The sequence below is a fragment of the Tsuneonella sp. CC-YZS046 genome (assembly GCF_035581365.1).
Classification (GTDB): domain Bacteria; phylum Pseudomonadota; class Alphaproteobacteria; order Sphingomonadales; family Sphingomonadaceae; genus JAWKXU01.
In genome coordinates this window covers 1751024-1806606 of record NZ_CP141590.1, presented here as the reverse complement: position 1 = coordinate 1806606, position 55583 = coordinate 1751024, and the positions used below count along the sequence as shown (strand labels likewise).

The 55583-nt window shown below is 64.6% G+C and carries 56 protein-coding genes, 1 tRNA gene and 1 pseudogene (2 of these 58 running past the window's edge); 22 read left to right on the top strand and 36 right to left on the bottom strand.

Going from position 1 to position 55583, the window contains the following annotated elements; genetic code table 11:
* The 4 genes from U8326_RS08950 to chrA all read left to right on the top strand — a co-directional run.
* Positions 1–1272 carry the 3' portion of a pyruvate carboxylase gene (locus tag U8326_RS08950; RefSeq protein ID WP_324739820.1) on the top strand. It extends 186 nt beyond the left edge of the window, so only the last 1272 of its 1458 coding nucleotides appear in the window; its start codon lies beyond the left edge, outside the window; it ends in the stop codon at positions 1270–1272.
* A gap of 13 nt (positions 1273–1285) precedes the next feature.
* A complete protein-coding gene (locus tag U8326_RS08945; RefSeq protein ID WP_324739819.1) occupies positions 1286–2833 on the top strand; it encodes a class I adenylate-forming enzyme family protein in 1548 nt (515 codons plus the stop codon).
* On the top strand, positions 2833–4056 hold the full coding sequence (locus tag U8326_RS08940; RefSeq protein ID WP_324739818.1) for a thiolase family protein: 1224 nt from the start codon (positions 2833–2835) through the stop codon (positions 4054–4056). Before U8326_RS08945 ends, U8326_RS08940 begins: the two co-directional genes overlap by 1 nt.
* A gap of 197 nt (positions 4057–4253) precedes the next feature.
* A complete protein-coding gene (chrA, locus tag U8326_RS08935) occupies positions 4254–5411 on the top strand; it encodes a chromate efflux transporter (RefSeq protein ID WP_324739817.1) in 1158 nt (385 codons plus the stop codon).
* On the opposite strand, the gene U8326_RS08930 is transcribed toward chrA, so the two are convergent.
* A complete protein-coding gene (locus U8326_RS08930) occupies positions 5401–6012 on the bottom strand; it encodes a Pr6Pr family membrane protein (protein ID WP_324739816.1) in 612 nt (203 codons plus the stop codon). The two genes, chrA and U8326_RS08930, sit on opposite strands and share 11 nt — an antisense overlap.
* A 102-nt stretch (positions 6013–6114) precedes the next feature.
* On the bottom strand, positions 6115–6879 hold the full coding sequence (gene surE, locus U8326_RS08925) for a 5'/3'-nucleotidase SurE (RefSeq protein ID WP_324739815.1): 765 nt from the start codon (positions 6877–6879) through the stop codon (positions 6115–6117).
* A gap of 152 nt (positions 6880–7031) precedes the next feature.
* Between surE and U8326_RS08920 the strand changes: the two genes are divergently transcribed.
* The 8 genes from U8326_RS08920 (at position 7032) to U8326_RS08885 (ending at position 15065) form a co-directional block, all read left to right on the top strand.
* Entirely contained in the window at positions 7032–7778 is a 747-nt protein-coding gene (locus tag U8326_RS08920) for a PEP-utilizing enzyme (protein ID WP_324739814.1), read from the top strand.
* A 2-nt stretch (positions 7779–7780) separates the two neighbouring features.
* Positions 7781–8383 (top strand): hypothetical protein, encoded by a 603-nt coding sequence (locus U8326_RS08915; protein WP_324739813.1) that lies wholly within the window; start codon positions 7781–7783, stop codon positions 8381–8383.
* Between the two features lie 7 nt (positions 8384–8390).
* The gene (locus U8326_RS08910; protein ID WP_324739812.1) at positions 8391–10118 is read left to right on the top strand and encodes a pyruvate, phosphate dikinase; all 1728 of its coding nucleotides are present in this window, start codon (positions 8391–8393) and stop codon (positions 10116–10118) included.
* On the top strand, positions 10115–10504 hold the full coding sequence (locus U8326_RS08905; RefSeq protein WP_324739810.1) for an acetyl-CoA carboxylase biotin carboxyl carrier protein subunit: 390 nt from the start codon (positions 10115–10117) through the stop codon (positions 10502–10504). Before U8326_RS08910 ends, U8326_RS08905 begins: the two co-directional genes overlap by 4 nt.
* Positions 10505–10665: 161 nt before the next feature.
* A complete protein-coding gene (locus U8326_RS08900; protein WP_324739809.1) occupies positions 10666–11808 on the top strand; it encodes an aminoglycoside phosphotransferase family protein in 1143 nt (380 codons plus the stop codon).
* A 27-nt stretch (positions 11809–11835) separates the two neighbouring features.
* Positions 11836–12945 carry a TIGR03857 family LLM class F420-dependent oxidoreductase gene (locus U8326_RS08895; protein ID WP_324739808.1) on the top strand — a complete coding sequence of 370 codons (1110 nt, stop codon included), beginning with the start codon at positions 11836–11838 and terminating at the stop codon, positions 12943–12945.
* A gap of 12 nt (positions 12946–12957) precedes the next feature.
* Positions 12958–14187: a cytochrome P450 gene (locus tag U8326_RS08890; protein WP_324739806.1), complete on the top strand. Its 1230-nt coding sequence runs from the start codon at positions 12958–12960 to the stop codon at positions 14185–14187.
* 11 nt (positions 14188–14198) lie between these two features.
* Complete coding sequence (locus U8326_RS08885; RefSeq protein ID WP_324739804.1) at positions 14199–15065, top strand: AraC family transcriptional regulator; 867 nt, start codon at positions 14199–14201, stop codon at positions 15063–15065.
* Between the two features lie 17 nt (positions 15066–15082).
* Here U8326_RS08885 and U8326_RS08880 read toward each other — a convergent pair whose 3' ends face one another.
* The 5 genes from U8326_RS08880 to U8326_RS08860 form a co-directional block, all read right to left on the bottom strand.
* Positions 15083–16618, bottom strand: coding sequence for an acyl-CoA synthetase (locus tag U8326_RS08880; protein WP_324739803.1), 1536 nt, complete (start codon positions 16616–16618; stop codon positions 15083–15085).
* A gap of 551 nt (positions 16619–17169) precedes the next feature.
* Positions 17170–17472 (bottom strand): HigA family addiction module antitoxin, encoded by a 303-nt coding sequence (locus U8326_RS08875; RefSeq protein ID WP_324739802.1) that lies wholly within the window; start codon positions 17470–17472, stop codon positions 17170–17172.
* On the bottom strand, positions 17472–17753 hold the full coding sequence (locus U8326_RS08870) for a type II toxin-antitoxin system RelE/ParE family toxin (RefSeq protein ID WP_324739801.1): 282 nt from the start codon (positions 17751–17753) through the stop codon (positions 17472–17474). Before U8326_RS08870 ends, U8326_RS08875 begins: the two co-directional genes overlap by 1 nt.
* Positions 17754–17994: 241 nt before the next feature.
* Positions 17995–20499, bottom strand: coding sequence for a TonB-dependent receptor (locus U8326_RS08865; RefSeq protein ID WP_324739800.1), 2505 nt, complete (start codon positions 20497–20499; stop codon positions 17995–17997).
* A 334-nt stretch (positions 20500–20833) separates the two neighbouring features.
* Positions 20834–22588 (bottom strand): FAD-dependent oxidoreductase, encoded by a 1755-nt coding sequence (locus tag U8326_RS08860; protein WP_324743567.1) that lies wholly within the window; start codon positions 22586–22588, stop codon positions 20834–20836.
* Between the two features lie 112 nt (positions 22589–22700).
* On the opposite strand from U8326_RS08860, the gene U8326_RS08855 reads away from it, so the two are divergent.
* Positions 22701–23102, top strand: coding sequence for a metallopeptidase family protein (locus tag U8326_RS08855; protein ID WP_324739799.1), 402 nt, complete (start codon positions 22701–22703; stop codon positions 23100–23102).
* Between the two features lie 224 nt (positions 23103–23326).
* Positions 23327–23749, top strand: a complete 423-nt coding sequence (rnk, locus tag U8326_RS08850; RefSeq protein WP_324739797.1) for a nucleoside diphosphate kinase regulator — start codon at positions 23327–23329, stop codon at positions 23747–23749.
* A 20-nt stretch (positions 23750–23769) separates the two neighbouring features.
* On the opposite strand, the gene U8326_RS08845 is transcribed toward rnk, so the two are convergent.
* From U8326_RS08845 to infA, 7 genes are all read right to left on the bottom strand, one after another.
* A complete protein-coding gene (locus U8326_RS08845) occupies positions 23770–24951 on the bottom strand; it encodes a CoA transferase (protein WP_324739795.1) in 1182 nt (393 codons plus the stop codon).
* A 79-nt stretch (positions 24952–25030) separates the two neighbouring features.
* Positions 25031–25792, bottom strand: a complete 762-nt coding sequence (locus tag U8326_RS08840; RefSeq protein ID WP_324739794.1) for a glucose 1-dehydrogenase — start codon at positions 25790–25792, stop codon at positions 25031–25033.
* A 554-nt stretch (positions 25793–26346) separates the two neighbouring features.
* Positions 26347–26422 (bottom strand) — tRNA-Phe (locus U8326_RS08835).
* Positions 26423–26510: 88 nt separating this feature from the next.
* On the bottom strand, positions 26511–26678 hold the full coding sequence (locus U8326_RS08830) for a DNA gyrase inhibitor YacG (RefSeq protein WP_324739793.1): 168 nt from the start codon (positions 26676–26678) through the stop codon (positions 26511–26513).
* Positions 26675–27673 (bottom strand): ribonuclease, encoded by a 999-nt coding sequence (locus U8326_RS08825; RefSeq protein ID WP_324739792.1) that lies wholly within the window; start codon positions 27671–27673, stop codon positions 26675–26677. The genes U8326_RS08830 and U8326_RS08825 overlap by 4 nt, the downstream gene beginning before the upstream one ends.
* Positions 27666–28253, bottom strand: coding sequence for a nucleoside triphosphate pyrophosphatase (locus tag U8326_RS08820; protein WP_324739791.1), 588 nt, complete (start codon positions 28251–28253; stop codon positions 27666–27668). Before U8326_RS08820 ends, U8326_RS08825 begins: the two co-directional genes overlap by 8 nt.
* 2 nt (positions 28254–28255) lie before the next feature.
* A complete protein-coding gene (infA, locus tag U8326_RS08815) occupies positions 28256–28501 on the bottom strand; it encodes a translation initiation factor IF-1 (RefSeq protein WP_021689091.1) in 246 nt (81 codons plus the stop codon).
* Between the two features lie 296 nt (positions 28502–28797).
* On the opposite strand from infA, the gene U8326_RS08810 reads away from it, so the two are divergent.
* Positions 28798–31191 (top strand): TonB-dependent receptor plug domain-containing protein, encoded by a 2394-nt coding sequence (locus U8326_RS08810; protein WP_324739789.1) that lies wholly within the window; start codon positions 28798–28800, stop codon positions 31189–31191.
* A 199-nt stretch (positions 31192–31390) separates the two neighbouring features.
* Here U8326_RS08810 and U8326_RS08805 read toward each other — a convergent pair whose 3' ends face one another.
* Both U8326_RS08805 and U8326_RS08800 read right to left on the bottom strand, forming a co-directional pair.
* Positions 31391–31687 carry a hypothetical protein gene (locus U8326_RS08805; protein ID WP_324739787.1) on the bottom strand — a complete coding sequence of 99 codons (297 nt, stop codon included), beginning with the start codon at positions 31685–31687 and terminating at the stop codon, positions 31391–31393.
* Positions 31688–31740: 53 nt separating this feature from the next.
* Positions 31741–31968: a hypothetical protein gene (locus tag U8326_RS08800; RefSeq protein WP_324739785.1), complete on the bottom strand. Its 228-nt coding sequence runs from the start codon at positions 31966–31968 to the stop codon at positions 31741–31743.
* A 311-nt stretch (positions 31969–32279) separates the two neighbouring features.
* Between U8326_RS08800 and U8326_RS08795 the strand changes: the two genes are divergently transcribed.
* Positions 32280–33374, top strand: coding sequence for an OmpA family protein (locus U8326_RS08795; RefSeq protein WP_324739784.1), 1095 nt, complete (start codon positions 32280–32282; stop codon positions 33372–33374).
* Between the two features lie 116 nt (positions 33375–33490).
* Positions 33491–35425, top strand: coding sequence for an excinuclease ABC subunit UvrC (uvrC, locus tag U8326_RS08790; protein WP_324739783.1), 1935 nt, complete (start codon positions 33491–33493; stop codon positions 35423–35425).
* Positions 35426–35431: 6 nt separating this feature from the next.
* On the opposite strand, the gene U8326_RS08785 is transcribed toward uvrC, so the two are convergent.
* The 4 genes from U8326_RS08785 to U8326_RS08770 all read right to left on the bottom strand — a co-directional run bounded on the left by U8326_RS08785 (position 35432) and on the right by U8326_RS08770 (position 40771).
* Entirely contained in the window at positions 35432–36325 is an 894-nt protein-coding gene (locus tag U8326_RS08785) for an acyl-CoA thioesterase (protein ID WP_324739782.1), read from the bottom strand.
* 32 nt (positions 36326–36357) lie between these two features.
* Positions 36358–37236, bottom strand: coding sequence for a transcriptional regulator (locus U8326_RS08780; protein ID WP_324743566.1), 879 nt, complete (start codon positions 37234–37236; stop codon positions 36358–36360).
* 2 nt (positions 37237–37238) lie between these two features.
* Complete coding sequence (locus tag U8326_RS08775) at positions 37239–38366, bottom strand: GNAT family N-acetyltransferase (protein WP_324739781.1); 1128 nt, start codon at positions 38364–38366, stop codon at positions 37239–37241.
* Positions 38367–38596: 230 nt separating this feature from the next.
* Entirely contained in the window at positions 38597–40771 is a 2175-nt protein-coding gene (locus U8326_RS08770; RefSeq protein ID WP_324739779.1) for a sodium-translocating pyrophosphatase, read from the bottom strand.
* Between the two features lie 184 nt (positions 40772–40955).
* Here U8326_RS08770 and U8326_RS08765 point away from each other — a divergent pair, with 184 nt between their 5' ends.
* Together U8326_RS08765 and U8326_RS08760 are read left to right on the top strand one after the other, a co-directional pair.
* On the top strand, positions 40956–41150 hold the full coding sequence (locus tag U8326_RS08765; protein WP_324739778.1) for a hypothetical protein: 195 nt from the start codon (positions 40956–40958) through the stop codon (positions 41148–41150).
* Complete coding sequence (locus tag U8326_RS08760) at positions 41147–42106, top strand: fatty acid desaturase (RefSeq protein ID WP_324739777.1); 960 nt, start codon at positions 41147–41149, stop codon at positions 42104–42106. Before U8326_RS08765 ends, U8326_RS08760 begins: the two co-directional genes overlap by 4 nt.
* Positions 42107–42127: 21 nt before the next feature.
* On the opposite strand, the gene thiL is transcribed toward U8326_RS08760, so the two are convergent.
* The 5 genes from thiL to U8326_RS08735 form a co-directional block, all read right to left on the bottom strand.
* Positions 42128–43006 carry a thiamine-phosphate kinase gene (gene thiL / locus U8326_RS08755; protein WP_324739776.1) on the bottom strand — a complete coding sequence of 293 codons (879 nt, stop codon included), beginning with the start codon at positions 43004–43006 and terminating at the stop codon, positions 42128–42130.
* Between the two features lie 233 nt (positions 43007–43239).
* The gene (nusB, locus tag U8326_RS08750) at positions 43240–43698 is read right to left on the bottom strand and encodes a transcription antitermination factor NusB (RefSeq protein ID WP_324739775.1); all 459 of its coding nucleotides are present in this window, start codon (positions 43696–43698) and stop codon (positions 43240–43242) included.
* Positions 43695–44984, bottom strand: a complete 1290-nt coding sequence (gene hisD / locus U8326_RS08745; protein ID WP_324739774.1) for a histidinol dehydrogenase — start codon at positions 44982–44984, stop codon at positions 43695–43697. The genes nusB and hisD overlap by 4 nt, the downstream gene beginning before the upstream one ends.
* Complete coding sequence (gene hisG, locus U8326_RS08740; RefSeq protein ID WP_324739773.1) at positions 44984–45640, bottom strand: ATP phosphoribosyltransferase; 657 nt, start codon at positions 45638–45640, stop codon at positions 44984–44986. Before hisG ends, hisD begins: the two co-directional genes overlap by 1 nt.
* Positions 45641–45758: 118 nt before the next feature.
* Positions 45759–46034: a BolA family protein gene (locus U8326_RS08735; protein ID WP_324739772.1), complete on the bottom strand. Its 276-nt coding sequence runs from the start codon at positions 46032–46034 to the stop codon at positions 45759–45761.
* A gap of 62 nt (positions 46035–46096) precedes the next feature.
* On the opposite strand from U8326_RS08735, the gene U8326_RS08730 reads away from it, so the two are divergent.
* Positions 46097–46684 carry a DnaJ domain-containing protein gene (locus U8326_RS08730; RefSeq protein WP_324739771.1) on the top strand — a complete coding sequence of 196 codons (588 nt, stop codon included), beginning with the start codon at positions 46097–46099 and terminating at the stop codon, positions 46682–46684.
* Between the two features lie 10 nt (positions 46685–46694).
* Here U8326_RS08730 and U8326_RS08725 read toward each other — a convergent pair whose 3' ends face one another.
* The 10 genes and pseudogenes from U8326_RS08725 to U8326_RS08680 all read right to left on the bottom strand — a co-directional run bounded on the left by U8326_RS08725 (position 46695) and on the right by U8326_RS08680 (position 52097).
* Positions 46695–47135, bottom strand: coding sequence for an SRPBCC domain-containing protein (locus U8326_RS08725; RefSeq protein WP_324739770.1), 441 nt, complete (start codon positions 47133–47135; stop codon positions 46695–46697).
* 18 nt (positions 47136–47153) lie between these two features.
* The gene (locus tag U8326_RS08720; RefSeq protein ID WP_324739768.1) at positions 47154–47807 is read right to left on the bottom strand and encodes a glutathione S-transferase family protein; all 654 of its coding nucleotides are present in this window, start codon (positions 47805–47807) and stop codon (positions 47154–47156) included.
* A complete protein-coding gene (locus U8326_RS08715) occupies positions 47804–48202 on the bottom strand; it encodes a VOC family protein (RefSeq protein ID WP_324739766.1) in 399 nt (132 codons plus the stop codon). Before U8326_RS08715 ends, U8326_RS08720 begins: the two co-directional genes overlap by 4 nt.
* A 2-nt stretch (positions 48203–48204) precedes the next feature.
* Complete coding sequence (locus U8326_RS08710) at positions 48205–48684, bottom strand: VOC family protein (protein ID WP_324739764.1); 480 nt, start codon at positions 48682–48684, stop codon at positions 48205–48207.
* Positions 48681–49307: a glutathione S-transferase family protein gene (locus U8326_RS08705; RefSeq protein WP_324739763.1), complete on the bottom strand. Its 627-nt coding sequence runs from the start codon at positions 49305–49307 to the stop codon at positions 48681–48683. The genes U8326_RS08710 and U8326_RS08705 overlap by 4 nt, the downstream gene beginning before the upstream one ends.
* Positions 49308–49322: 15 nt before the next feature.
* Positions 49323–50123, bottom strand: a complete 801-nt coding sequence (locus U8326_RS08700; RefSeq protein WP_324739761.1) for a VOC family protein — start codon at positions 50121–50123, stop codon at positions 49323–49325.
* A 1-nt stretch (position 50124) separates the two neighbouring features.
* On the bottom strand, positions 50125–50520 hold the full coding sequence (locus U8326_RS08695; RefSeq protein ID WP_324743564.1) for a DUF1428 domain-containing protein: 396 nt from the start codon (positions 50518–50520) through the stop codon (positions 50125–50127).
* A 12-nt stretch (positions 50521–50532) separates the two neighbouring features.
* Positions 50533–50892, bottom strand: a pseudogene (locus U8326_RS08690) (DUF1428 domain-containing protein); the annotation flags it as partial.
* Between the two features lie 11 nt (positions 50893–50903).
* Positions 50904–51569: a glutathione S-transferase family protein gene (locus tag U8326_RS08685; RefSeq protein WP_324739759.1), complete on the bottom strand. Its 666-nt coding sequence runs from the start codon at positions 51567–51569 to the stop codon at positions 50904–50906.
* Between the two features lie 96 nt (positions 51570–51665).
* The gene (locus U8326_RS08680) at positions 51666–52097 is read right to left on the bottom strand and encodes a VOC family protein (protein ID WP_324739758.1); all 432 of its coding nucleotides are present in this window, start codon (positions 52095–52097) and stop codon (positions 51666–51668) included.
* 66 nt (positions 52098–52163) lie between these two features.
* On the opposite strand from U8326_RS08680, the gene U8326_RS08675 reads away from it, so the two are divergent.
* Together U8326_RS08675 and cobS are read left to right on the top strand one after the other, a co-directional pair.
* Positions 52164–52853, top strand: a complete 690-nt coding sequence (locus U8326_RS08675) for a helix-turn-helix domain-containing protein (RefSeq protein WP_324739756.1) — start codon at positions 52164–52166, stop codon at positions 52851–52853.
* Between the two features lie 65 nt (positions 52854–52918).
* Entirely contained in the window at positions 52919–53908 is a 990-nt protein-coding gene (cobS, locus tag U8326_RS08670) for a cobaltochelatase subunit CobS (RefSeq protein ID WP_324739755.1), read from the top strand.
* Between the two features lie 30 nt (positions 53909–53938).
* Here the strand turns inward: cobS and U8326_RS08665 are convergent, their stop codons facing one another.
* Positions 53939–55583: the 3' portion of a putative bifunctional diguanylate cyclase/phosphodiesterase gene (locus U8326_RS08665; RefSeq protein ID WP_324739754.1), read on the bottom strand. 752 nt of this gene lie beyond the right edge of the window; the window shows 1645 of its 2397 coding nt (coding positions 753–2397); its start codon lies off the right edge, out of view; its stop codon occupies positions 53939–53941.

The window sequence follows — 55583 nt, the reverse complement described above, 5'->3', positions numbered from 1 at the left end:
TGGGCGGGCATGGATATGCTGGTGGAATCCATGCCGAAGACGCCGCTGCGCGCGGGTTGCCGGTCCAATGGCTCGGTCACTTTCGGGTTCACGCCCGATGTGCTGATGGACATCTGGGTGGATCGCCTGTGCGTCCACGGCATGCGCAGCTTCTGGCTGTATGACGTGCTGTTCAACATCGACAAGATGCACCGGCTGGCGAAGGTGGCCAAGCGGCATAATTGCCAGATCGCTGGCACTATGCTGTTCACGCTCTCGCCGGTCCACACCGACGAATATTACGCGGACAAGGCGGACAAGCTTTCCGCCCTGCCGGAAGTAGACAGCCTGCTGCTCTACGATACGGGCGGGGTGCTGGATCGCGAAAGGATTTCCACGCTGGTCCCGGCCATCGTCGCCAAGTCGCGCGGTAAGCCGATCGAAATGCATGCCAACAACATGCTGGGTCAATCCGCCAAGAGCTATATGGATGCGATCGAATTCGGGGTCACCGTGCTGCACACGGCGGTGCGCTCCATGGCCAATGGGCCGTCCATCCCTTCGATCGAGATCATGACCAAGAACATCGAGATGATGGGGCACACCCATAATATCGACACCACCAAGCTCAAGCAGGTCTCCGACCATTTCGAACGGGTCGGCAAGGCGGCGGGCTTCCTGGTCAACCAGCATTACGAATATGACGTGACCGCGCTCCGCCACCAGATCCCCGGTGGCATGATGGGCACGCTGCGCTCCCAGCTTGCCGATCAGAATATGCAGGACAAACTGCCGGTCGTGCTGGAAGAAGTCGCCAAGGTGCGCCGCGAACTCGGCTATCCGGGCATGGCGACGCCCTTCGCGCAGATCGTGGGCACCATGGCGGTGCTGAACATCGTCACCGGCCAGCGCTATTCCGTCGTGCCGGACGAGGTGATCCAGTATGCCGCCGGGTTCTATGGTGATCCCGTGGCGCCGATCGACGGCGATGTGATGGACCGCATCATGGGCACGCCGCGCGCCAGGGAAATCCTCGCCAACCCGCCGGAGCAGCCGGATGCCGACGAGCTTCGCCGCCGTCATGGTACGGGTGATGACGATGACGAATTGATCCTGCGGGCTCTCGTTCCGGCCTCGGAAATCGAGGCGATGCGCAAGTCCGGGCCGCCCGCGCGCGATTACCCCACCTTGTCCTCGCCGGAACTGGAGCAGGTCAGCCGGTTGATGAAGGTTGCGAACACGCCTTTCGTCCAGATCCGTTCGGCAGAGCTGGACCTGACGATCCGCCGCTGAAAGGAATGCCGCGATGCGCATGATCGATTTCTTCGACCGGGGGTTGCGCATTGCTGCCGGGCGGCCGTGCCTGGTTTCCGGCGAGGGGACGCGAACCTACAGGGAGGTGGGCGAACGCTCCCGCCGGATCGCCAATATGCTGATCGCTGATGGCTTCGCGCCGGGCGCCCATGCCGCCGTGCTCAGCGGCAATGCCGTGATCGCGTTCGAGGCGATCCTCGGCATCCTGCGCGCCGATGGGGTGTGGGCGATGGCCAATCATCGCGCGGGCGTGATGGAAAACGCCTATCTGTTCGATCTGCTCGACATCGATACGCTGTTCGTGGCGCAGGAGGTGGCGGACAGGGTTCCGGTGCTGCGCCGCGAATGTCCGCGCATCCGGCGCTTCATCGCGCTGGATGGCCCGGTGGACGGCTGCGATTTCGAGCTGGCGGAGCGCGCGCTGGATGCATCCGAAGTGCCGCAGCGACGGGCGGGCTTGCCCGATGAGCTGGCCTTTCTCGCCAATACCGGCGGTACGACCGGCCGCTCCAAGGGTGTGATGCTTTCCAATGGCAACTGGCAGGCGCTGGTCGCCAGCCTGGTTGCGTCCATGCCGATGAAAGTGCCGCCGGTTAACTGCGTCGCCGCGCCGATGACCCACGCCGCCGGGCCGCTGGCGCTGGCCAGCATGGCCTTGGGCGGAACGGTGGTGGTGCTGCCGCAGTTCGATCCGGGCGCGGTGCTCGACGCGATCGAGCGGCACAAGGTCACCTACATGTTCCTGCCGCCCACCGCGGTCTACATGCTGCTGGATCATCCGGGGGTGGAGCGGCGCGATCTCTCCAGCCTCGAATATATCTCCTATGCCGGCGCACCGATGGCGCTGGAGCGGCTCAAGCAGGCGATCCGGGTGCTCGGCCCGGTGATGAACGCCAGCTTCGGCCAGACCGAGGCGCCGATGTGCGTCACCGCCATGCCGCCGCACGAGCATCTCGGGCCGGACGGCGAGCTGGCTCATCCGGGGAGCTGCGGACGGCCCAATCTCCTCTCCATCGTCGAGATCATGGACGACGGGGGCAATATCCTTCCTTCGGGCGAGCGCGGCGAGATCGTGGTGCGCGGGCCGCTGGTGATGAAGGGCTATTACAAGAACCCGGAAGCGACCGAGGAAGTCTCCCGCTTCGGCTGGCACCATACCGGCGACATCGGCATTCGCGACGAGGACGGCTGGTTCTATGTAGTGGACCGCAAGAAGGACATGATTATCTCGGGCGGCTTCAACATCTATCCGGCCGAAGTCGAGGATGCGCTGCTGGCTCATCCGGCGGTCGCCCAATGCGCCGTGATCGGCGTGCCGCACCAGAAATGGGGCGAGGAAGTGATCGCCTTCGTCGAGACACGCGGCGACGCGGAGTTCGACGCGGCGGCGGTCATCGCCTTCGCGAAGGAGCGGATCGGGCCGATCAAGGCGCCCAAGCGGGTGGAGCGGGTCGAGGCCCTGCCGCGCACCAATGCGGGCAAGATCTCGCGCGCGGAAGTGCGCAAGCCGTTCTGGGAAGGCGCGGGGAGAGCCATCTGATGCGCGACGCCTATATTCTGGGGGTGGGGATGACGCGCTTCGGCCGCCATCTCGACAAGACCCACAGCGAGTTGGCGCAGGAAGCGGTTCGGCTCGCGCTGGCGGATGCCGGAACCGAGGCGAGCGCGGTGGACAGCACCGTCTATGCCACGGTGGTGCAGGGCTTCTTCGCCGGCGAGATGTCGATCCCCAGCCAGTTCGCGCTGCGCCCGCTGGGGATCGGCGGAGTGCGCACGCTGACGGTGGAGGCGGCCTGCGCCAGCTCCACCATGGGGCTGCACACGGCCATCGCCCAGGTGCAGTCCGGCCAGAGCGATGTCGCCCTCGCGCTCGGGGTGGAGAAGCTCTACAGCGAGGATCGCGCCAAGAAGTTCGCGGTGTTCCAGCAGCCCCTCGATATCGAGGTGGCGGAGAACTACGTCGCTCTCACCCGGGACAAGCTGGCACCCGTTCCTCCCGAATTCGAAGGGCCGAGCCCGAACATATTGATGGAAGCCTATGCGGCGCAGGCGCGGTTGCACATGGCGACATACGGCACCACCCGCCGTCAGATCGCTGCCGTAGCGGCGAAAGATCACGCCCATTCGGCGCTCAATCCGTTGTCGCAATACCAGAATGCCCTGACCATCGAGGAAGTGCTGGCCGCGCCCAATGTCGCCTGGCCGCTGACCGTGCCGATGTGCGCGCCGATCAGCGACGGGGCGAGCGCGGCCATCGTCTGCTCCGTCGAAACCATTCGCAAGCTCGGCGCCAGCCGGGCGATCCGCATTGTCGCCGCGGATTCCCGCACCGGACAGGATCGTGCGCCGGACGATTATCCCCACCACGTCACCCGGCTGGTTTCTGCCCGCGTCTACGAGCGGGCGGGACTGGGGCCGGAGGATTTCGATCTGGCCGAAGTGCATGATGCCAGCTCGATCGGCGAGATCATCCAGGTAGAAGGGCTTGGCCTGGTTGCTCCGGGCGAGGCAGGCCCAGCAGCGGAACGAGGTGAATTGTCGCTGGGCGGGCGGATTCCGGTCAATGTTTCCGGCGGCCTCGTGTCGAAAGGGCATCCGCTGGCGGCGACCGGCATCGGCCAGATCCATGAGCTGGTCACCCAGCTGCGCGGTGAGGCGGGCGCCCGCCAGGTCGAAGGCGCGAAGATCGCCGTGGCGGAAAACTCCGGCGGATTCTACGGGGTGGAGGATGGCCTGTCCGCCGTCACCATCCTTGCGCGCTAGAGCAGTCCGGCAGGGCTGGCCGCAGCGGCCTCTGAATTTCGTTCCAGGGCCTTTTGCTGCACCGAAAAGGTGCTAAAGAGCACTCACGGGCAATGCGGACGCCCGATCAGACGCATGCGTCCAAGTTCCGCTCCATTATCCGCGTTCGCGGTCGGAGCGTGCTTGAGATGACGATATCTGATCCTTTTCCCCACCGGTTGGGCCTTATCCAACTGTTCCTGAAATTCCTGCGGTTCGGTTGTCTCGCATTTGGCGGTCCGGTCGCGCAGATCGGAATGATCCGTCATGCGCTGGTGGACGAGGAGCGCTGGATTTCCCCTGCGCGCTTCAATCGCCTGCTTGCGGTCATGCAAATACTTCCCGGGCCGGAAGCGCATGAATTATGCGTGCATATGGGCATGATGGCGCGCGGCCGGATTGGGGGATTGCTTGCCGGTCTGGGCTTTATGCTGCCCGGTTTCGTGCTGATGCTGCTTGCCGGCTGGCTGTATCAGCATTGGATACTCGGCCATCCCGGCACCGCCGCGGCGATGCTGGGTATCCAGATCGTCGTTCTCGCGATCATCCTGCGCGCGGTCCAGAGAATTGGCGGCCATGCCCTGGGGGACTGGCTCCTGTGGTTTCTTGCCGGCGCCAGCTTTCTGGCGACCCTTGCCGCGGTCCCGTTCTGGATACCGCTGGTTGCGGCGGGTCTGGTCTATGCCTTCTCCACGCGGAAAGCCGCAGTGGTGGCGGTCCTGCTGGCCGCCATGGCGCTCGCATGGGCGCTTCAGCTATCAGGGCCCGATCCTGTCGCTCCCGATCCAATATCGCATGGGCAGGCGAACTCCTTCGACTTGTTTCTCGCCGGTTTGAAAGGCGGTCTGCTCACTTTTGGCGGAGCCTACACGGCGATCCCCTATGTGCGCGCGGATACGGTCGGCCGGGGCTGGCTTTCGGATGCCAGCTTCCTCGATGGCGTGGCCCTGGCCGGAACCTTGCCGGCTCCGCTCGTCATATTCGCGACTTTCGCCGGCTACGTCGCGGGCGGCTGGAGCGGTGCCTTTGCGATAACGGCAGGGATGTTCCTGCCTGCCTTCGCTTTCTCCCTGATTCTGTTCGAAAGATTGGAGGCGATTGTGGAAAATCTCGCGCTTCATCGGTTGTTGAGCGGCGTGGCGGCGGCTGTGGTCGGGGTAATCGGCGCCACCTGGCTGCAATTGAGCTGGTCCACTTTCGAACGCGTTTCCAACGTGGGGCCGGCCATTGCATTGTTCGCGGTCGGTGTCGCGGCAGTGTGGCTGCTCAAGGGAAAGCTGGTCACGCCGGCACTGGTTATCCTTGGCGGCCTGGCTGGCTGGGCTTTCAGTCCGTAACGGCTTTGGGGGCAAGGCGTCGGTCCAGCCAGCGCATGGCAAACCCCACGGCCACGAAGCCGAGTGCCATGATCGCCGCATTGGCAAGCGTCTGCGGCCAGCCCAGTTGTTCGACATTCATGAAGGGGTATGGATATTTGCCATCAAGCGATGCGCGCGCCAGCGCATAGACGAAGTAGAGCAGGGGAAAGCCCGCCCATTGAATCGGCGCCCACTTGCCGAGGCGGCCCTTGTCCGCCACGAAAAGCCAGAACAGGGTTACGGTGACGGGCGTTACGCTGTGGTTGATCGCGTCGGCCAGTTTCGCCCCGCCGCTCAGCTCGACCAGGCCCTTCAGCAGCGTGTTGTAGACGATCCCCACAAGCAGGATCGCTATTGTGACCCCGCCCAGGGAAAAAGGGGTGGCGATCCTGGAGAGGCGCAATGCGAAGGCGGTGAACATGACCGCAACCAGCAGATTGGTGATAACGGTGAAATACAGCAGCATCGCCCAAAGTGTCGCGGGCACTGTATGAAGCGCGGCAAGGCTGGCGCGGAATTGCGTCGCGAGGCCGATCCACGCGACCGCTGCAATCAACGCTGCCAGAATGCGGGCGGCCATCGTATCCGCAGCCTTCGATGATGTATGGTCAAATTTCTGGTGAGGCTAACGTTCAATCGGTTTGAAGCCAAGCGATGGGCGGCTGTTTTTGCCGCGCACTGCTCAGAACAATGTGCGGAGCCGCTCCATCCCGTGGTAATCGGTCATATCGAGGCGCAGGGGCGTGACCGACACTTCATTGTCGCGGATCGCCTGCAGGTCGTTTTCCAACTCGTGCCCGCCGTCAGGAAAATTGATCTTGATCCACCAGTAGGGGACGTGGCGTTCGTCCACCCGGCCGACCGGGCGGAACGATCCGCCGGGGCGCAGGCCCAGCCTGGTCACGCGGATGCCCTTGACGTCCTCCGGCGGGCATTCGGGAAAGTTGACGTTCACGAACTGGCCGTGCTGCCAGTCCATGTTCAGCAATTGCTCGAGCACGACCGGCGCGTATCTCTCTGCCGTGGGCCAGTGGAGCTGCCCCTGGTAGCGGTAGAACTGGCTCAGCGCGATGGCCGGAATACCAAGCACGGCGCCTTCCATCGCGGCGGAGCAGGTGCCGGAATAGGTGACGTCCTCGGCAAGGTTGGGGCCGCGGTTGACGCCGGAAAGGACCACGTCGGGCTGCTTGCCGGCGATCAACTCGTGAATGCCCAGCAAGGCGCAATCGGTGGGCGTGCCTTGCACGGCGAAGTGGCGATCGTCGCGCTTGCGGATGCGGATCGGATGGGAGATCGAGATGGCGTGGCCGGCGCCGGAGCGCTCCCCGTCCGGGGCCACGACCCAGACATCGTCCGAGAATTGCAGAGCAACCCTTTCCAGCAAACGGATTCCCTCGCTATCGATCCCATCATCATTGGTGATGAGAATGCGCATTCCCTTGCTCACTCCGCCTTTATCCTTCCATCTTCGATCATATGCGATTAGGGCCTTGAACAATTCAAGATAATCAGTCAATATCGTCCGACAATTTCCCGGCTATTGTCTCTGCCGTCTATAAGGGGCAAGTTCTCGGAACGAAAGAAAAGGAGGGGTGTGGCTTGAAAAAGCTGCCAATCGATTCCGTCCAGTATCAACGGCCGGTCGCTTCGCCGCTGGTGGAGGCGACTCTGGGTCTGCTGCGTGAGAAGATTCGCGAGGCGTGGCATCAATCGGGCCAGGAATGGAACCACTTCGCCATGCGCGGCAATGACAGCCTCGTGACTGCCGGGATGATGCAGGAGATCGAGCAGCGCATCCTGGCGAGCGGCCATCGGTTTGACTGGTCGGCTTCCATTTCGGCGGAGGAACGGCCGGAAATCTACAAGCCGAAGGATGGCGCCGCAGGTGATGCGGAGAACTTCATGTTCGCCCATCCCGATGCGCCGACCGCCGATGCCGATGAGCAGGGGCGCACGCTGCGTGGAGTGGGCGACAATGTCGTTCGCCACAATCAAGATGTGACCGGAGTCGCACGCTATATACGTTCCAACGAACGGGTGCTGTCCTATCTGTCCGAGGGCGTTCCTCCCGGCACCATCGCCGTGATCGACGATTCGGGCGGCACGCTGACCGCGCCGATCATCGATCAGTTCGCGGGCGTGATCTGCGCGGGCGGCACGGTCCGTTCCCATCTCGGAATCCTGACGCGGGAATATAACATTCCTTGCGTGATGAACGCGAAGATCACCGGTATTCGCGATGGCGACACCGTGACGATCGAAGCCACCGCCGCCGCCAAGACGGCGGAGGATTATCAGAACAACGTGGAGCGCACGGCCCGCGTCTGGCTGGTCGGGGAGGGCTGACCATGGATGTCCGCGACACGGTGCTGCATGGCACTGCGCTGAAACGCCACTCCGAACCTTCCGAGATCGCCGGGATCGTCGGCCTGCCGCTGGAAACGGTGGAGCGTGAGCTGGCGCGTGCGGTGGAGACGGGGCGGGCGGTGATGCATAATGATCGCTACGCGCTGACTCCGCTGACGGATGTGGCGCTGCGCTCGCGCTATTCGCTGCATTATGGCGATCTGCGGGAAAACCCGGCCTTCGTGCAGCCTTACGAGGCGTTCGAGCGGGTCAATGTTGCGCTCAAGCAAGTGATTACCGACTGGCAGACCATGAGCGTGGGTGGGAAGAAAGTCGCCAACGATCACTCCGATCCGGATTATGACGCCGGGATCATCGACCGGCTGGGCGCGGTGCATGAGCAGGTCGAGCCGATCATCAAGCGGCTTGCAGCGCAATTGCCGCGCCTTGCCATCTTCGGGAAGAAGCTGCTGGCTGCGCTCGAAGCGGCCGAGGATGGCGATCACGAATGGGTGAGCGATATCCGGCGCGAAAGCTATCACACCGTGTGGTTCGAGCTGCATGAGGATCTGCTGCGGATCATGGGCCGCGAGCGGCAGGAGTAGATTGAGAATGTCCGGTAATTCGTGGTCCGTCCTGCTTGACGGGCAAACCGAAGTCACGCGCGATCTGGTCGGCGGGAAGGCGAAATCCATCGCGGATATGCAGGCGCTGGGCCTGCCCGTTCCCCCCGCTTTCGCGATCACCACCAGGGCCTGCCTCGCCTATCTGGAAAGCGGCGCTTTCCCGGCCGGGCTGGAACAGGAGATCGACAGCGCGCTCGCCTGGCTCGAAGGCCGGATCGGCCGCAGCTTCGGCCAGGGCGAGAAGCGCTTGCTGCTCTCCGTGCGTTCGGGCGCGGCGATCTCCATGCCAGGCATGATGGATACGGTGCTCAATCTCGGCATCGATGATGAGGGCGAGGCGGCGCTGGCGGCGGAAACCGGCATGGCCGACTTCGCCCGCGACACCCATCGCCGTTTCGTGGAGCTGTATTCGGCCATCGTGCTCAAGCAGCCGGTCGAACTCGATGCCGCAAAGGCCCCTTCCGCATGGCGCGAGGAACTGGCTTCGCTCGGCGCGCCATTGCCGGGTTCGGCGCGCGAGCAATTGATGTCGGCGATCCAGGCGGTGTTCGACAGCTGGAACACCCGCCGCGCCAAGCGCTATCGCCAGCATAACAATATTTCCGACGATCTCGGCACGGCGGTCACGGTGCAGGCCATGATCTTCGGCAATCTGGATGAGCGGAGCGGCACGGGCGTGCTGTTCAGCCGCAATCCGCTAACCGGCGAGAATGTGCCTTATGGCGAGTATCTCCCGCGCGCGCAGGGCGAGGATGTCGTTTCGGGCAAGTTCACGCCGCTGCCGCTTGATGCGATGAAGGAGCGGGAGCCGCAGGCCCATGCCGCGCTGCTCGAAGCGTCCGCCTTGCTCGAACGCAAGCATGGCGACGTGCAGGATATCGAATTTACGGTGCAGTCCGGCCAGCTTTACCTGCTGCAGAGCCGCTCGGCCAAGCGCGCGCCGCAGGCGGCGATCCGCTTTGCCGTGGATATGGTGGAGGAAGGGCGGATCGACCCGGCCACGGCCTTGTCCAGGGTCACGGCCGAACAGGCGGTGGCCGTGCTTCTGCCGCGCCTCGCGGGTGGCGACGACTCCGAGCTGATCGCGCAGGGCGAGGGGGCCTGCCCCGGCGCGGCCTCCGGCGTGCTGGTCGGCGATCCCGACGAAGCGGAAAAGCGTGCGGCGGCGGGCGAGGATGTGATCCTCGTGCGCAAGACCACCAGTCCGGACGATGTGCACGGCATGATTGCCGCGCGCGGCGTGGTGACGGAGCAGGGCGGCTCGACCTCCCACGCGGCTGTGGTCAGCCGTGCCCTCGGCCGCCCTTGCGTGGTCGGCACCGGGGCGGGGTTGACCGACCGGGTGGGCCAGCAGGTGACGATCGACGGCGGCGAAGGCAAGGTGTTCGCCGGGCTTCTGCCGACCGAGATACCCACGGAAACCGCCGATCCCTATCTCGGCAAGCTGATCGAATGGCTGCCGGCGGAGATCAGAGCCGCGGTCCAGCCGCTCGACGCGGATGGCGCGGGCGCCGCGCTGGATGTGGACGGGGTGCTTGCGGAAGGTTCTGTCGAGGAACTGGCGCAGGCCGTGGCCGGACAGGCGGCGGTGCGCGGCCGCAGCCTCGGCAACCCGGAGGTGGTGCGCGGCGCGGCGAAGGCGGGGGCGAGCCGATTCTTCACCACCCCGGTTCTGCCCGCGATGCTTGCCTTGATGGAGGAGCGCGCGGGATGAGCCAGCCAGTCGACGAAATCCGGGCAATCCTGCGCGACTTCAGGCAATCGCCATGGCTGGACCTCTGCGTGAGATCGGCCGACTGGCAGATATTCATGGCCAAGCCGGGTGGCAAGCCCAATCCCCTGCTTGAGGCAACGCAGGCCGAAGGCGAGGTCGATGCAGATGCCGCCACGACATCCGTCAGCGCGCCGCATCTGGGGCTGTTCACCCGCAGCGTGGAAGCGGGCGCGCAGGTTGCCGCCGGCGACGCGCTGGGCGTGCTGAACGTGCTGGATCGCACGACGCCGGTGGTCGCGGAAAGCGCGGGTGTGGTGCAGGCCGTGTTCTTCGAGAATGGCGACCTTGTGGAATATGGCGAAGTGCTGGTGGCGCTGCGCCCGTAAGGGGCGCGAAAGGCGGATTTTCGCGGGTCGGGCCTCAGGGATTTTCCCCTGATTTCCATGCCCGCAAGAATGGTCAAATTTTCGGGCAATTGAGAGCAATGCCAGCTTCGCGCGCAGGGTGTAGGAATGCCCCTGTGTTTGGAAGAGGATGATCCGCCCTGGTGGGTTGGCAACTGGCGGCTTCGGCTGCCGCTAGGAAAGCCCGGAAGCAAGGGCGGGACGACCCGATGGAGGCGTTCCTGCAAGTGCATGACGACAAGATCCCGACCCGGGATTCGCTGGGACTGGCGTGGCTTCGGCAAGTCGCGCCGCAATTCGATCCGCAATCGGTCGCGGTAAGCCCGATCGGCACCGGCCAGCTCGCGGAAACCTACCGGCTGGCGTTCGAGGGGGACGCCGCGCGGGATGGCGAGCCGCGTTCCGTGGTGTGCAAGATCGCATCGTCCGATCCCTCCAGCCGCGAAATCGCAGGGAGCTGGTCTCTCTATCAGCGCGAGGTGCGCTTCTATCGCGAGCTGGCGGCCACCGCGCTGGTCGACGTGCCGGGCGTCTATGCAACCGGCCTGGCCGATGACGGCAGTTTCTTCATTCTGATGGAGGATGTGCAAGGCGCGAAGCCGGGCAACCAGCTGACCGGCATGAGCGTGGAGGATGCCCGGCGCGCCATGCTGGAAGCGGCGCGGCTCCATGCCTCGTTCTGGGGCCGCGCGGAGGAACCGTCCTTTGCCTGGCTGGAAACCGGCAGGATCGCGCAGGCCTTCTACCCGGCCGAAGTGTTTCGCCAGATGTGGCCCGGTTTCCGCGAGCGCTATATGGACATGCTGTCGCCGGATCATGTCGCCACCTGCGACGATTTCGCCGAATTCTACGATGGCTATTCCGCCCCGCTCGACCGCCCGCGCTGCGTGGTCCACAATGATTTCCGCGCGGACAACATGCTGTTCGCGCCGGACCGGCTGGCGGTGCTGGACTGGCAATCGGTGGCGCTGGGGTTCAACGCGCTCGATGTCGCCTATGTCATTGGCGGCGGGTTCGATCCGGAGCAGCGCCGCGCGGTGGAGAACTCCCTGCTCGATACCTACCACGATGAACTGCTGGCCCGCGGCGTGACCGGATATGGCAAGCAGGATCTTGCCCGGGATTATCGCCATTTCACCTTTGCCGGAATCGTCGTGTCCGTCTGCGCGGCGATGCTGGTCAAGCGCACCGAGCGGGGCGACCGCATGTTCCTGACCATGCTGGACCGCCATGTCCGGCATGTCCGGGATTGCAACGGGGTCGAACTGCTGAGGGAACGCGCGTGAGCGCGCGGCCTGGAAGAGGATAATGGAATGAACGATGTAGCGAGATATGCCGCCACGGTATTCAACGAGCTGGGCTATTACGCGCTGGGCGGCCATGTCGAAAGCCCGCGCGATGCCATCGCGGAATGCCATGAGGCGGAGGCGCTGGGGCTGGGCGCGACGTTCCTGTCCGAACGCTTCAACGTGAAGGAAGGCGCGACCATGTGCGGCGCCATCGGTGCGGTGACGGAAAAGCTGGGCATCGCGCTCGCCGCCACCAACCACAACACCCGCCATCCGATGCCGTTCGCGGCCCATGCCACCACCATGCACCGGCTCACCGGCGGGCGTTACCTGCCCTGTATCGCGCGCGGGATCATCCCCCAGATCAAGGCCTTCGGCCTTACCCCCGCCACCAATTCCCAGATGGCGGAATTCGTGGCGCTGATCCGCCGGCTGTGGCGCGGCGAGCGCGTGGAGAATTACGAGAGCGAGATCGGCCGCTTCCCCGTGCTGCAGCTCGACCCCGCCTTCGACGAGGACATTCCGATCGGGCTGGTGGGCTTCGGCCCCAAGACCGTGGAGTTCGCCGGGGGCGTGTTCGACGCGATCATCCTGCACACCTATATCGGCGAGGAAGGCACCGCCCGGCTGGTGCGGATCGCCAGGGACGCGGCGGAACGGGCGGGCCGCGATCCGGACCGGCTGCGCATCTGGTCGGTATTCGCCACCCTGGGCGATCATCTCGAGCCGAAGCTCTACCTGAAGAAGAGCGTCGGCAGGCTCGCCACCTATCTGCAAGTCTATGGCGACTTGCTGGTGGAGACGAACGGCTGGGACAAGGAAGTGCTGAAGCGTTTCCGCGAAGCGCCCGTGATCGCCAACATGGGCGGATGGGTCGATGCCCGCGCGACCCATGAGCAGCTTGAGCGGATCGCCGAGCTGCTGCCTGGCGAATGGCTCGCTCCCGCCGCCAGCGGTTCGCCCGAGCAATGCGCCCGCAAGGTGCTGGGCCAGTTCGACCTCGGCGTGAACGGCGTGATCCTGCATGGCGCGACCCCGGCGGAGCTGGCGCCGATCATTCCTGCCTATGCGAAGCTCCGGCCGGAAGGCCGCTTTGACAATCTGCCCGCCAATCCCGGCGGGAAACCCTCCTAGGGGAGAGTGACCATGGAAAGCGCGTTGGCTGTCGATCTCAAGGACCCCGGCCTTTACGAGCGGGGCGTGCCGTGGGATGTATTCGCGGAATTGCGCCGCGTCGATCCCGTGCACTGGAACCCGGAAGTGGATGGCGCGGGGTTCTGGGCCGTCACCCGTCATGCGGATATTATCGAAGTGTCCCGCAACCCCGGCTTGTTTTCGTCCGCCCATAAGAACGGCGGGCACCGCATCTTCAACGAGAACGAGGTGGGGCTGACCAATGCGGGGGCCAGCGCCATCGGCATTCCGTTCATCTCCATCGATCCGCCCGTCCACACCCAGTATCGCAAGCATATCATGCCCGCGGTTTCGCCGGGCCGGCTGGGCGGGATCGAGATGCGTATCCGCGAACGGGCGGAACGGCTGATCGATTCCATTCCGCTGGGCGAGGCGGTCGATCTCGTTCCCCTGCTGTCCGCGCCGCTGCCGCTGCTCACCCTGTGCGAACTGCTCGACATTCCTTCGGAGATGTGGACCCGGCTCTACCACTGGACCAACGCCTTCGTGGGCGAGGACGATCCGGATTTCCGCCAGAGCCCGGAAGCGATGGCAGCGACGCTCACCGAATTCTTCACCTTCGCCGAGGAACTGTTCAACCAGCGCCGCGCCCAGCCGGGCGAGGATATCGCCACCCTGCTCGCCAATATGGAAGTGGGCGGCGAGCCGGTGCCCTATCGCGATTTCCTCGGCAATCTGATCCTGGTGCTGGTGGGCGCCAATGAAACCACGCGCAATTCCCTCTCCCACACCGTCCGCGCCTTTTCCGACAATCCGGACCAATGGCAGCTGGTCCGCCAGAACGCCGAGATACTCAAGAAGGGGGCGGCCGAGATGGTGCGCTATGCCAGCCCGGTGCTGCATATGCGCCGCACCGCCACCGAGGATACGGAACTGGGCGGCGCCCGCATCGCCAAAGGGGATAAGGTGGTGCTGTGGTATGCCTCGGGCAATCGGGACGAAAGCGTGTTCGATCGCGCCGACCGGTTCGACCTGACCCGGGAGAGGATACCCCATGTGGGTTTCGGTTCCGGGCAGCATGTCTGCGTGGGGTCGCGCCTTGCCGAGATGCAGTTGCGGGTGGCCTTCGAAATACTGGCGGATCGTGTTACCTCTTTCGAGATAACTGCGCCGTCGCGCCGATTCAGGTCCAATTTCATCAATGGAGTGAAGGATCTGAATGTGGTTCTGCGGCCTGCCTGAGAGCCGGTGCGATGGGAGAAACCTGGACCAACGAGGAGATCATTTCCGATGTCCTGGGCCGTGGCGCGGACATCGATCTGGGCGGCAAGGACCGTAGCTGGCGCCTGTCGCGCTGGCGGCAATTCGTCGGCAGCTATGAATTGCCCGCGCTGCCGAACCCGACCTTCGTGGTGCATATCGGCGGCAAGCCCAAGGTGAAGACCTGGCTGCGGGACGGCTGGAGCGAGGCAAGCTCCATTCCCGGCTGCGCGACCATCGTGCCGGCGGGCCGGCCCACCGGCTGGCTGGTGGATGGCGAGCTGGATGTGGTCACGCTGAGCATCGCCTCGCATGAATTCAACGCGGCGCCGGGTCTCGACCAGTTCCAGCGCTTGCGCTTCGCCTTCTCCGACCCGCTGGGCGTGGCCCTGACCCGCCAGGTGCTGGCCGAGCTGTATGCCCCGCAAACCGCTGACCGTCAGGTCTATGTCTCGACGCTGGTGGAGGCGCTCAAGGCGCATATGCTGCATGGCCCGCTGACCGGCAATTCCCCCGTCTTCCCGACGTCCGAATTTTCGGCCTTTCGCATCCATCACATCATGAACTCCGTGCTGGAGCGGCCTGAAGCCGACCATAATGTCGAGGCGCTGGCGGAGGAGGCGGGGCTTACGCCATCCCATTTCTGCCGCGTATTCAAGCGGGCCACCGGCATGAGCCCGCACAAGTTCGTGATGAAATCGCGGCTGGAACGGGCGCAGGAATTGCTGGCGAGCAGCGGCCTGTCGATTGCGCAAGTGGCCGATGCGCTGGGCTTCAAGAGCCAGAGCCACTTCACCCGCGCGTTCCGCAATTTCGCCGGGCAGACGCCCAGCGCCTGGCGCTCCGCCGGGCTGCAATAGCGCCGCCTTTTCCGCGCCTATCCGGCATTGGTGGCGGCCTGCCGGTATTCGTCGAACAGCTTGCGCTTCATCAGCTTGCCGGTAGGTTCGCGGGGCAATTCTTCCCGGAAATCGAAGTCCTTCGGGGTCTTGACTCCGCCCAGCCGTTCCCGCGTGAATTGCCGCAGCTCGTCCGCCAGCGCGGCATCGCCGGCGACGCCGGCCACCGGCTGGATCACCGCCAGCACCCGCTCCCCCATTTCATCGTCCGGCACGCCGAACACTGCCGCGTCCAGCACCTTGGGATGGGTGACGAGGACATTCTCGATTTCCTGCGGATAGATGTTCACCCCGCCCGAGATGATCATGAAGCTCTTGCGGTCGGTCAGGAACAGGAAGCCGTCTTCATCGACATGGCCGATATCGCCAATGGTTGCCCAGCCCTTGTCGTTATGGGCGGCCGCGGTCTTTTCGGGATCGTTGAGATATTCGAATTTCGGCCCGTCGGAGAAGAAGATCTGGCCCGTTTCCCCGGCTGGCAATTCCTCTCCGTTTTCACCGATGATCCGCGTCGTGCCGAGCACGGCCCGGCCGACCGAGCCGGGCTTGCGCAGCCATTCCTCGGTATTGATCGCGGTGATGCCGCAAGTCTCCGTCCCCGCGTAATATTCATGCAGCACGGGGCCGAACCATTCGATCATCGCGCGCTTCACATCGACCGGGCAGGGCGCGGCCGCGTGGATCACCGCCTCCAGCGAACCGACATCGTAGCGTTGCCGCACCTCATCCGGCAGCTTGAGCATCCGCACGAAATGGGTGGGAACGAAGGTGGAATGGGTGATCCTGTGGGCTTCGATCAGCTTGAGCGCTTCCTCCGGGTCGAAGCGATGCATCATCACCACGCTGCCGCCCAGCCGCTGGACGGTGAGCGCCCAGCGCAGCGGCGCGGCATGATACATCGGCGAGGTCGAAAGATAGACCGTATCCGGACTCATCCCGTAGAGGCTGCTGCCCATCCGCGTCAGCGGGGTTTCGTCGTGGATCGGGCCTTCGGGCAGCACCGGCTTGACCCCCTTCGGCCTGCCGGTGGTGCCGGAGGAATAGAGCAGGTCGTTGCCCGCGCTTTCGTCGGCGATCGGGCTGGCGGGCTGGGTCGAGGCCAATGCGGACCAGTTCCCGAGCCTGCCGTCTTGCGCGTTCCACAGGAAGGCCTTGAGATCGGGCAGGTCCACTGTCGCGGCGGCGGCAAGCTCCGCCAGACTGTCCGACGCGAGCAGCAGTTTCGCGCCGGAATCCCGGAGGATATAGGCGACATCGGCTGCGCTCAGGCGGTTGGAGATCGAGGTGGCGTAAAGGCCGGAGCGCTGCGCGGCCCAGCTGGCGATGAAGACTTCCGGGCCGTTGCCGAACAGGAACGCGACGACATCGCCGCGCTGCAGGCCCATCGCGCGCAATTGATGCGCATGCCGGTTGGAAAGCGCGTCGAGGGTGGCGAAATCCATGACAAGGCCCTGATCGGGATAGATCAGCGCCGGCTTGGCGGGATTGGTTTCAGCGTGCTTGGCCGGATGCATCGTCCGCCTCTCTCCGATATTATGGATGTTTCGAGCTTGGCATGACATTGTCGTGCAAAATCATCAATCCATCTGCAAGATCAGGCAAGAAGCGCGCATAGCCAAGCAAAAGGCGGGCTGCCCGAAGCAGGGGCGGCGCGCGCCGGTTGACGCAGAACGCCGGAAATGTGCATTTCGATTTCGGTCTGCGCGCACCCGCTTTCGCAAGGCGAACCGCTGCTCCATGGCGATTATCCGGTGCGTGTCCGGTGTGACCTTTTGCGGAGGCGCTTCCCCGCATGCCTGACGGGGCAGGCGGGAATGAGGAGTTAAGGGGCCGGCGGGCGGCGCGGGATGCTCTGCGTTTCATCCCTCGGGACAAGGCAGATTTCCGCGATGTAGGAAAGGTGGAACGCCATATTGGCCTTCGTCACGCCAGCCCTTCGGTGGGCATCTCGGGCGGCGGGGGCAGGGCGTTGCCTACAACGATCCCAGCCTTCGCTGGGATGACGAGAGTGGGACCGGGGTAATGACGAAACAGTGCCTTATCCTGAGCGGCGTCGTTCCATCCGTTACGCGATTTCGGGCACGCGTTTCACGTCGATCTCATCTTCATGCCCGCGCGCCTGAGCCAATTCGTAAGCAGACTGCATACGCATGAGCGTGTCGGCCTTGATGCCGAATGCCTTTTCAAACCTGATTGCCATTTCGGCGGACAGGCCGGTCTTGCCATTGAGGAGCGCACTCATGTTCTGGCGGCTGACCTTGAGGTGGTCGGCAACACCCGTGACCGTGAGGCCGTAAGGCTCAACGATTTCCTCTTTGAGCCACACACCGGCAGGGATGCGAAGCGAGGGGTGCATCTGAATAGCCATCAATGGTAGTCCCCCAGATCGAGGTTGGCGATGGTTTGCTCATCGACCTTGGCGAATGTCATCCGCCAGTTCTTGGTGACGATCATTGCGAAAGTGCCGACGCGTTTTTCCTTGAGAGCATGGAACCCGAAGTTCGGAGGAGTGGCAAGCTCATCGAAGCTGCCAGCATCGACAATGAACTGGATCATGTTGCGAACCCGGCGAGGTTCAATCACGCCCTTTATGTTGCCGGTTTCAACCAACTTGCGAAGTGCTTTGTGAGTGATGCTCTCGATTTCCATGAGTCAGGTTGCAGGCGACTTATGGGCGGCATCTCGTCGCGTGTCAAGCGACACTTGACAGTCGAATTCGCTTCCGGCCGATGGAGTAGAGTAATGTCGCAACGGTAAAGCGACATTACGCTTGGCTCAGGTTTCCCCATTGCCATTCCATGCAAACGGGGGATTCGGTTCAACCCCGCCAGCATAGGGTAGATTGCATGCCGGGCGTCCCGCAGGGGCGCCCGGCATGTGTCAGCTTGGATCAGAATTTCAGGCCAACGGTCACGCCATATTCGGCCGGGCGGCCGGTATAGCGCACAAAGGTGTCGTAGGCCTGGGTCGCGTTGACCCAGTAATATTTATTGAAGATGTTCTCGCCCCACACGGTGACGCGCCATTTCCCATCCGACGAACCCACGCCGATATTGGCATTCACCAGGGTGCGGGCATTGATGTCGTAGAGATCAGAGGGGGCGCCAAACAGGTCCGATCCTTGCACGACCAGGGCCGAATAGCTCTTGGTCTGGCCGTTCACGCCGACGCCGAGCAGGCCGACGAGGTTCGAATTGAGATCGAACTCGTAATCGGCGCGGGCCGAATACTGCAGCTTCGGCGCATAGGGCAGGCGAACGTTCTTGAAGGATGCATTGACCGGGAACAGCAAGCCTTCGATGGATTCGATGCCGATCGCGCCCTCGTATTTCTTCACCTTGGCGTTGAGATAGGTCGCGGAAGCCGACAGGGTGAGGCCTGGAACCGGCCGTGCGTCAAGCTGCAGTTCCGCACCCCAGATCTTCGACTTGGGAACGTTCAGCAGCCTGTCGAGCGCGCCGAAGATGGGGTCGACGAACTTGGCGCGGGTCTGCTTGTTCTTGTAGTCGTAATAGAACCCGGCGCCGGTCAGGCTTATCTTGCGATCGGCGAGGTCGGCCTTGAAGCCCGCTTCGTAGGCGAGGATCGATTCCTGCTTCACCGTGGAATAGGCATCGAAGATGGAACCTGAAACGTGGGGAGCGCTGCCGGCCTTGTAGCCCTTGGAAACGTTCACGTAGAGCAGCAGGTCGTCGTTCGGCTTGAAGTCCGCGCCGAGCATCCACGAAGTGCTGTTTTCGTTGAGGGACACGTCGACAGGAGCGGCCGTCAGGAAGGTCGACGGATCGACCGGAGTGCTCTGGCTGGGATCGGCCAGATTGACGCCGCGCGTGTCGAGAATGATCGAGCCGCCTGATGTAATCGTCGGAATGGCATAGCTGGGCCCGCCATAGATCGGGCCGATTACGCCATACAGCGCATTGAAGAAGTTGGTCAGCGTCACGCCCGGGGTGCCGACGAAAGTAACGTCCTGCGGGGTGATCGGATATTCCGGCATGTCGCCGTTGAAGGAGTGCGCCTTGCGCTTTGCCTTGGTCTGGCGAATGCCGCCCTTCAGCGTGATCTGATCGGTGACGTCGAATTCCAGATTACCGAACGCCGCGTAGTTCTTCATGTCCTGATCGGACCAATAGCTGCTGACCGTGATCCCGTTCACATAGGTCGAGCTGGTGTCCCGATAGGCCAAATAGGTCTTCTCATAGACGCTGGTCTTTTCGTAGTTCGCGCCGATGGTGAAGCGCAGCCGGTTGGATGCGTCGTTGCTCAGGCGCACTTCCTGGGTGAAGCTCTTGATCTTGCCGGAATCGTCGCGCAGGTCGAGATCGACCAGCGCGGTGCCGCCGCCTTCCGTGGTGTTCTGGAAATCCAGTTCGGAATAGCCGGTCAGCGAGGTGAGGGTGATCCCGCCGAAATCATAGTCGATCCGGCCGGAAGCCTGCCAGAACTTGTTGTCCTGCTCCGGCGCGTATTCAGGCGTCCAGTCCGCCGCCCGCGCGTTGCGGGGGGCATTCGGGTAGCTTGCCTGCGCGAAGGGAACCGGGCCGCCGGGGCTGGGTGTGAACACGTTGGAAACCGGCGCGCCGGACACGTCGTTCTGGGGGGTATAGGCAATCCGCTGCGGCGCCTGCGGATCGTCCTGATCGCGCCAGCCGTTCACATTGAGCGAGATCTTCAGGTCGCTGGTCGGCTCGATATCGATCAGCAGGCGGCCGGCGATATTGTCGCGCTTCCCGTTGCTGTCGTCGCGGGTATAGCTCTTCTGCCAGCCGTCGCCATTCTCCGCGCGCACCGCAAGGCGAGCCTTGACGCCTTCGGTGATGGGGCCGCTGATGAAGCCATCAGTCTCGATGGTGTTGAAGCGGCCATAGCTGAAACTCGCGCCGGCTTCGAAATCGTTGGTCGGCTTCGCGGCCACGAAGTTGATGGCGCCGCCGGTGGCGTTGTTGCCGAACAGCGTGCCTTGCGGGCCTTTCAGGACTTCGACGCGCTCAAGGTCGAAAGCGGTCTTGGACGACATGACCGGAAGCGACAGCGGCACCTGATCGAGATAGAGGCTGACGTCCGGATAGGAAGCCAGCGAGGAATCGTAGAAGCCGACGCCGCGCAGGGTGTAGACCGGAGTGGCGTTCGGCGTGGGAGCGAAGGTCAGGCCGGGTGTGATCTTGGCGAGGTCCGACACATCGGCGACACGCTGTGCTTGGAGCTGGGCGCCGCTGATGGCGGCGACGCTGATGCCGACGTCGTTCAGGCTCTGCTCGCGCTTGGTGGCGGTGACGACGATCTCGCCGGCGCCGCGCTGCGTATCGCTGTCCTGCGCGAAGGCGGGCAGGGCCGAACCCAGCAGGGCGGTGGTTGCGCAGCCTGCATATAGAGCAAGAGTCTTGAAGTGCCTCATGGTTCCCTCTCCTGAAAGCGAGCCGGGCGAACCCGGCTTGTTGGAATTGATTCAAATTTTACCAATTTAATAGTTTAGGCAAGCGGCGCGGTTCAAGCCCAAAAAAATAGACATGCACAGCTTTGCCGAAAGGGTGACTTTTCGGCAACAGGGATGGATTTTTATTGCAATAAAAAATGATTGGAATCAGGGGTTTAATCGGGATGGATCAATGGTTTGGCGAGGGAAGCGAGCGGGCCGCGAAGCATGCAGCCGGGGCAACGTCAGCCCCCTCGCCCTGAGCATTTGGTCTGCACAGGGCGAGGGGTGAACGCGATTGCAGTTCATCGCCGCCTTATGCGGAGCGGTCGGTCCCCGCGAGGTGACGCGCCGCCCTGTAACCGAAGGTCATGCCGGGGCCGATGCCGGAGCCGCCACCGGGATAGACCCCCCGGAACACAGTGTTCTGATCGAGGCCGACCGCATAGAGGCCCGGGATGGGGTTTCCGCCCGCGTCCAGCACGCGCGCGTCGGCATCCGTCTTCATGCCGAGGACAGTGCTCACATCCCCAGGATACAGAGTGATCGCGTAATACGGCCCTTCGCCCACCGGCGCGAGATTGGGGTTCGGCTCATGCGTGAAATCCCCCTGCGACGGGTCGTAGGCGCTGGCGCCGCGATGGAATTGCGGGTCTTCCCCCTTGGCGGCATGGACATTGAACTGCGCGACGGTTTCCTCGAGCGCCGCCGCAGGCACGCCGATCTTCCCGGCCAGCTCGCCCAGCGTCGCCGCTTCGACCAGATAGCCCTGCGACACCAGATCGCGGAGCGGATAGGGCGCGGCAAGGGCCAGCCCCATGCCGTAGCTGCGCAGGAATTGACGGTTGCCGATGAAGAAGGCGCGCTTGATGCCGCGCTCATGCATGACATTGACGAAATCCTGATAGGTCGCCGCCTCATTGGCGAAGCGCTTGCCGCTTTCGTCCACGATGATCGAGCCGGGCTTGCCCCGGTCCGGCCCGAAATGCGGATATTTCAGCAGGCGCCCGTCCTTGCGGCGGAAGACGGAGACAGGCGCCCACACGCCGTTCTGGGGGTTGACCTCACCCAGTGCGCCGCCGGCTTCCTGTCCCAGGCGGATGCCGTCGCCCGCATTTTCCTCGGGCTGGACGGACACATGCACATCTGCGCTGGGTATGAATTTCCCGCGCAGTTCCTCGTTCGCCCCGAAGCCGCCGCTGGCCAGCACCACGCCGCGCCGCGCCTTCACCGTCACCCTTTGGCGATCACGCTCCACCGTCACCCCGGTGACCGCGCCATCTTCGGTGAGCAGGCCGACAGCCGGCGCGCTGCGCCACAGCTCGACCTTCGCATCCAGCGCGGATCGCAGCAGCCGGCCGACCAGCGCATTGCCATTGGCGAGATAGGAGCCGCGGCCATAGCGCAGCACATCAAGGCCGTAGCGGAGCACCCGGCCGGCGGCGAACAGGAAATTGTCCAGCCCCTTGAGAGTTTGCTTGAAGCGGTCGATTTCGAGGATGTCGATCTGCATGCTGCCGAAGGCGACGAAGCCGGGCAGCGGAACGCGCATCTGCGGCAGGTATTCTCCGAGGACACTGCCGTCGAACGCTTCCACCAGCATGGTCCTGCCGTAGCGAAAGCCTTCGTGCTCCGACAGGTAGTCCGGCATCGGCACGCCTTTCCAGCGGACATGCGTCCTGCTTTCCATATATTCGACCATCTCGGCGCCGGACGCGATATAGGCCTCGACCTTCGCCGGATCGTAGAGATTGCCGAGGACGCTGCGCAGATAGGTTTCGCCGGCCGCCGCGTCGTCTTCGAGGCCCATCTCCTTCTGTCGGGGGTTGGCGATGATCCACGGCGCCCCCAGCGAAATGGCGGTCGTACCGCCGAACAGCTCGCCCTTTTCCACCACGAGGACTTTCAGGCCCTCATTCGCGGCCACCACGGCCGTGGTCAAACCGGCCGCGCCAGAACCTATCACGACGACATCGACTTCCATCATGCTCTCCCATCTCGTCCATCGCGGCCTGCCTGGCGCGCTATCCCGCCGGGCGGCGCTTCCGGCCCCACCTTGCCTTGCGTGGATAGGTCAGACTTCCGGCAATTGTCCAGATGGACAGTTTTCGATCGATCCGGATGGCCCGGATAGAGGTGCAATGCCCCGGGTTTTGAAGTATAGGTCCCGACCCTAACCAGCCATGGACGAAACCTTGCCTGACATGCCCGACATCGCGGCGATGGAGCGGCTGGCGCTGCGCGCGGTCGAAAGGCTGCCCGAAATATTCCGCGCATATTTGAAAGGCGCGCTTTTTCGCGTGGAGGAATTTGCGGATGAGGAAACGCTGGCCGAACTCGGCATCGACGATCCGCTGGAACTGAGCGGGGTTTACCAGGGCCGGCCCGTGGGTGACCAGTCGATCTGGGAATCGGGCGAGTTTCCGCCGGTCATCACGCTTTTCCGCGCGGCTCTGCTGGATGAATGCGCGGAAACCGGAGTAGATCTGGAAGAGCTTATCACCCATGTCGTCGTGCATGAAGTGGGGCATCATTTCGGCCTTTCGGACGAGGACATGGAGGCGATCGAGGACAGCGCGCGCTGAGGGCCGGATGGACGGCGATTGACTTGGCCCTGCTTCGGTGACAGCTTCGGGCCGATGGCTGGATATATTCTTCTTCCTTCCCGGTTCCGATATCACGGAGGCCAACTGCTCGCGGGCAAATAGCCCCGGGTTCCGGTGCGTCACGCCCCGAGCCCGGGGTGAACTCTCGCTCGACTGCATCACGGCGATTGGGCCGTGCCCCCTGCCAACCGGAAAGCCTTATCATGACCAGAAATACCGCCCGCCGGCGGCCCCCGATCGATATGATCGACACGGAAGCGGATGCCTTGACCAACCTTGCGATGGGGGTCGAAGACCGCTTGCCGGAAGTGAGCGGGATGCTGCTCGACGAGATTGCCCGCGCCCGGATATGCAGCGCCCAGAAGATCGGCGCGGATGTGGTGACGATGCACTCCACCGTCGAATTCAGCGACGAGGCGAGCGGCGCGAAGCGGACGGTCCAGCTGGTCTATCCGAAGGATGCGGACATCGCGGCGAATTGCATATCAATCCTGACGCCGATAGGTGCGGGCCTGATCGGGCTGCGCCAGGGGCAATCGATCATCTGGCCGGACCGCAGCGGCCATGAGCGGGTGTTGAGGATCGACCGGGTCCAGCAAGGCTCGGAAATCGCGGAAAACGAATGAATTTCCTGACTCGTTCCGCTTCAACCGGAACCGGAACGAGTCTGGCCGGGCGTGATCTGGAATTCCGCCAGTATCTCCTCCCTGTTTCCGTCCAGTTCCGGAGCGTGCCTTTGCAGGCTGGCCGGGGTTTCCGAGAAGCGCGCGGGATGGATCGGCTGGCGGTAGGCGCCCGCGACGGGGTGCAGATGCTCCTCCAGCAGGCCGCCGTCGCGGATCAGCGGGTCCTCCGTGATCCGGTCCGGCCAGTTCACCGGGGCGAACACGGCATCGGCGGCTTCCAGCAAGGGCAGCCAGTGCGCGGTGGGATGGAGCGAGAGCCGCCGCGCGACCAGATCGTTGAGCTGCGCGGCATTGGCAAACCGCTTGCCGATGGTGTCGAAGCGCGGATCGGCGGCCAGTTCCGGGCAACCCAGCACGCCGCAGACCCCGGCAAATTCGTCATCGGACACGAAGCCGACCAGGATATGGCCGTCTGCGGTCGGATAGCAGTAGCGCACATTCGCCAGATTGCCGCCGTCGATCACGTCCTCGCCGATCAGGGTGGCCGCGCTCATGTTTTCGGGCCAGATGAACGACAGGGCGACATCCAGCATGCTGATCCGGATATGCTGCCCCTTGCCGGTGCGTTCGCGGGCGAACAGGGCCGCGGTCGCCGCCTGGCTGGCGAACAGCGCGGTGGTCTTGTCCACCACCGTGGTGCGCATGGTCGATGGCTCGCCGCCCGGGCCGCCCGCCTGAGCGCCTGCGTAGCCCGCTATCCCCTGGACCACGATATCGTAGACGCGGCGGCGTGATTCCGGGCCGGTTTCCCCCAGGCCGCTGATCGAGATGTAGATGAGGTCCGGCCGGAGCCGGCGGAGATCTTCATAGCCCATGCCGAGCCGGTCGGCGACGCCGGGCCGGAAGTTCTGGACGACGATATCGCATTGGACCGCGATCCTGCGGGCAATGGCGAGATCGTCGGCATCCTTGAGATCGAGCGCGATCGACCGCTTGTTGCGATTGGCGTTGAGGAACATCGTTCCCAATCCGCGCACGCCCTGCCGGCGGTTGCCGCTTTGGCGAAGCTGGTCGCCGCCGGGCGTCTCGACCTTGATGATGTCCGCGCCCTGATCGCCCAGGAACATCGTCGCCAGCGGGGCGGACAGGACGGTGCCGAGTTCGAGCACCCGGACGCCTGCCAGCGGACCTTCGGTTTTCATATTCGCCCTCCGGGCATCACGCGGCAACTTCTGCATCCGGCATCCTCGCGATGCAGATGCGGTGCTGCCGGACCATTCCTCAGTTGGCGGTCCAGCCGCCATCGACCGTGAGATCGGCGCCGGTCATGTAGGAGGATGCGTCCGATGCCAGGAATGCCACCGCTTCCGCCACTTCCGTCGCCTTTCCGGGCCGGTCGAACAGCGTGTTGCCCAGCATCGTCGGCCACATCGCCGGGTCCTTGAGATATTCCTCGTTCATCGAGGTGTGGATCAACCCCGGATTCACCGCATTCACGCGGATGGCGTATTGCGCATAATCCACCGCCACCGCCTTGGTCAGCATGCGCACGGCCCCCTTGGATGCGGTGTAGAGGGAGAGATTTGGGAACAGCGCCTGCATTCCGCCGGCCGAGGCGATGTTGATGATGGAGCCGCGGCCCGCCGCCTTCATGCCTTCCAGCACATGCTTGCAGCCCAGGAACACGCCCATCACGTTCACGTCGAAGATGCGGCGGAAATCTGCCGCCGTCGCTTCGTTCACCGGCTGGAGATCGGCGAGGCCGGCATTATTGACCAATATGTCGATCTTTCCATGCTCCGCGATGGCATCGGCGGCGAGCTTCGCCCATTGTTCCTCGTCGGTTACGTCATGCTTGACGAACCGGGCCGAAGCGCCGGACTGGCGCAGTTCTTCCGCCACGGCCTCGCCCTTCGGATCGAGATCGGAAATGATTACGGCCGCGCCGCGTTCGGCCATGAGCCGGACATGGGCTTCCCCCATTCCCTTGGCTGCGCCGGTGACGATTGCCACGCGTCCGTTCAAATCATAGGCCGACATCATTTCTCTCCCGATTGGCGCCATTCGCCGGACTGCGGGGCTAACAAGCTAAACCTGACCATAACAAGGCATATTTGCCTTGGCGCCGCCGTGCCGCGCGGTTTTCCGGGGAAAATATTTCGCGAAAGCAGGTGCGAGCCTTGGTGTCTCTGTCAGGGGCAGCGGTTTCCCGGCTCAGGGTTCCGGCCGGGACCGGCCCTTCCTCTGCCGCCACCACAGGCAGCCTCCGGCCGACATCGCGCAGAAGGCCGCGACGGCTCCGCCCACCGTGGCCATGGCCATCAGCAAGCCGCCGGTCAGTGCCCAGATGATTTCCCAGACTGCGCGCAGGTCTGTTCTCCCTCGACATTCGGGTTCCGGACGGATCGCCCGCTGCGCGGCGCCCGGGCCGGATTTGCTGGAACGTGCCGTTCCGGGCGATGTTCCTGGCCGATCCGTGCTGAATGGCTTCTGACTTCGGGCTGAAGTCAAGGCGGCACTTCCAATGGCAGTAGCGCCCCGGTTCGAGCTTTGCTCGAACCTGACTTATGAAGGAAGGGCAGCACAACCAAAGGTTGTGGTGCCCGGGGGCGGAATCGAACCACCGACACCATGATTTTCAGTCATGTGCTCTACCAACTGAGCTACCCGGGCGTCGCTGCGGCGGCGGTCTTGCAAGAAGACCGGCGAGCGATTGGAGAGCGCGCCTATGGCGAACCCTCACGCCTATGGCAAGGGGAAATCAGTTCTCGTTCGCCAGATCGTCCGGGGATGCGGGCGGGCCGGGCACGGCATAGCCGTCGTTGAACCAGTTCGCCAGATCCCGGTCGCGGCAGCGGGCGGAACAGAACGGCGCGAACTCCGCCGTGCGCGGCTTCTTGCAGATCGGACAGGGCTTGCCTTGGGTCATGGCTGCACGGCCTGCGCGAAACCGGCTTCCAGTGCAAGCGCCGGATCTTCGGCCCATGCGATAGGCCGCCCGGCGCGGCGGGCAAGTTCGTCGCGCCATGGGGGCGGCACCGCCGCCACGACAGCGGGATGCGCCGTGAGCAGCAATTTGCCCGGGGCGGCGACCGCTTCCGCCCGGCGCAGCAGCAGACGCGCTCCGGCTGCCGCCGGGCTGCGGGCGATTCGATGGATCAGGGAAGGGCGCTCCAGCCGCGAGACGAGCTGGACGAAGCCGAAGCCGTTCATGGCGGTGCGCTCATGCGGCCAGCCCGCCAGCACTTGCGCCAGCATCTCGTCCACGCCGCGCCGGTCCGCCCGGGCGGCGAGGGTCGGGAAATCTATGCCGATAGATCCCGCCAGATCGAACAGCGCGATCGCGGATGCGATGGAGGGAATGGCGGCAAGCGTTAGCTCGCGCGGCGGCAGCGTGCCGTCCACATCGATCAGAGTCATAGCCGGGGTCGGCGCAAGGTGAAGCGCACCGCCCGCGAACTCCATTCGCATGGCGAAGGCATCCGCGACCAGCGCGTCCCAGCCATCCACGGGGCCATCCCTTGGGCCATCCACCGGGAAGCGATGCACCAGCCGGACGTCATGGCCTTCCTGGCGCAGCATCTCGGCAAGCGATGGAGCGGGCCGCAAGGGTTCGTCGGCGGGCCTTGCCTGCGCCAGCTTGGCGCGCCCCACTTCGCCGATCGCCGCCCGGGTCACTTTCAGCCGCAGGCGGGCGCCTTCGCTGGCGTCGCGGGGCAAGCGGTCGACCAGCGCCTCTTCGCCATTGGCGAAGCGGGCCGTGCCCCGGGCGCTGCCCGTGGTTCGCGACACCAGCACCGCGTCCTCGACCTGACCGGCGGCGAGCGTGCCCGGCCAATGCGCGCGGGCGGCAATTATGGCGCCATGATCGAGCCGGATCGCGCGTTCCTCGCCGATGCCCTGTTCGACCAGCCATTCAGCCAAGGCGAAATCCTGCCGCCTTCAACAAGGCCCGGGTTTCAAACAGCGGCAGGCCGACAACACCGGAATGGCTGCCCGCGATCCACGCGATCAGCCCTTCGGCCTGGCCCTGGATGGCATAGCCGCCGGCCTTGCCGTCCCATTCGCCGCTGGCGAGATAGGCGCGCATTTCCTCGTCCGACAGCCGCTTGAAGCGGACCTGCGTTTCGCTCAGGCGCTCCGTGACCGCGCCGTCCGGTGCGCGCAGCGCAACCGCCGAGAACACGCGATGGCGGCGGCCTGACAGCAGTTCGAGGCAGCGGCGCGCGGTGGCTTGGTCTTCCGCCTTCGGCAGGATGCGTCGCCCGACCGCCACGACCGTATCCCCGGCCAGCACGAAGCTCGACGGGTCGCCCGCAGCCAGAGCCTTTTCGCGGGCCATGCGTTGTGCGTAGCAGCGCGGAATTTCTCCTGCGGCCGGCGTCTCGTCGATATCCGCGCCCGCCGCGCGCAGGGGTTCTATGCCAAGGCGCGCGAGAAGATCCCGCCGGCGCGGGCTGGCAGATGCGAGGATGAGAGAGGGCGGCGCGATTACGCCCGCCATGCCTATTGCGGCCCTGGGCCGCCCCTGCCGGGCATGAAGCGATAGGTGATGCGACCCTTGGTCAGGTCGTAGGGGGTGAGTTCGACGAGCACTTCGTCGCCCACCAGCACGCGAATCCGGTTCTTGCGCATCTTGCCGGCCGTGTGGCCGAGGATCTCATGGCCGTTTTCCAGCTCCACCCGGAACATGGCATTCGGCAGCAATTCCACTACCTTGCCGCGCATCTCGAGCAGTTCTTCTTTCGCCATGGGCGGTTAGTTTCCGTGTGCAATGTTTGTCATGGGCGCGCGCCATAGCGTTCGCTGCGTCAAAAGGCAAAAGGAAAGCCACTTGCGAAAGCCCTCGTGAATGGGCGCCCCACCTTTCGATCATCAGGCGTTCATTCTCGCCGCCTAATGGAATGGGGCCAGGCAAAATAAGCATTACGCTGGAAATGACGCCGGGAGAGGGCGGCCTGCAAGATGTTTTGAAAGGGATTCACTTGCGTATTCTTGGCTGTTCCATCCTCTCGATCTGTATTGCCACTCCGGCTTTGGCGCAGATCGTGGATCAAAATCCCGCCGTGGCGGAAGAGGAGGAGATCGTCGTCACGGCGGAGCGTTATCGCGGTTCCGTGGATTCCGCGCAGCCTCCGCTGGCGGTGATCGAGGAAGAGGAAATCGCCAGCTACGGCGCCAGCTCCCTGCAGGAACTGCTGGCCGAAATCGCGCCGCAGGCCGGGTCCGGCAGGGGGCGCGGCGATGGCCAGCCGGTGATCCTGCTCAATGGCCAGCGTGTCTCCGGCTTCCGCGAGCTGCGCAACTATCCGCCCGAGGCGATCCGCCGGATCGAGGTGCTGCCCGAGGAGGTGGCCCTGCAATTCGGCTATTCCGCCAACCAGAGGGTCGTGAACTTCATCCTCAAGGATAATTTCATGTCCACCACCGTGGAAGCCAGTCTGGGCTGGCCGGGCAAGGGCGGCTATTCCACCAATGAACTGGAAGCGTCGGTCGTGCGGATCGACGGCCCCCGGCGCCTGAACCTGACCGTTGAGGCCGACGATACCTCTGCGCTGACCGAGGCGGAGCGCGGTATTTTCTCGTCCAGCGTGGCGCCGCTGGCGGGCGACCCCAATCCGGCGGCATATCGTTCGCTGGTGCCCGACAGCCGCGATCTCAAATTCACCGGCAATTGGTCGACCGGCCTTGGCGAGGGCGGCCGCGACGGCTCCCTGGCCTTCAGCGCGGAAGTGACGCGATCCGACAGCGAGCGCCTTTCCGGCCTGGATGCGGTGACGCTGACCGACGCCAATGGCGAAAGCGCCCTGCGCACGCTCTATTCCGAGGGGCCGGGCTTCGATGCGCGCCGCAGCCGCACCCGCACCACCGGCTTCGAGCTGGGCACCACGCTCAACAAGCCGTTGGGCGACTGGCAACTTGCGGCCACCGCCAACTGGGCGCATTCGGAAGGCCGGACCCTGATTGACCGCAGCGCCGATACCACCGCGCTGGTCGATGCGGCGCTGGCCGGAACGATCGCCATCGACGCGCCGGTGGACACGCTGCTGGCGAGCGGCCTCGTGCTCGATGGCCCGATCGACCGCGCCCGCAGCAATACGGAGGACGCCAGCGCCCTTGTCACATTGATCGGCGCGCCCGCGAGTCTGCCGGCCGGGCCTCTGTCGCTCACAGTGAAGGGCGGGTTCGACTGGGACAACATCCAGAGCGTCGACACGAGAAACTCGGGCATCAAGACCGATCTCACCCGGGGCAATGCGAATGCGGGCTTCACTCTCGGCATTCCCATCGCCAGCCGCCGCGAAGGCGTGCTGGACGCCATCGGCAATCTCACGCTCAATCTTTCCGGCGGGGTGGACCACCTTTCGGACTTCGGCACGCTGTATGACTGGAGCGCGGGCCTGACCTGGGGCATCACCGACAAGCTCAACCTGCAGGTCAGCTATCTTTACGCGGAAGAGGCCCCCAGCCTCAGCCAACTCGGCGCGCCGCAGATCGTCACGCTGGACAGCACAGTGTATGATTTCGCGACCGGCCAGACCGTGCTCGCCGACGTCATCGGCGGCGGCAATCCCGCGCTTCTGGCGGAAAAGCAGCGGGACTGGAAGATCGGCGTGAACTGGGACCTGCCGTTCTTCGACCGCTCCAAGCTGATCGCGGAATATTTCGACGAGACATCCACCGATGTCACGGCGTCCTTTCCCCTGCTCACTCCGGCGATCGAGGCCGCGTTCCCCGGGCGGGTGATCCGCGATGCCAATGGCGTCCTGCTCCAGATCGACCAGCGCCCGGTGACGTTCGACCGGGAGAAGAGCCGCAGGGTGCGCTACGGCCTGGATATCTCGGACCGGATCGGCGGCGCCGCCAGCCAGGGCGGAGATCGCGGCTCTCGCGGCGCTGGCGGTGGAGCCGGCGGAATGGGCGGACCCGGGTTCGGACCGGGGGCGCGCGGCGGTGGTGGTGGCCGATGGAATCTGGCCCTCTTCCACACCATCCGTTTCGACGAAACCGTGCGCATAGCCGAGAACGGCCCGCTGCTCGATCTGCTGGATGGGGATTCGCTGGCTTCCACCCCCAAGCCCCGGCATGAGATGGAATTGCGGGGCGGGGTCTATTACAAGGGCTTCGGCCTGCGCCTGTCCGGCGAATATCTCGGCGGCAGCCGGGTGGACGGCAGCGGAGCGCCGGGCAGCTCGTCGCTGCGGTTCCATCCCATCGCCACTTTCGATATGCGGCTCTTCGTGGACTTCGGGCAGCAGGAAAGCCTGGCCGACAAGGTGCCGTTCCTCAAGAACAGCCGCCTGTCGTTCAGGGTCGACAATATCTTCGATGCGCAGCAGCGGGTCACGGATGACAACGGCGTGGTGCCGCTGCGCTACGATCCGGCGTTTCTCGATCCGGCCGGCCGCTTCTTCCAGGTCGAGTTCCGCAAGATGTTCTGATGGGCTGGCAGGGCGTGGCCATCAGCGCGGGAATGCGGCGTAAAACCCGTTCGTCGTGCCCCTTTCGCCGAGGCTCGTGGCAGGTGTGCCGAAGGGTGAGCGGCAGCGTCCCAATAGAAGGCCTGTCTGCAACGCTCTCGCTGTAAGCGCCGCAGACAGGCCAACCCGCTGTCTGGAAAACCGCAGGCGATCGGCCTTGTCAATCGGCCTTGGCTTCGTCCACCGTTTCATTGTGGATGGAGGCTTCTACTTCCGCGGCTTTCTGTTCCGCCTTGTCGCCCAGTTCATCGGTGGCCGCGACCGCGCGGTCGGCCGCTTCGCCCGCCGCCTGCGCCGCGTCTTCCACCGCCTGGCCGGCGGTGTCGGCCGCGTTCTCGATATCCTCTGCCGCCATGTCGGCCGTGGCGGATGCGCTGTCCTGCGTCTGCTCGGAACAGGCCGAGAGACCGAGGCCAAGCAGCGCGGCGGCGATGATGCAATGCGTTTTCTCAATCATGGGAAAATCCTCTTGGTTGTTTCGCAACGGGGGAAGGGGGGGGATTCATCCTTTCATAGAGGATGGGCAGGTGCCTTTTCGCCATGCTGGCGGTCCTGCTTTTCGCGATAGCGCTTGAGGGCATAGCCGCCGGCCGCGACGGCCACAATGCCGAGAGGCCCGAAGCGCCGCGCCAGGGCCACCGCCCCCGCGCCCAGCGCCGCGCCCATGGGGCCATTGACACCGCTCACGTGCCGGGCTGCCCGTTCGCCCGCTATGGCGCCGATAATCTTTCCAAACATCCGCAATTCCCTCTTTTTCCAGCCCTCCCAACGAGCGAGGCGGGGAGGCGTTCCTGTTCCATTTGGGTTGGCATATCTTCCGGCCGGCAAGGCCCCGAGCCTGGCGGCTGGCGCGTGCTTGCCGTTTACAGCCGATTTTCCTGCCTAAATCGCAGACATCCGCGCCTCAACTGATCGCGAGTTTCCGCCTTTCTGTCGGATTCTCTCAATATTTCTGGAACTTTCCTGCAACCCGGATTGTTCTCACCTCGCCGGGGGCCTTGTCTTGGGCCCCCAATGTCAGGCCCAACAGGGTTCAAGGGAGCATGTATATGCAAAGATATCTCATCGGATTGGCCATGGCGACGACCGTCCTGGCAACGCCCGCCTTCGCGCGGGATGGCAGTGCGTATATCGGTGTAGGCGCCGGTGGCACCGTAACCAAGCACGATCCCAATGTGTTCCTCAATGGCGATGCCTTGGACACGGATTTCGACACCGATATCGGTTACGATGTCGAGGCCGTCGTCGGCTATGATTTCGGAGTGTTCCGGATCGAAGCCGAAGGCAGCTACCGCAATCTCGGGATCGATACATTCCGGGACGGTTCCGGCCTGGTGGCCGGCTTGCCCGGGACGAGCTATTCCATCGACGGCAAGTTCGATGCGCTGAGCCTGATGGCCAATGCGATGATCGACATCGGCAAGGATGACGGTCTGCAGTTTTTCATCGGCGGTGGCGCCGGGATCAGCAAGGCCCGCGTCAAGATGCTCAATGAAACCGGCCCTGGCTTTTTCAGGATCAAGGAATCCGATCTGGCCTGGCAAGGTATCGCGGGCCTGCGCTATCCGGTTACTCCGAATGTCGATATCGGCTTGAAATATCGCTATTATAACGCGCCGATCCCGAGGTTCGACACGGGCAACGGCGGCCTGGATATAGAGACTGAAACCCATTCGTTGCTGGCGACGCTGACCTACAATTTCGGCCGCGCTTCGGAACCGGCTCCGCCGCCCCCGCCGCCGCCACCCCCGCCGCCGCCCCCGCCGCCCCCGCCACCGGCTCCTGAGGTCGCGTGCAACAAGGGTCCGTACATCGTGTTCTTCGACTGGGATCGCTCCGACATCACGCCGGAAGCCGCGACCATCCTCGACAGCGCGGTGACCGCCTATGGCAATTGCGATGTGGTTCCGATCATGCTGGCCGGCTACACCGACCGTTCCGGCTCCACGCAATACAACCTCGGCCTCTCGGCACGGCGTAACTCGTCGGTCCGCGATTACCTGACCGCTCGTGGCATTCCGGGCGACCGGATCACCAGCGAAGCCTTCGGTGAGGCCAATCCGCGGGTTCCGACCGCCGACGGCGTGCGCGAACTGCAGAACCGCCGGGTCGAGATCACCTACGGTCCGGGCGCGGGCATGTAAGCTCTCGCCATCAGGCAGAAACTCGGAAAGGGGCCGGAGCGATCCGGCCCCTTTTTTGCGGTCGCAGGGTGGAGCGGGGCTCCCAAAAGCGGCGAGGAGTGGCTATCTCCTCGTCCATGGCAAGGAAGTCCGCCACTCCCCCCGATCGTGCCAGCGCCGAGCGTTTCCATGAGGAACGCGCGGCCTTTACCGTGCGTTCGGCCCAGCCTGACCTCGAAGCGGGGGTGAAGGCGATCCGCGACACGGTGCGCGCGCTCAAGCCGAAGCCCGGCGTTTACCGTATGCTCGATGCGCGGGGCGACGTGCTGTATGTCGGCAAGGCGCGGGCGCTGAAGAACCGCGTGGCGAATTATACCCAGGTGGAACGCCTGCCGCTGCGGCTCAAGCGCATGGTCAGCCAGACGCGGGGGATGGAAATCGTCACTACCAACAGCGAGGCGGAAGCCCTGCTGCTGGAAGCGCAGCTGATCAAGCGCTTCCGCCCGCCCTACAATGTGCTGCTGCGCGACGACAAAAGTTTTCCCTTCATCCTGCTGCGGGCGGACCACGCCTTTCCACGGATCACGAAGCATCGCGGCGCGCGCAAGGCGAAGGGGAATTATTACGGCCCGTTCGCCAGCGCCGGCTCGGTCAACACCACCATCAATGCCTTGCAGAAGCTGTTCCTGCTGCGCAGCTGCACCGACGGCTTCTTCTCGCGCCGCGACCGGCCCTGCCTGCTCTATCAGATCAAGCGCTGCTCCGCGCCCTGCGTGGGCCGGATCGATGAGCAGGGCTATGCCGAGCTGGTCGGGCAGGCGAAGGATTTCCTCGGCGGGAAATCCTCCGAAGTGCAGAAGACCATCGAAGGCCAGATGCGGCAGGCGTCCGAAGCGCTCGATTTCGAGACGGCCGCCCTGCTGCGCGACCGGCTGCGGGCGGCGACCTTCATCCAGGGCAGTCAGGCGATCAACGCCAGCGGGGTGGGCGATGCCGATGTCTTCGCGCTGGCCGCGAAGGGGGGACAGATCGGCATCCAGGCCTTCTTCATTCGCGGCGGGCAGAACTGGGGGCACCGGGCCTTCTTCCCGCGCCATCCCGAGGGATTGGGCGAGGATGAGGTGCTGGAGAGCTTCCTGGCGCAATTCTACGAGGAAGTGCCGCCGCCCCGGCATGTGCTGGTCGATCGCGAGCCGGCTGAGCGCGAGTTGCTGGAGGAAGCGCTGTCGGAAGCGGCGGGCAAGCGGGTGGCGATCTCCGTGCCCCAGCGCGGGGACCGGCGGCGGCTGGTCGAGCAGGCCGGGCGCAATGCTGCGGAAGCGCTGGACCGGCGCCTGGCGGAAAGCTCCACCAAAGCCAGGATATTGAGCGAACTGGCGGAGTTTCTCGAACTGCCCGACGCGCCGCGCCGCATCGAAATCTACGACAACAGCCATATCCAGGGCGCGAAGGCGGTCGGCGGCATGGTGGTTGCCGGGCCGGAAGGGTTCCTCAGGAACCAGTATCGCAAGTTCAACATCAAGAGCGCGCAATCGAATGACGACTTTGGCATGATGCGCGAAGTGATGAACCGGCGCTTCTCGAGAGCGCAGAAGGAGGACCCGGATCGGGATGGCGGGGAGTGGCCCGATCTGGTGCTGATCGACGGCGGCAAGGGCCAGATGAGCGCGGTGAGGGATACGCTCGAGGAACTGGGGATCGAGGATGTTCCCCTGATCGCGGTGTCGAAAGGCCCGGATCGCAACGCGGGGCGCGAAGTGTTCCATTTTCCCGACGGCAGGGAAAAGACGCTCCCGCTCAATTCGCCGGTCCTGTTCCACCTGCAGCGGCTGCGGGATGAAGCGCACCGCTTTGCGATCGGCGCGCATCGGGCGAAACGCAGCCGCGCGATTCAGGCCTCGCCGCTGGATGAAATACCGGGCATCGGCCCGGCCAGGAAACGCGCCCTGCTGCTGCATTTCGGCACGGCGGGGAAAGTGCGGGCGGCCGCCCTCGAAGATCTGCAGCGGGCGCCGGGGGTAAGCTCGGCCGTGGCCCAGGCGGTGTATGATTTCTATCACCCGAGCGGGTGATGCGGCTCAGCCCTCGCCGCCGACGACCCGGATCATCCCCTCCTGGGTGACGCTGGCGACAAGGCGCCCGTCCCGGGAAAATATCCGGCCACTGGCAAAACCGCGGGCATGGCCGGCCCATGGGCTTTCGGTGACGTAGAGCAGCCATTCATCCGCGCGGAACGGCTCATGAAACCAGATCGCGTGATCGAGGCTGGCGGGCTTGACCGACAGGAGATCTCCCCATCGGTAACCGTGCGGGAAGATCGAGGTGCCCAGCAGCTTGATGTCCGATGCATAGGCAAGCACCGCGCGATGCACGCGGGGATCGTCCGGCAGCGGCGCGACCGTGCGGAACCAGGTGTGGGCGATGGGCGGAGACTTGCCGGATTCCAGCCAGCGCAACGCTTCGACGCTGCGATAATCGATCGGCCCCGGCATGCCGATCTTGGTTTGATGCGGAAAGCTGATCTCGTCGCTGTATCTGCGGCTGACGACATTGTCGGATTCGAGATCCTCCGGCTGGGGAACGTCGCTGATCGACGTGCTCTGATGGCTCAGGCCGGTGCCCGGCACCTGGAACGATGCCGTCAGATTGAGGATCGGCTCGCCCCGCTGGGTCGCCACGACCCGGCGATTGGAAAAGCTGCGCCCGTCGAAATCCCGCATGATGGCATAATCGATCGGCAGGTCTTCCGAGCCGCCGCGCAGGAAATAAGCGTGCAGGGAATGAGCCGCGCGGTCTTCGGGAACGGTCCTTTCCGCGGCGGCAATCGCCTGCGCGATGACCTGGCCGCCATAGACGCGCCCGACCCCGCCCTTCCTGCGCCGGCCCTCGAACCGGTCGGTGCCGCGTGGCTCCATATCGAGAAGGAGCACGAGGTCGGCAACGAGCTGCTCTGGTGTAGGGGGATATTGCATTCCGCGATATTGCGGCGGGAGGGAGCGAGTCGTCAATGTAAACTGCAGATGCGGCGGATCGCGCGCCAGGCAAACGCCTTCGCGAGATTGTGGCGAGGCCATCGCGAAGTGGCTCTGGGCGAGAATCCTTTTTTGCGCAGCAATGCATTGAAACAACGCGCATCCGCTTCCGCGTAACTCCATTCGGAACGCCAGGTTATGGAGAGGGAAACGGAAGGCTCCGGGCCGACTTTCACATGATGCGGAGCCATGACCGGAACATAGATCGCATCGCCTGGGTGCAGCGGGAAGGGCGTTCCGCCCTGTTCCAGGCCCTCGTTCCAGCGCAGTTCCCGGGGGCCGCCGGTGTGGTAGGATTCATGCGCGGTATCGGGCGCATAGCGCGGGTCCCCGGCGGGGAACTGGGTCATGATCTTGCTGCCTTCGATCTGCAGCAGGATGTTGTGTTCGGGATCGAAGTGATATGGCGTCACCGCATTGGGCGAGGAAATGAAGATGAACCCCTGCGGGGTGAGCATCTCGCCCGTGCGGATTTCCATGCAGCCTTGCAGTTCCTCCAGCAACCCTTCCAGCAATGCGGCATAGGCCGGGTCCTGCTCTATGTTCTTGAGCACGGCCCAGCTGCCGCTGTTGGCGATATCCCTTATGGTTTCGCCGATGCTGAGGCCGTTTGCCTGGGGCTTGCCGTCCACTCCGATCGGCAGGTCGCCGCGGTTATATTCGATGGAACGGGCAGGCAGCCGCTCCGCGAGTCGGGCCATCGCTTCGCGCTCCAGCAGGGGATGCGCGCGCAGCTCGTGCTTCAGGATATGCGGCGTTTCCGGATAGGACGCGGCGAATATCCGCCTGGCCGATTGCGCGAAGATGCCATGCCCGGCGCCGTCGCTGGGTTCAGGAGAAGGCATTTCCATCATCACCCTATGCTTCCCGTATTCGTGCCTGTTTCCAGCCTTGCAATCTGACGGAACACGCTCTGGCGCGCCGCCCCGCCGATGCCGAAGCTGATCCGCCCGATCGCGCGCCTCTCCCGCCAGATATGATCGATCATGGGGTGATCCGCGGTGGCGCAGCTGTCGCACCATTCGATCCGTTCATGGCCGAGCAGCGCCAGATTTTCCCGTTGCAGCAGGACGCCGGGGGAGAAGCGGGCATAGTTTTCATCGAACGCGGTCTTGTAGGAGAAGGCGCCCGGCGGACAAAGGAAATTGGCCAGCATCGCGATCGGCCTGCCGTCGAGAGTGAGGCTGAGGCGTTCCAGCCTTCCGGCGGCGCTGGCGCCGGCGAGCGCTTCGCGAAACAGGGTGGCGGTGGCATCGGCGCAGCCGAGGGCGGAGCCGGCCTTGCCCTTCCAGCCTCGCATTTCAAGCTGGAGGAAATCCTCGATCCAGCGATCCAGACCGTCCCGTCCCGGTTCGCGCGTGAAGTCCAGGGCCCCTTGTTCCGCAAGCCGCTTGTGCTGGCGCCGCAGTTCCTTGCGCTTCTTGCCGGACAGCGCCTGCTCCAGATAGGCGTCCGCGGAATTGTCCGAGGCGAGCATCGCGCGCTCCTCGCGAAAGACGAGAGCGGCCGGCCTGCCCCGTTCCACCAGCAGGTCGCGCAGGGCGCGATGGAGTCGTCCCGACAGGGGCAGATGGGCAAGATGGAAGAAGAGCGCATATCCGGCGTTCTCGTCCGCCCAGTCGATCAGGCTTTGCCAGAATGCGATCTCCGCACCCTGCGCCACCAGCGGGCAGCCCAGGAAGCAATTCGCATGCGTCCAGTTTCTAAGATGGGGAAGCGGGTTCCCGTAATATGTCATCGAGCGGGAAATGGGCATCAGCGCCAGGGGAATGCCGGCCGCCTCCAGCACCAGGATCTTCACGCGCTTCTGCGGGTCGAGCGCCCGCAGCGAGGGCAGCAGATACCAGCTTTCGTAAAACGGATTCGGCTCGCTGGCCGTCGCCGCCAAGGCATCCCAGCAATCGAGGAACGCCCGGTCGCCAAGTTCGGCCGGGCGGATCTCGCGCAGCCTCGGATCGCCGCTTGCCGCATCGGCCCTCATCGGACCCGACCCCGCAGCGCCACCCGACGCGAACATGAGAGAGGCTTTGCCAGCCAAATCCATTAACCTTCCGAGACGACGGACTCACCCGTCCATGGCGGTTTAGCGCGACTGGCCCAATCAATTGTTAAGGCTGGGCGCGGATTTCGCCGCTGTCCGAAAATGGGAAAACCCTGCCCGCAAATCTTGCGGACAGGGCTTTCGCCAGTTCTTCGAGGCGTTGCTGCCGGTCAGCCTGCCGCGAGGGCAGCCAGCAACAGCAAGGCGACGATATTGGTGATCTTTATCATCGGGTTGACGGCGGGGCCGGCGGTGTCCTTGTAGGGATCGCCCACCGTATCGCCCGTCACCGCGGCCTTGTGGGCTTCGCTGCCCTTGCCGCCGTGGTTGCCGTCCTCGATATACTTCTTGGCATTGTCCCAGGCGCCGCCGCCCGAGGTCATCGAGAGCGCGACGAACAACCCGCCGACGATGACGCCGAGGAGCAGCGCGCCCAGCGCCGCGAAGCCCGCAGCCTTGTCGCCCGCGACCGCGGTAATCACGAAATAGACCACGATCGGGGCCAGCACCGGCAGCAGCGACGGGATTATCATTTCCTTGATCGCGGCCTTGGTGACGAGGTCCACCGTTCGGGCATAGTTGGGCCGGCTGGTGCCCGCCATGATGCCGGGATCGGCGGCGAACTGGTCGCGCACATCCTTCACCACATCGCCCGCGGCACGGCCCACGGCCGTCATGCCCATCGCCCCGAACAGATAGGGCAGCAGGGCGCCGAGCAGCAGCCCGACGATGACATAGGGATTCTCCAGGCTGAAATCGACGTTCAGATCCGGGAAGAATTCCTTCAGGTCGGTGGTGTAGGCGGCGAACAGCACCAGCGCGGCAAGGCCCGCCGAACCGATGGCATAGCCCTTGGTCACGGCCTTGGTGGTGTTGCCGACCGCGTCCAGCGCATCCGTCTTTTCGCGCACGCTGTCGTCAAGCCCGGCCATTTCGGCGATTCCGCCGGCATTGTCGGTGACAGGGCCATAGGCGTCGAGCGCGACCACCATCCCCGCCAGCGCGAGCATCGAGGTGGCGGCATAGGCGATGCCGATCAGCCCCGCGAGCTGGTAGGAGCCGATGATGCCCGCTACGATCACGATGGTGGGCAGGGCGGTTGCCTCGAGGCTGACGGCCAGTCCCTGGATCACGTTCGTGCCATGCCCGGTTTCCGATGCCTTGGCGATGGAGCGCACCGGGCGGTAATTGGTGCCCGTGTAATACTCCGTGATCCAGATGATGAGGCCGGTGATCGCGAGGCCGAGCATGGAGCACCAGAACAGGTCCATGCCGGTGAAGCCGCCGGCCTGCGTGGCGACCGCTTCCTCGATGAGCACCCCGTCGAAGGTGGCGGCCGCCGCATCCGCGGCCACTTCCCCGCCGATGACGGAATTCATGTCCCCGCCCAGGGCCGTGCTGGTGGCCAGCCAGATCGCCGGGATCGAGAGGATCGCCGTGACCAGGAAGCCCTTGTACATGGCGCCCATGATGTTCGTCCCGCCGCCGAGGCGGACGAAGTAAGTGCCGATGATCGAGGTGACGATACAGGCGCCGCCGATCAGCAGCGGCAGGGCCATCAGCGGAACGAGCAGGTCGCCCACGCCCTTGAGCAGCAGCGCGGTGAGGACCATGGTGGCGCCCACGGTGACGACATAGGTTTCGAACAGGTCGGCCGCCATGCCGGCGCAGTCGCCCACATTGTCGCCCACATTGTCCGCGATCACGGCGGGGTTGCGCGGATCGTCCTCGGGAATGCCTGCCTCGACCTTGCCGACGAGATCGGCGCCCACGTCCGCGGCCTTGGTGAAGATGCCGCCGCCGAGACGGGCGAAGATCGAAATCAGCGAAGCGCCGAAGGCGAGCGCGACCAGCGCGTCGACCACGGTGCGGTCTTCGCCGCCGACGGTGTAGCCGCCCGGCCCGATCAGATACCAGAAGAACACGGCGATCGCGAGAAGAGCGAGGCCGGCCACCAGCATTCCGGTGATCGCCCCGGCCCGGAAGGCCAGGGTCAGCCCCTGCTGCAGCCCGGTTTGCGCCGCCGCCGCCGTCCGCACGTTGGATCGCACCGAAACGTTCATTCCGATGAATCCGGCCACGCCCGACAGGATCGCGCCGATTGCGAAGCCGGCGGCGGAAATCCCGCCCAGCGTCACGGCGATGATGACGGCGACGACAACGCCGACAATGCCGATAGTGGTATATTGCCGTTTCAGATAAGCTTGGGCGCCTTCCTGGATTGCGCCCGCGATTTCCTGCATCTTTTCGTTGCCGGCATTCGCGCCGAGTATCTGGCGGCTGGTAATGAAACCGTACAATACGGCCAGCAGCCCCAGAACAATTGCGATGACTATCAAGTCCACCCTAACCCCCTTTCTCTTTTCATAGCCGGCGGTCTGGGTAATTCATGGCCGCAAGCTCGGACGCAGGTATTAAGCACAGTGCCGGGGTGCGCAACCCTAAAGCGATTTCAGCGCACAGAGTGATTAGCTGAACTGGCCGCTGCGATTTCTTGCGGCATTTCATGGTTTATGCAATATTAACCCTATGGCCGGGGCTCTGAAAAAACTGTTCGCGATCATGCCGTTCCTTTTCGGACTGGGATTCATCGCGCCTTTGACCGCGCAAATCATGGTTCTCTGGGAAGTCGATCCGCCGCTGGGCCTCAGCCCTGTCGCGTTCGGCCTGCTGTTCGGCGGCGCCTGGGGGCTGATCGCCAATATCCGGGGCCGGTGGCTGTGAACGAGCATGATCTGCTGCTGCGCCAGCCCGGCGCGGAAGCGCCGCCGGCGCTCGATCGCCCCGCGCTGCCGCTCGGCCCGGACGGGCTGGATCGCTACACCCGGCGCGACCTGCGCAGGGAAGAGATCGCGATTGCCCAGCAGTTCCACGGCGGGGCGATGTGGCCCTATGTCGTGGCGGCGTTCGGCTGCTTCGCCGTCTGGCTCAGTTTCTTCCCGCTGGCGATCATGGGCAAGCTCAACCTGCCGCTGGCCTGCGTCCTGTCCTGCATCTTCGCCACCGGCGGCTATGTCACCAGCCACGAGGCGATGCACTCCAACATCGCCCGGCATGGCAGCAAGTGGCGCTGGGTCAACGAATGGGTCGGCAAGGTTTCGACCATCCCGATCGTGTTTCCGTTCAGCATGGCGCGGCTGATGCACCTGGAACATCACTATCATTGCAACGATCCGGAGAAGGACCCGGACTATACGGATGAAGCGCCCAATATGTGGGCTGCCTGGTACAAGACCTGGTATAACCGCCAGCCCGGGGTGGATGGCTCGATCCACCACTACAAGCGCATCCTGGCGGAGATGGGCACGCCGGAAGCCGCGAAGGCGCTCAAGGATACGCTGATCCTGCAATTGTTCTTCATGACCGTGCTGTTTTCCATGGCATGGAGCGGCTATGCCATCGAGGCGGCCCTGATCTGGTGGCTGCCGCGCCATGTCGGCCTGTCCTATATCCGCTTCTATCTGAGCTGGGCGCCGCATCATCCGCGCGAAGGCAAGAAGGGGCGGTATGAAAACACCCGCATCTTCAAGAGCAGGCTCGGCCATGTGCTGTCGATGTGCATGGAAACCCACCTGATCCATCACCTCTATCCGGGCATTCCCAATCACCGGACCAGGAAAGCCTATTTCGCGCTCAAGCCGATACTGGAAAAGCGCGGGGTGGATTGCTCGGCTCTCTAATCCGTTCCGGTCCGGCTAAGGCTAGCCGCCATGCTGATAGCCCAGCGTGGCCGGGTCGCCGAGTTCCCGCCCATCCAGCATGAGCGGCGCGCCCTGCCGTTCGCGCACCTCGCCGATCCGATGGGCCGGCATCGGCAAGGCGGCGTCCGGCGGCGCGGTGAACAGCAGCTGGTAATCGTCGCCCCAGCGCAGGGCATCCTGCCGGCGATGCTCCGGCGCGGCGAGCGGGACGGCGGCGCTCTCGATCATCAGCGTCACACTGCTGGCCTTGCCCATCCGCCAGGCATCGAGCAGCAAGCCGTCGGAAACGTCCATCATCGCGCTGGCATGGGGGGCCAGCGCCTGCCCTTCGCGGAGCAGGGCGGCGGGGCGGCGATAGGCCAGGCTGTCTCCACCCGTTCCATCGCGCAGGGCCTCGAACCCCATCATGGCGGCGCCCACCGGGCCGGTGACGCAGAGAATATCGCCCGGCTTCGCGCCCGCCCGTGAGGGGACCGGCGTATAGCTCGCGCGGCCGATCGCGGTGAGGCCGAAGGCCTGCGCCCCGTCGGCGGCGGAAACCGTGTCCCCGCCAAGCAGGGGCGTGCCGTAATGCGCCAGCGCCTCATCCAGCCCGGCAATGAATCGGGCATCGCCGGAACCCAGCATCTGCCCCACCAGCACGCCCAGCGGCACGGCGCCTTTCGCCGCCAGATCGGAAAGATTGGTCGCCACCAGTTTCCAGGCCACGTCGGCACGATCCTGCGAGGGCAGGAAATGCACCCCTTCCACCATCATGTCATGGGTCAGAACCAGCGTTTCCGAGCCGACCTCCAGCACCGCCACATCGTCCTGCAATCCGCGCGCCGCGGGGTGCGTGGCCAGGCTGCGCAGGGCGGCAATGTTCTGGGCTTCATTCATGGCCGCGCGCCCGCCGCGCTTCTACCGCATCGGGCAGGTTGACACAGTTGACACTGTTCAAGGGACAAAATCCCGACCCGCTCCGGGGCATGGAAGTTCCCTGAGAAAAGGCGGGAGAAGGGAAGGCATCGCGGCGCGGCATCGGCCACCTATGCCAAATCGGCGCGCTGTAGGAAAACCGCTTTTGCCGCCCCGCCCGGCCGGTGCGGCGGGAAGGCCCCGGCGTGGAAGGTTCAGCGGACCGCCTTGGCCACGGCATCCAGCACGCCGTTCACGAACTTGGCTTCGCGCGCATCGAAGAAGGCATGGGCGACATCGACATATTCGCTGATCGCGCTGGCGGTGGGCACATCGGCGCGGGCGAGCAGCTCATATGTCCCGGCCCGCAGGATCTGCAGCATGGTCCGGTCGAGCCGCTTGAGGCTCCAGCCCTCGGCCAGCCGCGCTTCCAGCAGATTGTCGATCTCCGTCTGTCGCGCGGTCGCGCCTTTCACCACATCGTCGAAGAAATCGACTTCGGCTTCAGCCATCTGCGCTTCGTCTATTTCCTCGCCCAGCCGATGCTGGTGGAACTCGTCCAGCAATCTGGCGATCGGCGTCGCTTCCATCTCGTGCTGGTAGAGCGCCTGCACGGCGGCGAGGCGGGCGGCGGACCGCGCCTGGGCGCGGGACTGGCGGGTGGGCTGGTTCATGGCAGGCGCAGCTTCACGGATTGGGCATGGGCGGGCAGCCCTTCCATTTCGGCGAGCGCGACGGCGGCCGGGCCGATACCCGCCAGCGCCGCATCGTCCAGCGCGATGAAGCTGGTACGCTTCATGAAATCGAGCACCGACAGGCCGGAGGCGAAGCGCGCGCGGCGCCCGGTCGGGAGGACGTGATTGGGGCCTGCCACATAGTCGCCCACCGCTTCGGGAGTCATCCGCCCGAGGAACACGCTCCCGGCATGGCGAATCGCGCCGAACAGGCTTTCGGGATCGTCGGTGGCGATCTCCACATGCTCGGCCGCGAGGCGATTGGCGAGGGCGGGCGCTTCCGCAAGATCGGAGACGGTGATGATGACGCCATGGTCGTCCCAGCTCTTGCGGGCGACCTTGCTGGTGGACAGCATGGCGCATTGCACATCGACCCGGTCCTCCACTTGCTCGGCGAAGGCGGTATCGTCGGTGATGAGGATGGATTGCGAGGACGGATCGTGCTCGGCCTGGCTCAACAGGTCGGCGGCGATCCAGTCCGGATCGTTCCTGCCATCGGCAATGACCAGAATTTCGCTCGGCCCCGCCACCATGTCGATCCCGACCACGCCGTAAAGCTGGCGCTTGGCCTCGGCCACCCAGGCATTGCCGGGGCCGGTGATGACGTCGACCGGGCGGATGCGCCCAGTGCCATAGGCCAGCGCGGCGATCGCCTGCGCCCCGCCGACGCGCCAGAGTTCATCCACCCCGGCGAGATGCGCGGCCGCCAGTACCAGCTCGTTCACCTCGCCGCGCGGAGTGGGCGTGCAGACCGCCAGCCGCTCCACCCCGGCGACCTTGGCGGGGATCGCATTCATCAGCAGCGAGGACGGATAGGCGGCGCGGCCGCCGGGAACGTAAAGCCCGGCCGCGTCGACCGCGCGCCACTTCGCGCCGAGGCGCACGCCTGCCGCGTCGGTATAGTCCCGGTCCGCGGGCAATTGCGCTTCGTGATAGGCGCGGATGCGCGCGGCGGCGAGTTCCAGCGCGTCGCGCAGCTTGCCGTCCAGCGCATCATAGGCCGCCGCGCAGGCCTCGGGCGCGATGCGCCAGTCATCCTCGCCGGCGGGCGTGAAATCGTCGAAGCGGATGGTGTAATCCAGCAAAGCCGGGTCGCCGCGCCGCTTGACCTCGTTGAGGATGGTGGCGACGGTCTGCGCGACATTGGCATCGCTTTCGCGCCGGTCGGCCACCAGCTTGTCGAAATCCCGCTCGAAATCCGGATCGGTGGTGGAAAGCCGGCGCATCAGGCCGCGTCCTTCCGGCCCTGGGCGCGGAACGCTTCCACCAGCTCGCCGATCCTCGGGTCGGTCTTGAGCGCGGCCCGGTTCACGATCAGCCGCGCGGAAACCGGCAGGATGACGCTGGTTTCGACCAGCCCGTTTTCCAGCAGCGTTCTGCCGGTGGAGACGAGGTCGACGATCTGCCCGGCCAGGCCGAGGCTGGGGGCAAGCTCCATCGCGCCGTTCAGCTTCACGCATTCGGCCTGGATGCCCAGGCTCTCGAAATGCCGCCGGGTGATGTTGGGATATTTGGTGGCGACGCGCAGGTGGCTGATATGGCCGCTGCTCTCCTGCGGTGCGTCCTTGGGGCGGGCGACCGACAGGCGGCAGTGGCCGATGTCGAGATCGACCGGCGCGTAGAGATCCGCATAGGCGAATTCCTCGACCACGTCGGAGCCGACGATCCCGGCCTGCGCCGCGCCATGGGCGACGAAGGTGGCGACATCGAAGGCGCGCACCCGGATCAGGCGCATGTCCGCCCGTTCGGTGGCGAAGCTGAGCGCCCGGTTGCCCTTGTCGTGGAACGCCGCCTCGGGAACGACGCCGGCGCGCGCCATCACGGGCAGTGCTTCGTCCAGGATGCGGCCCTTCGGCACGGCGAATGTCAACGGCTCGGTCATAGCGGCTCGGCACTTAGGAGCGACGCGGGCAAAGGGCAATCACTTAGGCAATATCGGCATTCAGCCCTGACGACCTGCACGTCATCTTCTGAATGACGATACTGCCTGGGGCCGTGATCTATGCTTCCTCCGGGGCAAGCGCGCGGATGGCGAGGGCGTGGACCCGCTCGCCCGGAATGTCGCCCAGCGCGCGATTGACCATGCGCTGCCGCTCCAGCCGGGACTTGCCGGAAAAGGCGGCGCTCTGGATCACCACGGTGAAATGGGATTCGCCGCTGCCGTCGTCCCCCGCATGGCCGTGATGGCGCGCGCTGTCGTTGATTACTTCCAGGCGCGAGGGCGCGAATTGCGCTGTCAGCAGGCGTTCCATTTCCTGGGCGAGGGGGCCGGGCATTTTTCGGTTCCTTGTTGGAGAGAGGGGTTCCCATATAGCCGATCGTTCCCCATCCTAAAGGAGTGACGCGCGACAAGTTTCATGGGCGGTTCGCGAACAGCGGCCGCATTTGCCAGCATCCCGAGTGCGACGAGCCGGGCGAGTTCCGGGCGCCGGGCTATCGCGGGCCGAATTTCGACGGGCCGGGCGAATGGCGCTGGCTGTGCCTCGACCATGTCCGGCAGTTCAATTCCGGCTACGACTGGTTCGAGGGGATGAGCCCGGAGGAGATCGTCCGCGCGCAATCGCCGGTCGCCGGCTGGGCCACCGAAACCCGCGCTTTTCGCGCCGATGCCGGAGTGGACGGGATGCCGCGCTGGGCCGATTTCCACGATCCGCTGGATGCGATCGGCGCGCGTGCCGGCGACATAAGGCGCCGGGCGGAAGGCAACAACGCCGCCTTTTCCCGCTTCACCCCGCGCGAACGGGAGGCGCTGAACGCGATGGGGCTGGGTCCGGATACCGACCGCTCCGCCCTGCGCCGCCGCTATTCGGAACTGGTGCGCAAATACCACCCCGACCGCAATGGCGGCGACCGCAGCCATGAGGGGCGGCTGGGCCGGGTGGTGGAAGCCTATCAATTGCTGCGGAAAAGCGCGGCCTTCGCCTGATCCCGCTTTCTCACCCTTCCTCGCATAACGCCTTGAGCTGGTCGGCGCAGGCGCCCCAGCCTTCGGCGAAACCCATTTCCTCGTGCTGCTTCATCGTCTCCTCGGTCCAGTGGCGGGCCGTGGCGGTATAGCGCGTGCCGTCGCCGTCCGGGTCGATTTCCCAGAGGCCGATCATGAACGGGCCGGACGGCTGGAAATCCGCCTTGACCGCATCGGTCGTCACGAAGCGGCGGCCTTCGTCGAAGGCCAGATAGATCCCTTCCTGCGGCATTACTTCGCCATCCGGGCCATAGAACGTCATGTTGCAGGCGCCGCCCGCGCGGCGTTCCTGCAGGTCGATCTTCGCGTGCCACGGCGCGGGGCACCACCATTCCTCCTGGCGGTTGGCCATGATGTCCCACACCTTTTCCGGCGGCGCGGCGATATGGCGGGTGATGGATAGTTCGTTCATGGGATTCATCCTCTCGTTTCAGTCCCGGTCGGGCGCTCCGAGCGGGAAAAAGCGGCGCCATGGGCGCGCTTCGTCCACGCAGCGGCCAACCGGCGGCAGCGTCAGCAATTCCGCGCGAAGGGCCGCCACGCGCGGGCAATTCGCGGGGATCGGCTCGACCCAATCGGCATAGAACAGCGATGGCGCCGCCGCGCAGGTGATGAGTGAGATATGGGCGGGAAGGCTGTTTTCGCGCAGCCAGCGTTCCAGCCAGCGATAGGTCCTGTTCAGGCCATCCTTCCCCGCCGCGACCTCCGCAGGGTCGGGATTGTTCGCATCCGCCAGATAGGCGTTCACCACCCGCTGCATGTTGCCCATCACGTAATTGTCGAACACGCGGTCCAGCATCCGGATCGTCACCGCGTCGTCCGGCTTGGCGGGGATCAGCTGCGCCAGGGCTGGATGATGCAGGTGGAGATATTCGAGGATAGCGGTGGCTTCGACGATCGTCGTTCCGCCATGCGTCAGGACCGGGAATTTCCCGGCGGGATGCTCCCTGCGCACGAAGGCCAGATTGTCGGGGTGATCGGGGCCGACCGTCCGGAACTCGAATTCCGCCTCGGCCGCATAAAGCGCGATCAGCGCCTTCCAGGTATAGGATGAGAAGGGATGGCCGTAGAGCGCGAAGGTCATGCCGCATCATCCGGCGTTCCGGCGGAATAGGGCCGGGTGATGGCTTCCAGCAGATGGCCGTGGGGATCGGGGAAATAGACGCCCCGGCCGCCCGACAGCCGGTTGATCTCGCCCGGCCGGCTGCGCGCCGGATCGGCCCAGTGCTCCAGCCCCCTGTCCCGGATACGCGCGAGCACGGCGTCGAACTCCTCCTCCGAGACGAGGAACGCATAATGCTGGGGCGAAACGGGGCCATCCTTCTCCATGAAATCGAGCGATACGCCATTGGCAAGGGTCACGACCATGAAGTGCATGAAAGGACTGGGCGCATCGCAGCCCAGCATTTCCGCCAGAAACGCAGAGGATGCATGGCGGTCGCTGCACCAGACGATAGCGTGGTTTAGCTCGGCCGACATGGTCAGCCCGCGGCTGCGGCCTCGATGGCGGCGACGTCGATCTTCTGCATCGGCATCATCGCTGCGAACGCGCGTTTGGCGACGGCGCGGTCGGGATGGGACATGGCTTCGGTCAGGACGCGGGGAGTGATCTGCCAGGAAACGCCCCATTTGTCCTTGCACCAGCCGCACTGGCTTTCCTGCCCGCCATGGCCGACGATGGCGTTCCAGTAGCGGTCCGTCTCCGCCTGGTCTTCGGTCATCACCTGGAACGAGAAGGATTCGCTCTGCGGGAAGGCTGGCCCGCCATTGAGGCCGATGCAGGGAATGCCCATCACCTCGAACAGCACGACCAGCACATCGCCTTCCCGGCCATCGGGATAGTCCCCCGGCGCGCGCTGGATCTCGACGATCCTGGTATCGGGAAAGGTGCTGGCGTAGAATTTCGCCGCCGCTTCCGCGTCGCGATCGTACCAGAGGCAGATCCGGTTCTTCGCGGTCATTTCGACATCTCCTCGATCAGCGTGTTGTCGATTGCCTTGCCGGCCCGATAAGCATCGCGCGCCCGGCAGCGCTCGGCATAGGCAACGAAGGCGTCGCGCTTCGGGAACGTGCCGAAATGCAGGCCCCAATCGACATGGCTGCCGACATAGACATCGGCCATGGTGAAACGATCGCCGCAAACAAACCTGTTTGCGGCCAGATGGTGCTCCAGCGTGTCCATGGTGCGGTCATAGCTGCCGAAGCCGACCATGACCTGCTGCTCGGGGGCGGGCTCGAACTTCAGCGCTCTGGAGGTTACCGCCTGTTCGACCGGCCCGGCCGCGAAGAACAGCCAGCGGTAATAATCCGCCTTCTCGTCCTCATGCGGCAGCAGGTCCGCCCCGGGGCGAATTTCGGCCAGATAGGCGCAGATCGCCGCCGCCTCGCTGACGATACGGTCCCCGCCAGCGGCATGGTGGATGATGGTCGGCACCTTGCCCATCGGGTTGGCGGCAAGGAATGCGTCCGACTTGTCGTTCCAGTCGACGATCACGGCCTCGTAATCGGCACCGGCTTCGTGGAGGGCCCAGCGCGCGATCTGCCCGCGCGACATCGGGTTGGTGAAGAAGGTGATTTCGGCCATGGCAGCCTCTCCCGGTCAGCTCTTGCGCGGGCCGACGAGGCCGAAGGCCGCGCCTTGCGGGTCCAGTCCGTTGAGCGCGAACTCGCCGCCGGGAATCTCCATTGGCCCGAACAGCAGCTTGCCGCCGCCTGCCTCGATCGCCGCGACCGCGCGGTCGATATCGTCGACGCCGATGTAATAGCTCCACAGGCTGACCGGCATTTCCGGCATCTTCGGCATGATCGCGCCGATGGTGGCGCCATGGTGCTGGATGAAGCGGTATTTGCCCATCTCGCCCATGTCGAGGTCGCCATCCTGGGTCCAGCCGAAGTGCCTGGCATAGAAGCTGACAGCGGCATCGGGATCGGTGGTGGAAAGCTCGTTCCAGCGCACATGCTGCGGCTCGCTCTCGCTGAAGGCGTCGCTCGCCCGATCTTCCTGCCCTTCAGGCGCCACCGGGTTCATCAGGTAGAACGGTGCGCCCTGCGGGTCCGTGACCATGGCGATGCGACCCACCGGGAAGTCGGCGGCGGGCATCTGCACCGTACCGCCGTCGGCGGTGATTGCCGCGACAGAGGCGTCCACGTCCGGGGTGTAGATATAGCCGAGCCAGCACGGCCGCGCCCCGCCGTCGCACATTTCCCCGGTCAGGCCGAGCACCCCGCCGGCATTCCCGCCGTCGCCGCGGACGATCACGCGGTAATCGACGCCGCCCGCACCGGGATCGGAATGGCTGGCGATGGTCCAACCCACGACCGGGCCGTAGAAGGCGGCCGCGCCGTCGGGATCGGTGGTCATCAACTCATACCAGATGAAGCTGCCGAGGGGGTTAGCCATGTCATGCTCCCACGTTTTCGCGCGTCAGCTCCACGACCGGCCGGAAGCCGCCATAGACCATGCGCTTGCCGTCGAAGGGGCATTCCGCGTCGGGGCTCTGCTCCATGAAGTTCTTCATCCGCTCGTCCTGCATCATCTTCTCGTGCGAGGCGTCGCAGGTTTCGCGCGATTCCCACTCGATGAAGGAGAACACCACGATCTCGCCCGGCTCGGCCTTGACCGAGCGGAAGAAGTCGGTCTGCTGGCCCTTGGGCACATTGTCCTGCCAGGCCTCGATCACCCGCGAGGCGCCGTAATCCTTCATGATGTTCCACATCGCCAGGGCGGCCTCGCGATAGGCCTCCTTGTTGCCTTCCGGAACCGGCACGATGAAGCCTTGGACATAGGGATCGGCGATGGCCTCGCCTTCCTCGACGAGAGGGGCGAAGCCGCCAAAGATCATCCGCTTGCCGTCGAACGGCATCGGGTTCTTTTCGGGGTTGAGGCGGTCGTCCGTCTTCATCAGCTCTTCGAACCGGTCATGGGCCGCTGTCCGGGTGTCGCGGTCGGGCCATTCGACCCAGCCGAAGGCGACCGCTTCGTCTTCCTTGCAGTCGACCGCGCCGAAGAAGTCGGTGGTGTGGCCCTTGGCGACATTGTCCTGCCAGCATTCGAGAACGCGGGTGGCGCCTTGTTCCAGGAAGGCGGGATCGATCCTGCCGGCATGGGCGATGAACTTGTCCTTGTTCGCGTTCGGAACCGGGATCACGAAGCCTTCGATATAGGTCATCTTTTCTCTCCTCAGTCGGCAGGAACCGCAAAGCCGCTCATCTGGTCGGCCAGCGCCTGCTGGAAAGCGGGGCGGGCTTCACCCCGCGCCTGATAGGCCGCCAGCCCGGGGAAGCCGGCAATGATGTCGGTGTGCCGGAGATGGCGCAGGACCGTCACCATCATGATGTCGGCGATGGTGAAGGGGCCGGCCAGCCATTCCCGGTCGCCCAGGGCGTCGGCCAGGCAGGACAGGCGGGATCTGGCGAATCCGACCGCGCCGGGCCGCGCCTCCTTGGCCCAGGGCTCTCTCGCCTGGAACACGTCGAGCGAGACGATCTGCATCAGCGAGGGTTCGACGCTGTTCAGGGCGGCGATCAGCCAGGTGACGGCCTGCCAGCGCAAGGCCTCGTCGCGCGGCAGCAGCCGCTCGTCCTGTTCGCCGAGGTAAAGCAGGATCGCGCCGCTTTCGAACATGCGGACCTTGCCGTCGTCGAATGCGGGAACCTGCCCGAACGGCTGCCACTGGCAATAATCGTCCGGCTTGGGGGCCATCGCATCCAGCAGTTCCACGCGATAGGGGCGGCCGATTTCCTCCAGCGCCCAGCGCAGGCGCAGGTCGCGAACCACCCCTTGCGCGAATTTGGGAACATGGCCGAAGCCGGTGATGACGATATCGGCGGCTGGATCGAGGGGCATTGGGCGGCCTCCACAGTTCGGCAAGGGCACAGTTCGGCAAGGGCACAGTTCGGCAAGGGCAACGCGCGCCGCCGAATGGCTGATGACGGGACGTTATCAGGAAGCGGTTTCCGGAACGGTGCTGTCGCCATTCGCCACGGCCGGGTCCATCCACACCGGCTCCCAGACATGGCCGTCCGGATCGGCGAAGCTGCGGCTGAACATGAAGCCGTGGTCCTGCGCCGGATTGATGTCGGCGGTGCCGCCCGTGGCGCCCGCCGTATCGGCCATGCGGCTCACATCCTCGCGGCTGTCGCAGCTGATCGCGAGCATGACCTCGCTGCTGTCGCCGGATGGGATCGGGCGCTTGGTGAAGGTCTTCCACTTGTCGCGCGTGAGCAGCATGACGAAGATCGCTTCGGACCACACCATGCAGGCGGCGGTTTCATCGGTGAAGCGCGGTTCGTGGGTAAAGCCAAGCGCTTCGTAGAACCTCATGGCGCGGGCCAGGTCGGTGACCGGCAGATTGACGAAGATCATACGGTTCATGGCTTGTCTCTCCTATGGCGAATCGTTCTTGCATGAGCGTGACGGCGTGAGTTACAAAAAGCAACTATGAAGTTACAAAAAGAAACTAAATTGCACGGCAAATGGTATGGCGATGCTTGCGGCGCCGCTTTCGCTCTGGAATTGATCGGGGAGCGCTGGGCGCTGCTGATTGTCAGAGAATTAATGCTCGGTTCGCGACGGTTTTCCGACTTGCGCGCCAGCCTGCCCGGAATAAGCGCCAAGGTGCTGACGGAGCGGCTGGAAGGCCTCGAAGCCAGCGGCGTATTGACGCGCCGCAAGCTGCCGCCGCCCGCCTCGGCCCAGGTGTATGAGCTGACCAAGTGGGGCTATCTGGCCGAGCCGCTGATGCAGGAGCTGGGCCGCTGGGCGGTGCGCTCGCCGCTGCATGATCCCCGGCTGCCGATCACCCCGGTCGCCGCGATGCTGTCGCTGCGCACGATGATCGACCGCGATGCCGCGCGCGCCTTCGACGCCGTGCTCGGGTTCGAGATCGGCGAGGATCGATTCGATGCGCGGCTGGAACAGGGCGAATTGACCATCCGGCGGGTGGATCGCAATGCGGAAGGCGCCCAGTTCCGCTTCCTGGCTCCCTCGGCCTCGGCCCTGCTGCCGCTGTTCTATGGCAAGCTCCCGCTGGCGGATGCGACCCGCGATTTCGGACTGGTCGTGGAAGGGGATGCCGGCCTTGCGATGCGGTTCGTGTCGCTGTTCAGCCTGCCGCCCAAATGCTGCTGAAAAGCGCGAATGCGGGCACCAATCCTGTTGCAGCGCAACGCCTGCGCGTATAGGCCAGCCGAACCATGAACGAGATGAGCAAATCCCAGCCCGGTAATGACGCCACCATATTGTCCGCGCCCGACACCAGGGTGAGCGTGCGCGAAATGTTCGGCATCGACATCGATATGGAGTGCCCGGCCTTTTCCAAGGCGGACGAACGGGTGCCCGATCTGGACGAGAACTATATCTTCGATCCGGACACCACGCTGGCGATCCTCGCCGGCTTTGCCTTCAATCGCCGGGTGATGGTGCAGGGCTATCACGGCACCGGCAAATCCACCCATATCGAACAGGTCGCGGCTCGCCTGAAATGGCCGTGCATCCGCATCAACCTCGATGCGCATATCAGCCGGATCGACCTGATCGGGCGCGACGCGATCGTGCTGCGCGACGGCCTGCAGGTCACGGAATTTCATGAAGGCCTGCTGCCCTGGGCGCTGCAGCACCCGACCGCGCTGGTGTTCGACGAATATGACGCGGGCCGGCCGGACGTGATGTTCGTGATCCAGCGCGTGCTGGAAACCGAAGGCAAGCTGACCCTGCTCGACCAGAACCGGGTGATTCGCCCCAATCCCTATTTCCGCCTGTTCGCCACTGCCAATACGGTGGGGCTGGGGGACACGTCGGGGCTTTATCACGGCACCCAGCAGATCAACCAGGGCCAGATGGACCGCTGGAACATCGTGGTCGGCCTGAACTATCTGCCCCAGGAGACGGAGCGGAAGATCGTCGAGGCGAAGTCGCCCGAGACTTCCGCCGACATCGTCGCCAATATGGTGCGGGTCGCCGATCTGACCCGGCAGGGCTTCGTCAACGGCGACATTTCCACAGTGATGAGCCCGCGCACGGTCATCACCTGGGCCCAGAACGCGGAAATCTTCAAGGATGTCGGCTTCGCCTTCCGCCTCTCGTTCCTCAACAAGTGCGACGAGGCGGAGCGGATGCTGGTCGCCGAATATTACCAGCGCGTATTTGGCCAGGATCTGCCCGAAAGCGTGGTCGGCAAGGCCTGACGGATAATTGCCGGAAGCCGCCGGGCGGGATTAGCCCGCCTTGCGCCGGCCGGGCTTGGCCGGATCTTCCCGCGGCGTGGAGGTATCCTTGGCGATGGGGGATGAATCCGCTTCGCCCGCGCTGTCGCCGGTTTCCTCGCCCCGATAATGTTCGAGCTGGTTCGCGGGCTTGGCGTGGCTGAACAGGAAGCCCTGGACCTGCTGGCAGCCGTTGTCGCGTAACCGGGCAAACTGCTCTTCGTTCTCCACGCCTTCCGCGGTCGTCCGCATGTTCAGCTTGTTGGCCAGGCCGACCACGGCCTGGACGATGGCCTCGTTGTCCTCGCGTTCCATGATGTCGCTCACGAAACAGCGGTCTATCTTGATCTTGTCGAACGGGAAGCTGCGCAGGTAGTTGAGCGAGGAATATCCCGTGCCGAAATCGTCCAGCGAGATATTGACGCCGAGCGAACGGATCTTGTGCAGGATCGCCAGATTTTCCTCGCTGTCCTGCATCAGCAGCGTTTCGGTGATTTCCAGTTCCAGCCGGTTGGGGGCAAGGCCGGCGGACGCCAGCGCGCCGATGATCGTGTTCAGCAATCCTTCGTCCTTGATCTGGGCGGGCGAGAGATTGACGGATACGAACAGGTGATCCGGCCAGGTCGCCGCCTCCATCACCGCTTCGCGCAGCACCCAGGCGCCGATCTGCACGATCTGGCCGGTTTCCTCCGCGATTGGGATGAAGATGCCTGGCTCGATCATGCCATGGGTCGTATGATTCCAGCGCAATAGCGCTTCATAGCCCGCGATCTCCCCTGATTGCACATCCATGAGCGGCTGGTAGTGAAGCTGCATCTCGCCACGCGTGATCGCCGCGCGCAGATCCAGCTCCAGGTCGCGCCGGAACTGGGCCTGCTCCTGCATCGCCGGATCGAACAGCGACGCTCCGCGCCGCCCTTTCGACTTGGCGTCATACAAGGCGAGATCGGCCGCGCGCAGCACTTCGCCTCCGTCCCGCCCATTGTCGGGGGCGAGAGCCACGCCAACGCTTGCCCCGATCGGCAGGTGCTGGCCGGCGATCTCCAGCGGCTCGTCCATCGCGGCGACGATTGCCTCCGCCACGGCCATGGCCTCTTCCTGGCCGGGAATATCCTCCAGCAGCACCGCGAATTCATCGCCGCCCAGCCTGGCGACCATGTTGCGCGCGGGCACCGCGGCCTCGATCCGGCGCGCGGCTTCCGCCAGCACCTTGTCGCCCAGGGCATGGCCGTGCGTGTCGTTGACCGCCTTGAAATGATCGAGGTCGACATAGAGCACGGCGACCACCTCGTGTTCCTCGCGCCGCGCGAATGTCCGCTGCAGGGTGGTGTTGAACAGGCTGCGGTTGGGCAGGTTGGTGAGGATATCGTAATGGGCCATGTAAGTGACCTTGTCCTCGGCCACGCGCGCCTTCGTGATGTCGGCGATGAAGCCACGCCAGCCGGACAATTTGCCTTCCCGATCATAGGTGGGCCGCGCATTGAGCGACCACCACGCGCGGCTTCCCTTGATCTCCAGCGGCACGACATAGTTGCGCAGGACCTGGCCGGAAAACGCGGTCTGGATCAGTTCGTCCACCTCGGGGCAGGGCAGGAACAGGTCGCTCAGATAGCGGCCTTCCAGCTCGCTCGCGGTGCAGTTCGCGGCATTGCAGAAC

Bases quoted from the DNA above. Each gene is read 5' to 3' on its own strand.
- U8326_RS08945 (WP_324739819.1), top strand. From the start codon at position 1,286: ATGCGCATGATCGATTTCTTCGACCGGGGGTTGCGCATTGCTGCCGGG.
- U8326_RS08940 (WP_324739818.1), top strand. From the start codon at position 2,833: ATGCGCGACGCCTATATTCTGGGGGTGGGGATGACGCGCTTCGGCCGC.
- U8326_RS08930 (WP_324739816.1), bottom strand. From the start codon at position 6,012: ATGGCCGCCCGCATTCTGGCAGCGTTGATTGCAGCGGTCGCGTGGATC.
- U8326_RS08915 (WP_324739813.1), top strand. From the start codon at position 7,781: ATGGATGTCCGCGACACGGTGCTGCATGGCACTGCGCTGAAACGCCAC.
- U8326_RS08910 (WP_324739812.1), top strand. From the start codon at position 8,391: ATGTCCGGTAATTCGTGGTCCGTCCTGCTTGACGGGCAAACCGAAGTC.
- U8326_RS08905 (WP_324739810.1), top strand. From the start codon at position 10,115: ATGAGCCAGCCAGTCGACGAAATCCGGGCAATCCTGCGCGACTTCAGG.
- U8326_RS08895 (WP_324739808.1), top strand. From the start codon at position 11,836: ATGAACGATGTAGCGAGATATGCCGCCACGGTATTCAACGAGCTGGGC.
- U8326_RS08890 (WP_324739806.1), top strand. From the start codon at position 12,958: ATGGAAAGCGCGTTGGCTGTCGATCTCAAGGACCCCGGCCTTTACGAG.
- U8326_RS08885 (WP_324739804.1), top strand. From the start codon at position 14,199: ATGGGAGAAACCTGGACCAACGAGGAGATCATTTCCGATGTCCTGGGC.
- U8326_RS08880 (WP_324739803.1), bottom strand. From the start codon at position 16,618: ATGCATCCGGCCAAGCACGCTGAAACCAATCCCGCCAAGCCGGCGCTG.
- U8326_RS08875 (WP_324739802.1), bottom strand. From the start codon at position 17,472: ATGGCTATTCAGATGCACCCCTCGCTTCGCATCCCTGCCGGTGTGTGG.
- U8326_RS08870 (WP_324739801.1), bottom strand. From the start codon at position 17,753: ATGGAAATCGAGAGCATCACTCACAAAGCACTTCGCAAGTTGGTTGAA.
- U8326_RS08865 (WP_324739800.1), bottom strand. From the start codon at position 20,499: ATGAGGCACTTCAAGACTCTTGCTCTATATGCAGGCTGCGCAACCACC.
- U8326_RS08855 (WP_324739799.1), top strand. From the start codon at position 22,701: ATGGACGAAACCTTGCCTGACATGCCCGACATCGCGGCGATGGAGCGG.
- rnk (WP_324739797.1), top strand. From the start codon at position 23,327: ATGACCAGAAATACCGCCCGCCGGCGGCCCCCGATCGATATGATCGAC.
- U8326_RS08845 (WP_324739795.1), bottom strand. From the start codon at position 24,951: ATGAAAACCGAAGGTCCGCTGGCAGGCGTCCGGGTGCTCGAACTCGGC.
- U8326_RS08840 (WP_324739794.1), bottom strand. From the start codon at position 25,792: ATGATGTCGGCCTATGATTTGAACGGACGCGTGGCAATCGTCACCGGC.
- U8326_RS08830 (WP_324739793.1), bottom strand. From the start codon at position 26,678: ATGACCCAAGGCAAGCCCTGTCCGATCTGCAAGAAGCCGCGCACGGCG.
- U8326_RS08820 (WP_324739791.1), bottom strand. From the start codon at position 28,253: ATGGCGGGCGTAATCGCGCCGCCCTCTCTCATCCTCGCATCTGCCAGC.
- infA (WP_021689091.1), bottom strand. From the start codon at position 28,501: ATGGCGAAAGAAGAACTGCTCGAGATGCGCGGCAAGGTAGTGGAATTG.
- U8326_RS08805 (WP_324739787.1), bottom strand. From the start codon at position 31,687: ATGATTGAGAAAACGCATTGCATCATCGCCGCCGCGCTGCTTGGCCTC.
- U8326_RS08800 (WP_324739785.1), bottom strand. From the start codon at position 31,968: ATGTTTGGAAAGATTATCGGCGCCATAGCGGGCGAACGGGCAGCCCGG.
- U8326_RS08795 (WP_324739784.1), top strand. From the start codon at position 32,280: ATGCAAAGATATCTCATCGGATTGGCCATGGCGACGACCGTCCTGGCA.
- uvrC (WP_324739783.1), top strand. From the start codon at position 33,491: ATGGCAAGGAAGTCCGCCACTCCCCCCGATCGTGCCAGCGCCGAGCGT.
- U8326_RS08785 (WP_324739782.1), bottom strand. From the start codon at position 36,325: ATGCAATATCCCCCTACACCAGAGCAGCTCGTTGCCGACCTCGTGCTC.
- U8326_RS08780 (WP_324743566.1), bottom strand. From the start codon at position 37,236: ATGGAAATGCCTTCTCCTGAACCCAGCGACGGCGCCGGGCATGGCATC.
- U8326_RS08775 (WP_324739781.1), bottom strand. From the start codon at position 38,366: ATGAGGGCCGATGCGGCAAGCGGCGATCCGAGGCTGCGCGAGATCCGC.
- U8326_RS08765 (WP_324739778.1), top strand. From the start codon at position 40,956: ATGGCCGGGGCTCTGAAAAAACTGTTCGCGATCATGCCGTTCCTTTTC.
- thiL (WP_324739776.1), bottom strand. From the start codon at position 43,006: ATGAATGAAGCCCAGAACATTGCCGCCCTGCGCAGCCTGGCCACGCAC.
- nusB (WP_324739775.1), bottom strand. From the start codon at position 43,698: ATGAACCAGCCCACCCGCCAGTCCCGCGCCCAGGCGCGGTCCGCCGCC.
- hisD (WP_324739774.1), bottom strand. From the start codon at position 44,984: ATGCGCCGGCTTTCCACCACCGATCCGGATTTCGAGCGGGATTTCGAC.
- hisG (WP_324739773.1), bottom strand. From the start codon at position 45,640: ATGACCGAGCCGTTGACATTCGCCGTGCCGAAGGGCCGCATCCTGGAC.
- U8326_RS08735 (WP_324739772.1), bottom strand. From the start codon at position 46,034: ATGCCCGGCCCCCTCGCCCAGGAAATGGAACGCCTGCTGACAGCGCAA.
- U8326_RS08725 (WP_324739770.1), bottom strand. From the start codon at position 47,135: ATGAACGAACTATCCATCACCCGCCATATCGCCGCGCCGCCGGAAAAG.
- U8326_RS08720 (WP_324739768.1), bottom strand. From the start codon at position 47,807: ATGACCTTCGCGCTCTACGGCCATCCCTTCTCATCCTATACCTGGAAG.
- U8326_RS08715 (WP_324739766.1), bottom strand. From the start codon at position 48,202: ATGTCGGCCGAGCTAAACCACGCTATCGTCTGGTGCAGCGACCGCCAT.
- U8326_RS08710 (WP_324739764.1), bottom strand. From the start codon at position 48,684: ATGACCGCGAAGAACCGGATCTGCCTCTGGTACGATCGCGACGCGGAA.
- U8326_RS08705 (WP_324739763.1), bottom strand. From the start codon at position 49,307: ATGGCCGAAATCACCTTCTTCACCAACCCGATGTCGCGCGGGCAGATC.
- U8326_RS08700 (WP_324739761.1), bottom strand. From the start codon at position 50,123: ATGGCTAACCCCCTCGGCAGCTTCATCTGGTATGAGTTGATGACCACC.
- U8326_RS08685 (WP_324739759.1), bottom strand. From the start codon at position 51,569: ATGCCCCTCGATCCAGCCGCCGATATCGTCATCACCGGCTTCGGCCAT.
- U8326_RS08680 (WP_324739758.1), bottom strand. From the start codon at position 52,097: ATGAACCGTATGATCTTCGTCAATCTGCCGGTCACCGACCTGGCCCGC.
- U8326_RS08675 (WP_324739756.1), top strand. From the start codon at position 52,164: ATGAAGTTACAAAAAGAAACTAAATTGCACGGCAAATGGTATGGCGAT.
- cobS (WP_324739755.1), top strand. From the start codon at position 52,919: ATGAACGAGATGAGCAAATCCCAGCCCGGTAATGACGCCACCATATTG.